Below are 54,773 nucleotides of genomic sequence, written 5' to 3' on the forward strand. Positions count from 1 at the left end.
CTCGACGCCCATCAGGTTGGCAAGGAAGCTGTGTTCGTAATAGGCGCTGTTGTAATGGCCCGGCGTCAGGATCACGCAGGTGGGGCGGTCGTTGCACTTGGCGGGCGCCACCGATTCCAGCGTGCGGCGCAAGAGGTCGGGGTATTGGTCCACCGGCTCGATCCGGTTGGTGCGGAAAAGCTGCGGAAACATGCGCATCATGATTTCCCGGTTTTCCAGCATATAGCTGACCCCGGATGGCGTACGGCAGTTGTCTTCCAAGACGTAGAACTCGTCCTTGGCCGTGCGGACAAGGTCGATGCCGATGATGTGGGAATAGACGCCGCGCGGCGGGACGATCCCCACCACCGATTTCTCATAGGCGTCGTTCTGATAGACGAGGCGGGCGGGAATGCGGCCGGCGCGGACGATCTCGCCCCGGCCATAGACGTCGCGCAGGAAGGCGTTCAGGGCACGGGCGCGCTGCTTGATGCCGCGTTCCAGCTTGCGCCATTCGGCCTGTTCAAAGACGCGGGGCATCATGTCGAAGGGGATCAGGCGGTCGGGATCGCCGCCCTCGCCATAGACGGCGAAGGTGATGCCGATGCGTCGGAACAGCGCCTCGGCCTCGGCCTGCTTCATCTGGCGGAAGTCGTCGGGCATGGTCTCGACCCATTCGCGCAGGCGCGCATAGGGGTCGCGAACCTGATCGCCCTCGAACATTTCGTTGTAATAACTCATGATTCCCCCACTGCCTGACGCGTGTTCCTCTGGGTCGTGTGGGACCATCTGATCCCGAAGCTTCAGGCCAAGTCTATATTCGAACCGCGCCGAATGCCCGTTGGTTCCGCAATGACGGCCTTTCCCCGAGGTGGAAACGGGCAGAGCGACACCGCTCTGCCGCTTTTAAGTGCAGTCTAGACCAGCTCGACGGCGATCGCCGTTCCCTCGCCGCCGCCGATGCAGATGGCGGCCACGCCGCGTTTCAACCCGCGGGCCTGAAGGGCATGGATCAGGGTCACGATGATGCGTGCCCCAGAGGCGCCGATGGGATGCCCAAGCGCGCAGGCCCCGCCGTTCACGTTGACCTTGTCATGGGACAGCCCCATGCGTGCCATGAAGGCCATGGGCACGACGGCAAAGGCCTCGTTCACCTCCCACAGATCGACGTCGTCCTTGGTCCAACCGATCTTCGCCAGCAGCTTTTCGGCGGCGGGGACGGGGGCGGTGGGGAATTGACCCGGCGCATGGGCGTGGCTGGCGTGTCCCAGGATGCGGGCGATCGCGCCATCGGCCCGTGTGCCCAGCACCAGCGCCGCCGCTCCGTCCGAGATCGAGCTGCTGTTGGCGGCCGTCACCGTGCCGTCCTTGCGGAAGGCGGGCTTCAGATGCGGGATCTTGTCGGGGCGCGCGTTTCCGGGCTGTTCGTCGGTATCGACGATGGTGTCGCCGCCGCGTCCGGCAACGGTGACGGGCGCGATCTCGGCCCGGAAAGCGCCGCTGTCGATAGCGGCCGTGGCGCGGGTCAGGCTGGCCAGGGCGAAGTCGTCCTGCGCCTGACGCGTGAAGGCGAATTCGGATGCGCAATCTTCGGCGAAGGTGCCCATCAGGCGGCCCTTGTCATAGGCATCTTCCAGCCCGTCCAGGAACATGTGGTCGATGACCTGCCCGTGGCCAAGCCGTGCGCCGCCGCGCATCCTGGGCAGCAGGTAGGGGGCGTTCGTCATGCTCTCCATCCCGCCGGCCACGACCAGATCGGCGCTGCCGGCGCGGATGGCGTCGCAGGCCATCATCGCCGCCTGCATTCCCGATCCGCACATTTTGTTCAGCGTGGTCGCGGGTACCGATTCGGGCATCCCCGCGGCAAAGCCCGCCTGCCGTGCCGGGGCCTGTCCCAGACCCGCCGGCAGCACGCATCCCATGTAAAGCGCCTGCGGTGCATCCGGTGCGACCCCCGCCCGGCTCAGCGCGGCGGCAATGGCCGTGCCCCCCAGTTGCGGCGCCGTGACGCCCGCGAATGCCCCCTGCAACCCGCCCATCGGCGTGCGCGCGGCCCCCAGCACATAGACCTCTGTGTCGTTCATGATGTCCCTCCCTTGGTCCACGCTTACCGGATCGTAACCTTTTGCGTCTAGTCAGCTTGGGACAACCCAAGGAAGGCCGCCCCATGAAGTTCATCGTCGAAGACGCCGAAACCCATCTGCAGATCAAGGTGACCGAGGCTCGGATCGACGCGGCCATCGCCACGCCCTTCAAGGACAAGCTGCGCGAGATCGTGATGAAGAACCGCAAGCCCGTGCATCTGGACATGACGGCGGTGGATTTCATGGACAGCTCGGGCCTCGGCGCGATGATCGCCGTCCGCAAGAGCCTGCCTGCCAACCTGAAGATGGTGCTTTGCGCCATGACGCCGAATGTCGAACGCGTTTTCCGGCTGACCCGGATGGACAGCGTCTTCGATATCCGCCCCGAGGCCATTCATAAGGAGGCGCGCGAATGACGGCAGGCGAAACACGACAAGCCGTTTCGGTGGGCTTCACCGATGCCTGCAAGCAGCCGATGTTCCACAGGGTGCTGAACGCGCAGCCGCTGACCGTGCGGGACACGCTGACCGACATGCGCCGCCGCTTCGCCGCCGATGTCGGGGAAGACACCCTGGGGCGCCTGGAACTGGTCCTGGCCGAACTGATGAACAATGTCGCCGAACATGCACCCGCCGCAGGCAGGCGGAACGAAGCGCGTGTGCCGGTGATCCATCTGTGCGTGGTGCGCCACAAGTCGGGGCTGGCCTGCGCGCTGACCGACGACGGCGTCTCGCTGCCCGACGATTGCGTCCTGCCGCGCAGCCTGCCGCCCGCCATCCCCGAGGATCTGCCCGAGGGCGGCTTCGGCTGGTTCCTGATCCAGGACCTGACGCAGGCGCTCAGCTATTACCGGCGGGAAAGCCGCAACTACCTGGCCTTCAACATCCCCTTCGAAACCGAAGGCAAGGTCTGAGCGCGCTCAGTTGACGTGGGTCGCCAGCTGATAGCGGCCATCCTCGAATTCGCCGAACATCTCGTCGACCTCGGGGTGGTCCAGGGGTTCGCCCGAGGCGTCGGGTTCCAGGTTCCCCTCGGAGACATAGGCGACGTAATAGGTCGCCTCGGTTTCCGCGAAGAGATGATAGAACGGCTGGTCCTTCTCGGGACGCGCATCCTCGGGGATGGATTCGTACCATTCGTCGGTATTGGCGAATTCCGGATCGACATCGAAGATCACTCCGCGGAAGGGGCGATTGCGATGCTTGACCACCTGGCCCAGGCTGTATTTCGCGCAGCGGCTTGCAACGGGCATCGTCGGGGCATCCATCGTCAGTATCCGATATCCTTGGAAGACAGCGCGCCTTCTAGCTGGCCGCGCCGATTCTGTCCACCAGATGACGGTTGCAAGACATTCCCGCGGTCACGGGGCTTTGTCGCCTTCCATCAGCGGCACCGTCGCCAGCGACATCTTGGCCGAGCCTTCCGACAGTTCGGCGCTGTGCGCCAGATAGATCAGCACCCGGTTTTCCGCATCATAGATCCGGCGCACCCGCAACGATTTGAAGATCAGCGAGCGCCCTTCGCTGAAGACCTTTTCGCCATCATCGCCCGTGTCGATCTGCGACAGGTCGATGGGGCCGGTGCGCGTGCACTGGATGGCACTGTTCGAGGGATCCTCGAACCAGTTCCCCTGGCTGAGGCGGTCAAGAACCGAGCGGCTGAAATAGGCCAGATGGCAGGTCACGCCCGACACCTTGGGATCGTGGATCGCCTCGACGATGACGTCGTTGCCGACCCAATCGACGCCCACGCGGGCGACCTCCTCGGCCATGGCGGCCAGGGGAAGGGCGGCCAGGGCCATCGCGGCTGTCATCTTGCGTATCATCTATTCCACCTGCATGGGCACACGGCCCGTTTCTGTCAGCACATGCACGCCGTCCGCCTCGATCACGACAGCAGTTAGTTCGCGGCCATAGGCGGCACCGCTGTCGATGTTCAGCCGGTTGCGATGCAGCATCGGGCGATCCAGCGCGGTATGGCCGTGAACGACCAGAGGGCCGTGATCCGCCTCGCTTTCAAGGAAACCCTTGCGGATCCAGACCAGATCATGTTCGTCCTGCGCCTGCAGATCGACCCCCGGGCGCACGCCCGCATGGACGACCAGCGCGCGCGGATGAAGATACCACAAGGGCAGCGTTGCCAGAAACCGCGCATGGGTGGCGGGCACGGCGCGGCGGGCGTCACGCAGCAAAGCCTCGCGCGGCTGGTCGGGATCGATGCCATAGGAGGCCAGCGTCGCCGCCGCCCCCAGCCCCGGATGATCGACCCAATGCGCGCCCGTCGACATGCCCTTGTCGGTCCAATCGGGATCGTTCAGGAAATTCGGCAAAAAGCGGTCGTGGTTGCCGCGTGTCACGACCCAAGGCCGACCCGCATTGCGCCCCTGCATCAGGTAGTCCACCACGCCCGCCGAATCCGGGCCACGGTCGATCAGATCGCCGACATGGGCGATGGTGGCATCCGTGCCGCCATCATCGAAGATCCGCTGATGCGCGGCCTTCAGCAGGTCAAGCTGTCCGTGGATATCGCCGATTGCGTAAACTCGCATCCTGTCATCCTTGTCCGTGGCGGGCGGCAAGGCAGGGATGCCGCGCGCCCTTGGGTAAGGGCGCGCGGCGGTCAGGTCAAACCTCGAATTTCAGGCCGCGAGCCTGCAGGAACTTGCCGGTGTTCTGCAACGTGGCCAAGGCCTCGGCGCTGATGGCCTCGTCCAGGTACAGGATCGCGATGGCGTCCTTGTCGTTGGCCGAGCGGCCAAGCGTGAAGTTCGCGATGTTCACGCCCAGATCGCCCAGGGTCATGCCCAGCTGGCCGATGACGCCCGGAACGTCCTTGTTGCGGGTATAGAGCATGTGCTCGCCCACCTCGGCGTCGACATTGATGCCGCGGATCTGGATGAAGCGCGGCTTGCCGTCGCTGAAGACCGTGCCCGCGATGGACCGTTCGCGCGTGTCGGTCACGCAGGTCAGCTTGATATAGCCTTCATAGGCGCCGGCCTTGTCCTGACGCGTGGTCGAGACCTGCACGCCACGATCCTTGGCCATAACGGGGGCCGAGACCATGTTCACATCCGGGTTCGTGGCCTTCATCACGCCCGCGATCACCGCGGCGTTCAGCGCGTTCAGGTTCATGGTCGAGACCGAGCCGTCGTAAAGCACGTTGATCGCCTTGATCGGCTCATCCGTCATCTGGCCGACGAAGGCGCCCAGATGCGAGGCCAGCTTGATCCAGGGACCCATGACCGCGGCTTCCTCGGCCGTGACCGAAGGCATGTTCAGCGCGTTCTCGACGGCACCGGTCAGCAGGTAATCCGACATCTGTTCCGCGACCTGCAGGGCCACGTTTTCCTGTGCTTCGGTCGTTGCGGCACCCAGGTGCGGGGTCACGACGACGTTCGGCAGGTTGAACAGCGGGCTTTCGGTGGCAGGCTCGACCGCGAAGACGTCGAAGGCGGCACCGGCGACGCGGCCTTCCTTCAAGGCCTCGGCCAGCGCCTCTTCATCAACCAGGCCGCCGCGGGCGCAGTTGATGATGCGGACATTCGGCTTCAGCTTGGCGATCGCGTCGCGCGACAGGATGTTGCGGGTCTTGTCGGTCAGCGGCACGTGGAAGGTGATGAAATCGGCGCGGGCCAGCAGCTCGTCCAGATCGACCTTGGTGACGCCCAGCTCCTTGGCGCGCTCCTCGGACAGGAAGGGGTCATAGGCCACGACCTTCATGTGCAGCCCAAGCGCACGGTCGATCACGATCGAGCCGATGTTGCCCGCACCGATCACGCCAAGCGTCTTGTTGAACAGCTCGACACCCATGAAGCGGTTCTTTTCCCACTTGCCGGCATGGGTGCTGACGCTGGCTTCGGGCAGCTGGCGTGCGACGGCGAACATCATGGCGATGGCGTGCTCGGCGGTGGTGACGCTGTTGCCGAAGGGGGTGTTCATGACGATCACGCCTTTCTTGCTGGCGGCGGGGATGTCGACGTTGTCGACCCCGATGCCGGCGCGGCCGATGACCTTCAGATTGGTCGCGGCCTCCAGCAGCTTGTCGGTCACCTTGGTGGCCGAACGGATGGCCAGACCGTCATACTGACCGATCACCTCGGCCAGCTTTTCCTTGTCCTTGCCCAGATCGGGCATGTAGTCGACCTCGACACCGCGATCGCGGAAGATCTGGACGGCGGTTTCGGAAAGCTTGTCGGAAACGAGAACCTTGGGCATGTAAACTATCCTTGTCTGGGGACGTCCGGGCTTGGCCACGCTGACATCCTGCTTCTTGGTTGGAAAAATACCCCGGGGGCCCGGGGGCTGGCCCCCGGACGGTCCGGCTTATTGCGCGGCCAGCTCGGCCCGATAGGCCCATTCGACCCAGGGCATCAGGGCTTCCACGTCGCTGGCTTCCACCGTCGATCCGCACCAGATCCGCAGACCGGCGGGCGCATCGCGATAGGCACCGGCGTCCAGTGCCACGTTTTCCTTGTCCAACCGCTTGGCCACGGCCTTCGCAAAAGCGGCACCGTCCTTGATGGCAGGATCGGTGAACTTCAGGCAGACGCTGGTCGTCGATGCGGTCGCGGGATCGGCGGCAAGATCCGCGATCCAGTCCTTGTCGGCGATGAAGTCGCGAACGGCCTTGGCATTGGCATCGGCGCGGGCGATCAGGCCCGACACGCCGCCAAGCGATTGCGCCCATTTCAGCGCGACCAGGTAATCCTCGACCGCCAGCATCGAGGGCGTGTTGATCGTCTCGCCCTTGAAGATGCCCTCGATCAGCTTGCCGCCCTTGGTCAGGCGGAAGATTTTGGGCAGGGGACGGTCGGGGGTGAAGCTTTCCAGACGCTCGACCGCGCGGGGCGACAGGATCAGCATCCCGTGTGCGCCTTCGCCGCCCAGCACCTTCTGCCAGCTGAAGGTCACGACATCCAGCTTGTCCCAGGGCAGATCCATCGCGAATGCGGCGCTGGTGGCATCGCAGATGGTCAGGCCCTGACGGTCGGCGGGGATCGCATCACCGTTGGGGACGCGCACGCCGCTGGTGGTGCCGTTCCAGGTGAAGACGACGTCGCTGTCGAAATCCACCTCGGCGAAATCGACGATATGGCCATAATCGGCCTTGCGGACGGTGGCGTCCAGCTTCAGCTGTTTCACGGCATCCGTGACCCAGCCTTCGCCGAAGCTTTCCCAGGCCAGCATTTCCACGGGGCGGGCGCCCAGCATGGTCCACATCGCCATCTCGACCGCGCCGGTGTCGGAACCGGGGACGATGCCAATGCGGTAGTCGGCGGGAACGTTCAGGACCTCGCGGGTCAGGTCGATGGCCTCGGCCAGTTTCGACTTGCCGATGGCGGCGCGATGCGAACGGCCCAAGGGCGCGTCGGCAAGCATGTCCAGATTGTATTGGGGGATCTTGGCGCAGGGGCCCGAAGAAAAGCGCGGGTTTGCCGGCCGCGTTGCCGGGGTCTTCAGTTCGGTCATGTGACTAGCCTTCCAGCTAAAAGCCCTTCGTTGGGGAAGGGTGTCCCGCCGTCGGACTTAGTGGGCGTCGCTCTCTGGCGCAAGGAAAATCTTTGATCTACACCCCGGATCAGCCCAACGAAGGAAGCGCCATGTTCACCGTCTCGCTGATTGCCGCCCCTGCCGCCGCCAACCTGGACGGCGATCTGCCGCAGGGAATTTCCGCAAGGTGGAACGGGTCCGAACCGCGCTGGCTGGCCCCGGGCATCGCCGCCGAATTCGACATCCCCGACACGCCCGCCGACATCGATCAGATCTGGTCGGACCTGCAAGCCATCGGCATCGACATGGTCGTCCAGCCCGTCGAGGGCCGCCGCAAGAAGGTTCTGCTGGCGGACATGGATTCGACCATGATCGACCAGGAATGCATCGACGAGCTGGCCGATTTCGCAGGCGTCGGCCCCCGCGTGGCCGAGATCACCGCCCGCGCCATGAACGGCGAGTTGGACTTCCACGAGGCGCTGATCGAGCGCGTCTCGCTGCTGGCGGGGCTGGATGAGGGCGTCATCCAACAGGTGCTGGAAAGCCGCATCACGCTGGCCTCGGGCGGGCGGGAACTTGTCGCCACAATGCGCGCGCATGGGGCGCATGCGGCGCTGGTCTCGGGCGGGTTCACGGCCTTCACCACGGCGGTGGCCGAGCAGCTTGGCTTCGACGAACACCGCGCCAACGTCCTTTTGGCCGATGGCGGTGTGCTGACCGGCCATGTCGCCCTGCCCGTTCTGGGCCGCGAGGCCAAGGTCGAGGCGCTTCAGCGTATAATCGACCGATTCGGCCTGACGGCGCAGGACGTGATGGCGGTGGGCGACGGGGCGAACGATCTGGGCATGATCCAGATGGCCGGATCGGGCGTCGCGCTGCACGCCAAGCCCGCCGTGGCCGCTCAGGCGCAGATCCGGATCAACCACGGCGATCTGACGGCGTTGCTGTATCTGCAGGGCTATGCGCAGGCCGACTTCGTCACCGCCTGAGCCGACCTCGACCGACATTCGACGCGCGCGCCTTGATCGCCCGTCCCGCAAGCGTGGTGCATGATGCTGGACCAAAGCCTTGATCTGCTGATCCTTCTGATCGGCGCGGCCTTCGCGGCCGGTTTCGTCGATGCCATCGCGGGCGGAGGCGGGCTGATCACCGTCCCCGTCCTGATGCTGGCGGGCATCCCGCCCGCGCAGGCGCTGGCCACGAACAAGGTGCAGGGCGTCTTCGGCGCCGCGACCGCCGCCGTCAGCTATGCCGCCAGGGGGCTGGTCGATCTGCGCAGCCAGTGGCGCTCGGCCTTGCTGGCGGGGGTGGCAGGGGCTGCCGGGGCGGGGCTGGTGACTTGGCTGCCGACCGACGGGCTGCGGCTGATCCTGCCGGTGGTGCTGATCGCCATCGCGCTGTTCTTCGCGCTGAAGCCGGGGCTGAACGACCTGGACCGCACCCGCCGCCTGACGCCGCTGGTCTTTGCCGCGACCATCGTGCCGCTGATCGGCTTCTACGACGGGCTGATCGGGCCGGGGGCGGGGGCCTTCTACATGATCGGTTTCGTGACGCTGGCGGGTTACGGCGTCCTGAAGGCCACGGCGCATACCAAGATGCTGAACTTCGCCTCGAACCTGGGCGGGCTGGCGGCATTTTCACTGGTGGGCAATCCACTGTGGGGCTTGGGTATCTGCATGGGTCTGGCGCAGATCGCGGGGGCGGCGCTTGGGGCGCGGCTGGCGACGCGGATCGGATCGCGGCTGATCAAGCCGCTGCTTGTGGCAACCTCGACCATTCTGGCGCTGCGGCTGATCTGGCAGATGCTGTGAAGGGAAACGGCGCCCCCTCTGCCAAGAGGGCGCCGGGGATTGAGCGGGAACAGGCAAGGGGGACTTGCCCCGTCATCAGACCATGTTTCTGCGTCGTTTTCGTGACAGAATCAGTTCGGGAAGGCGGCGGCGGTCCGCATCTCGCCCGTGACGATACCGCGGCAGTTCACGATGGGGCTGTTCAGCAGCTTGCCCGCGACGGGATGTTTCGCATCCAGAACGCCCAGGTGGATCAACAGCGCGGTGATCGCGGCCTCGCTGGCGCGGGTGGCGCCATCGGTGATCTTCAACGCGACGCCCAGGCCCTGTTCGGGCAGGATGGCGACGAAGACGCCCTCGGCGCCGGTCTTGACGGTGACCTTGTTGTCCATCGCCTCCATCAGCAGGGTGCAGGACCGGCCCGCACCGGCGACCATGTCGGGGTGGTGGCGCATCGCATCGGTCAGGCGGCGCATGGCGCGACCGCGGGTGTCGTCGCCGGGATTGGCAAAGCGCGCCATCGCGCGGGCCAGTCCTTCAAGCGAGCAGGCCCAGTTCGGGGCCGAGCATCCGTCGATGCCGTATCCGGGGCTGGTCTCGCCGGTCACATCCTCGAAGGCATCCTTCACGGCCTGCTGGACCGGGTGGTCGGGGTCGACATAGTCCGCGCCGCCGCCAAGATGCCGGTTCAGCGTGAGGAACCCCGCGTGCTTGCCCGAGCAGTTGTTGTGAAACTGGCAGGGGCTTTCGTCCGAACAGGTCAGCCGCCGGTTTTCGTCAGGATCGCGGGGCATATGGGTGCCGCAGCGCAGGTCGCTTTCCGACAGGTCCAGCGCGCGGGTCCAGTCGCGCACGGCATCGACATGCATCGCAGCACCCGAATGGCTTGCGCAGGCCAGGGCCAGCTGGCGGTCGGTCAGCCCCGCCGCATCGGCCGCGCCGCTTTCCACCAGGGGCAGCGCCTGGATCATCTTGCAGGACGATCGCGGAAAGATGGTGCGGGTCGGCTGGCCCCAGGCCTCGACCAGGCCGTGGGTGTCGCAGATGACGGCGTGGCCGCGGTGCAGGCTTTCCCTCAGGCCGCCGCGCCACAGTTCGATCATGTCTGCTGACCGCATTCGCAAATTCTCCCTGACAATTGCGCGATTTGCCTCGTGCACCCTTTCGGGGGCCGCGATTTTCGCTATCCTGACCAGAGACGGTTGAAAAGACCACAGCAATCGGGAACAACGCCGATCGAAGTGGCGAAATGAATGTCAGGAGGCCAGAGCATGATGAAAACTACGCTGCGCGGCATCGGCGCAAGTCTTGTCCTGATCGGCGGACTTGGTTCGGCGATGGCTCAGGAATCGAACAACGTCGTGGCGACCGAGGGTGACTGGACGGTCTTTGCCGCCGACAACCCCCGCGAATGCTGGGCCGTGTCCCCGCCCAAGTCCACGATCAACACCAAGGACGGCCAGCCGACCGAGGTTCAGCGCGGCGACATCCGCCTCTATGTCGCCTATCGCCCCGGCCAGGACGGAGAGCTGTCCTTCACCGGCGGATATCCCTTCGCCCCCGATTCGACGGTCGAGGTCGATGTCGGCGGACGCAAGTTCAACCTGTTCACCGAAGGCGAAAGCGCCTGGACGGGCAGCCCCTCGGACGATCAGGCCGTGATCAGCGCCCTGCGCGCCGGATCCACCGCCGTCGTGACCGGCCGTTCGTCGCGTGGCACGACCACCAAGGACACCTTCAGCCTGTCGGGCATCACCGCCGCGACGAACACCGCCCGCGAGCGCTGCAAGTAATCGACGGCACCGGGGGCCTGCCCCCAAACGCATTTCACGAATGGGCGGGGCTGGTTGATTTCCGGCCCCGTTTGGCATATCTGCGTCGTTTCACCCAAACTCAGGTATCGTCATGTCCGCCCCGATCACGCAGGATGTTCTGACCATCCCCCGCAAGCTGCCCGAATCGGGCCGCACGAACATCGTCGGTCTGACCCGTGACCAGTTGCATGACGCCCTGGTCGCCGCAGGCACGCCGGAACGCCAGGCCAAGATGCGTGTGGGGCAGGTCTGGCAGTGGGTCTATTACTGGGGCGTGCGCGATTTCGCGCAGATGACGAACCTCTCCAAGGACTATCGCCAGCTTCTGGCCGACAAGTTCGAGATCACCCTGCCCGAGATCGTGTCCCGTCAGGTCAGCAACGACGGCACCCGCAAATACCTTGTCCGCATCGCCGGCGGCCATGAGGTCGAGGTGGTCTATATCCCCGAGGAAGGCCGCGGCACGCTCTGTGTCAGCAGCCAGGTCGGCTGCACGCTGACCTGTTCCTTCTGCCACACCGGCACGCAGAAGCTGGTTCGAAACCTGACGCCCGGCGAAATCGTCGGCCAGCTGATGCTGGCTCGCGACGATCTGGGCGAATGGCCGGTGCAAGGCGCCCCCAAGGATGAGACCCGCCTTGTCAGCAACATGGTCCTGATGGGCATGGGCGAGCCGCTTTACAACTTCGAGAATGTCCGCGACGCGATGAAGATCGTCATGGACAACGAGGGCCTGTCCCTGTCGCGCCGCCGCATCACCCTGTCGACCAGCGGCGTCGTGCCGGAAATCGCCCGCACCGCGCGGGAAATCGGCTGCCTGCTGGCCGTCAGCTTCCATGCCACCACCGATGAGGTCCGCGACAAGCTGGTGCCCATCAACAAGCGCTGGAACATCGAGACCCTGCTGAGCGCCCTGCGCGAATACCCGCGCCTGACCAACAGCGAACGCATCACCTTCGAATACGTGATGCTGGCGGGCGTGAACGACAGCGACGAGGATGCGCACCGGCTGGTCAAGCTGATCGAGGGCATTCCGGCCAAGATCAACCTGATCCCGTTCAACGAATGGCCCGGTGCGCCCTACAAGCGGTCCAGCAACAACCGCATCCACGCCTTCGCCGACATCGTCCACAATGCCGGTTATGCCAGCCCGATCCGTACCCCGCGCGGCGAGGACATCATGGCCGCCTGCGGCCAGTTGAAATCCGCGACCGAGCGTGGCCGCAAGACCCGCGCCCAGATCGTAGCCGAGGCTGCAGGCTGATCACAGCACCGCGCGCAGCAGGGCCAGCAGATGGTTCAGCTGCGCGCGGTCGTCCGCGCTCAGCGTCGACAGCAGCCGCGTCTCGTTTTCCGCATGGGGTCCGATGGCGGCGTCGATCAGCTCCAGCCCCGCATCCGTCAGCGCCACCAGCGTGCCACGCCGGTCCTCGGGATTGGGCTGGCGGCTGATCAGCCCCCGCGCCTGCAGCCGGTCCAGCCGCGCCGTCATGCCCCCCGAACTGAGCATCGTCGCCTCGTAAAGCGCCGTGGGCGTCAGGGTATGAGGCGCACCCGCGCGGCGCAGCGTCGCCAGCACGTCGAATTCCCCCGCCTGCAGCCCGAATCGGTCGAAGCCCGGTTGCAGATGGTCGCGCATGATCAGGGCCGAGACCTCGTTCAGGCGGCCGATGATCTCCATCGCCTCGACATCCAGATCGGGACGTTCGCAGCGCCATGATGCCGCGGCCTTGGCAGCGCGATCCTTTTCGGGCATATGTCTTTCCATCAAGATAGTTTCCATCAAGACATTAGTCCCGAAGGACGAGGTAGATCAATGACCGACCTGCAAGCGCGCATCGTGATGCTGGGGTGCCTGGTGACGGCGGGGGCCGCGCTGGCGGTCACCATCCTGATATCGCGGATGGCATCCGATGCCGGTGCGCCGATGATCTGGTTCCTGGGCGCGGTGCTGGCGGGCAGCGGTATGGCGCAGCTGGTGCTGGCGCAGCTGTTGGGGCAGGGACAGGACATGCGGCCGATGCTGGTCTTCGCCCTTGGGGCGGGGGCGCTGCTGGCGGGGCCGACGGCGCTTGGCTATCTGGCGGTGTCGCATGTGGGGGCGGGCTATATCTCGATGACTTTCGCCTTTCCGATCCTGCTGACATGGGCGATGGCCCGGCTGATCGGGCTTGAATCCCGCGACCCCCGCCGTGCGCTGGCCGTTGGGCTTGGGCTGGTGGGCGGCCTGATCATCGCGACGTCCAAGCTGTCGCAGCTGCCTTCGGATGCGACGCTGTGGCTGCTGGCGGCAACGGCGATGCCGGTGGTGATCGCGGGCGGCAATATCTTCCGCAGCCGCTATTGGCCGAAAGGCGCGCGCCCGCTGACGCTGTCTGGGCTGACGTTGCTGATGGGCGGGCTTGCCTGCGTGCCGCTGGCGGCGCTGCTGGATGGATCGCCTGCCGCGCTTTGGAATCAGGGGACGCTGCGCCACCTGCTGGGCGTCGATATCGCGGTCTTCGTCATCCAGTACATCGCCTTCTTCCAGCTTCAGCGCCTTGGCGGGCCGGTGACGCTGTCGCTGCTGGGCCCGGTCGCTGCCCTGACCGGGGCGGCCGGCGCGCTTTGGATCTTTGCCGAACCGCTGCCGCAGGGCTTCCTGCTGGCGGGCCTCTTGGTCGGGACGGGGGTCATGCTGATGCTGATGCGCCGCCGCCCCGTCCCAGAAGCGGCCTAGCCCGCGGGGGCGGACCAGCCGTCGATGATCGCGATCGCCTCCTCGGCGGTCTCGACATAGTGGATCAAGTCCAGGTCGATATCGCTGATGGTGCCGGCGCGGGCCAGGGCCTTCCAGTTGATGATCTCCTCCCAGAAGGACTTGCCGAACAGCAGGACGGGGACGCGGGCCATGCGGCCGGTCTGGATCAGGGTCAGCGTCTCGAACAACTCATCCAGCGTGCCGAAGCCGCCCGGAAAGACGGTGATCGCGCAGGCACGCATCAGGAAATGCATCTTGCGGATCGCGAAATAGTGGAAGTTGAAGCAGAGGTCCGGCGTCACATGGGCGTTCGGGGCCTGCTCGTGCGGCAGCACGATCCCCAGTCCGATCGATTCCCCGCCCGCCTGTTCGGCGCCCAGGTTGCCCGCCTCCATCACGCCGGGGCCGCCGCCGGTGCAGATGACGTATTTCCGCCCGCCGCTGGCCAGGCTGCGTTCGGTCATCTTCTGGCCGAAGACGCGCGCCTGTTCGTAATATTGCGACAGCGCCGCCAGTTCGGGCGTGCGGGCCTGATCGGCGCGGTCGGGGGCGGGGATGCGCGCGCCCCCGAAGATCACCACGGTCGATTCGATGCCATGTTCGTCCATGATCATCTGCGGCTTCAAAAGCTCCAGCTGCAGGCGGACGGGGCGCAATTCGTCGCGCAGCATGAAGTCGGTGTCGGTGAAGGCCAGCCGATAGGACGGCGCGCGGGTCTGGGGCGTGTCGGGCGTGCGCCTTGCCCGCGCCACGTCCTGATCGCTGTGGGGAAGGGCGTGAACGTGGTCGTCTTTGGGCGTGTCGGTCATCCATGGCCTCATCTGCGGGCCACGCGCGGATTGCGCGGGCTTTCCCCGATGCTTATAGCCCGACCAAGACGTTTTCCACCCGCACACCCGATCCAAGAGAGGCCATCATGACCCAAGCCCTGGAAACCGCCATCGAAGCCGCGTGGGAAAACCGCGCCCAGATCAACAGTGGCACCACCGGTTCCGTCCGCGAGGCCGTCGAACAGACCCTGACTCAGTTGGACAGCGGCGAATTGCGCGTGGCCGAAAAGCGCGGCGACGACTGGCATGTGAACCAATGGGCAAAGAAGGCCGTGCTGCTCTCCTTCCGCCTGAACGACATGGAAGAAATGTCGGGCGGCCCGCAGGGCAGCAACTGGTGGGACAAGGTGCCGTCGAAATTCCACGGCTGGGGCGAGGCTCAGTGGCGCGAGGCAGGCTTCCGCGCCGTTCCGGGCGCCATCGTGCGCCGCAGCGCCTTCGTCGGCAAGGGCGCGGTGCTGATGCCCTCTTTCGTGAACCTGGGCGCCCATGTCAGCGAAGGCACGATGGTCGACACCTGGGCCACCGTCGGCAGCTGCGCCCAGATCGGCAAGAACGTCCACCTGTCGGGCGGCGTCGGCATCGGCGGCGTGCTGGAGCCCCTGCAGGCAGGCCCGACCATCATCGAGGACGGCTGCTTTATCGGCGCGCGGTCGGAGGTCGTCGAGGGCTGCATCGTCCGCGAGGGCGCGGTTCTGGGCATGGGCGTCTATATCGGCCAATCGACCAAGATCGTCGACCGCGAGACGGGCGAAGTCATGTATGGCGAAGTCCCCGCAGGGTCGGTCGTCGTGTCGGGCTCGATGCCCTCGAAGAACGGCGTGCATCTTTATTGCGCGGTGATCGTCAAGCGCGTGGACGCCAAGACCCGTGCCAAGACCTCGGTCAACGAACTGCTGCGCGATTGATCGCGAAAGGGGGCGGGGATGACGACGCTTTACATCGACGCCGATGCCTGCCCCGTCAAATCCGAGGCGGAACGCGTGGCCACAAGGCTGCGCGTTCCCATGGTGCTGGTTTGCAACGGTGGGCTGCGCCCGTCGCAGAACCCGCTGGTCACCTTGCAGATCGTCCCCGAGGGTCCGGATGTCGCCGACATCTGGATCGCCGAGAATTGCGGGCCGGGCGATGTCGTCGTGACGGCGGACCTGCCCCTGGCCGACCGCTGCCTGAAGGCGGGGGCGCGCGTGCTGCGCCACGACGGCGATCCGCTGACCATCGCCAATATCGGCGGGCGGCTGGCGACGCGCGACCTGATGGCCGATTTGCGGGCATCGAACCCCTTCATGCAGGGCGGTGGGGCGTCCTTCGGCAAGGCCGACAGGGCGCGCTTCCTGCAGGCTCTGGACCGGGAGCTGACCAAAGCCCTGCGCGGCTGAGGGAAACCCTGCGGCAAGGACCGCGTTGACCGCTGATACGATCCAGAAAGCCCGAGGCGACATGACCGACCACATCAGCATTTCCGATCTGGTCGAAAGGGTCAGTCATGCCTCGAATGAAGAGGAAACCAGCGTCGCGCAGATCGTTCAGGCGCTTGGCCAGACGTCCTTCCTGCCGAACATGATGATTCCGGCGCTGGCAGTGGTCTCGCCCTTGTCGGGGGTGCCGCTGTTTTCTTCGATCTGTGGTCTGACGATTGCCCTTGTGGCGGTGCAGATGCTGATCCAGCGCAATCACATCTGGCTGCCGGATTTCCTGATGCGCAAGCATCTGCGCACGCAGCGGGTGCGCAAGGCGACCGACTGGATGAAGAAACCCGCACGGTTTTTGGACCGCATCACCAAGGAACGCCTGCGCCTGCTGGTTCATCGGCCGTTCCTCTGGGTGACGCAGTTGATCTGCCTGCTTTGCGGGCTGACTATGCCGTTCCTGGAACTGGTGCCCTTCACCTCGTCGCTGATGGGGGTAGTCGTCTGCCTCTTTGCCTTTGGGATGCTGGCACGCGACGGGCTGTTCACGCTGCTGGGGCTGGGGGCATTGGGCGGCGTGGGCTGGGCCGCGACGCGCCTGATCGCCTGACGCAGCGTCGGTGGAGAGCGGAGCGCATGAGCCGGCCATCGAGGCCGGCGCATGCGCCGCCGCGGCGTCGGCCTCGATGGCCGACGACTCGGCGATCCTGCCCTCAGTCGGCGGGCTTGATCTTGGCGGCGGATCCCGTGGCGAAGGCCTCCAGTCGCTCACGCGCGGCGTCCTGGGTGTTCACGACACCGGCCACCACCGATTCGGCATAGGCGGCATCAAGCGCGCTCATGTTCTGCATGTGGCTGATGGCCGAGCAGATGGCGAAGTTCGACAGGGGCGGGTTCTTGGCGGCGGCGCGGGCGATCTCCCATGCCTTCGCCTCGGCGTCGTCGACAAGATATTGGCACAGGCCGACATCGACCGCCTCGGTCCCACGATAAAGCCGCCCCGACAGCATCATGTCGATCATCCGCGCCTTGCCGATCAGGTCGGCCACGCGGATCGTTGCGCCACCGCCGGTGAACAGCCCGCGCTGGCCCTCGGGCAGGCCGAAATAGGTGCCAGGCCCCGCCACCCGGATATGCGCCGCGCTGGCCAGTTCCAGACCGCCACCGACGACCGCGCCCTTCAGCACGGCAATGATCGGCACTCCGCCGTATTCCATCTTGTTGAAGGCCTCGTGCCAGCGCAGGCACAGGTGCATGAAGTCGCTAGCATTGCGGTTTTCGCGGTGATGTTCCACCAGATCCAGGCCAGCGCTGAAATGATCGCCGTTCGACCGCAGGATCGCCGCCCGCACCCCTGCGCGTGGCAGGGTGGTGAAGATGTCGATCAACTCCTCGATCGTGGCGGCATCCAGCGCATTGCGCTTGGCGGGACGGTTCAGCGTGACGGTGGCGATCTGGTCGTCGTCCACCTCCAGCAGGATGTTTTCCAGTTTCAGATCCGCGATGCCGCGCATGTTCGGGTCTCCTCCCTCAAAGTGACATGTCGGGGATAGCCTGCCGCCCCGTCGGGGTCGAGAGGCCCCCTTAGGCCCCGATCAGCGTGATAACCACGGGGATCGTCACGATGCTGAACGCGGTCGAGATCAGGATCGCCGCCGAGACCCGCTGCTGCCCCACCCCGAAATGCTGCGCCAGGATATAGACGTTGCCCGCCACGGGCAGGGCTGCGGCAGCGATCATCACGCCCGCGGCAAAGGGCTCGACCGCCAGAAGCCAAGCGGCGATGCCCACCGCCAGCGGATGCAGGACCAGCTTCGCGACGCTCAGCCACCCCGAGGCCGCCATCCGCCGTAACTGCCGCCCCGCAAGGCTGGCCCCGATGGCGAACAATGCGCCGGGGGTGGCGGCTTGTCCCAAGATGGTCAGGAATTCGTCCAACGGTCCGGGCATCGGCAGATGCAGCAGCGACCAAGACAGCCCCGCCACCATCGACAGGATCATCGGGTTCGCCGCCACTCCGCGCAGCACCGGCAGGATCGCGGCCACCCGCAACCCGCCTTGTCGCGCGCCGTGGATGATCAGCGTGATCAGCGTGGAAAAGACCAGCATGTCGATGGTCAGCACCATCAGCACCGGCCCCACGGCGCGTTCGCCCAGCAGGACGACCAGCATCGGGACGCCCAGGAAACCGGTGTTGCCGGTCATGCAGCATTGGGCCTCCATCGCGGCGTCAGGCAGGGGCAGGCCGCGCGCGCGGGCCACCGCCATGCCGATGCCCCAGACCAGCGTCGATCCCGCCAGATAGGCCAGCACGAAGCGCAGGTCGAACAGCGCGGCCAGATCCAGCCCCGCGGCAAAGCGGAACAGCATGGCCGAGAGCGCGAAGTAGAAGACGAATTTCGTCAGCCAGGCTGCGGCCTCGGACGGGAAGAACCGCGATGCGGCGGCGGCCCAGCCAAGTCCGATCAGCCCGAAAAAGGGCAGCGTCTTCAAGAAAATCTCGGTCAATCCAATGGTCCCCGTTGCCGGGGGGCGTCATCCGGAGCCGATCAGCACCCCCACGGCCAGCACCAGACCACCGCCCACGACCACTTGCAAGGTGGCCCGCCAGAAGGGCGTCTGCATCCAGCGGTTCTGGATCCAGGCGATGGCCCACAGCTCGACGAAGACGACCATGATGGCGATGGTGGTGGCGGTCCAAAAATCGGGGATCAGATAGGGCAGGGCGTGCCCCAGACCGCCCACCGCCGTCATCACCCCCGAGGACAACCCCCGCTTCAAAGGCGATCCGCGACCCGAGATGACGCCGTCATCGGATGCGGCCTCGGTGAAGCCCATGCTGATGCCCGCGCCGATGCTGGCGGCCAGCCCGACCAGGAAGGTCGTCCAGGGGTCCTGCGTGGCGAAGGCCACTGCGAAGATCGGCGCAAGGGTCGAGACGCTGCCGTCCATCAGCCCCGCCAGACCCGGCTGCACCCAGGTCAGCACGAAATCGCGATGCGCGACGGCATCCTCCTCGGCGCGGCTGTCGTCGTCCAGATGGCGGTCGCTCAGCTCGGCGGCACGGTTTTCATGGCCACGTTCGGCGGCGGCCAGATCGCCCAGCAGCTTGCGGGTCCCGGCGTCCAGGCTTTGCTGGGCTGCGCGGGCATAGAAATCGGCGGCGTCGCGTTCCATGCCGGCGGCCTCGGCGCGGATGGTTTCCAGCGACAGGTTCTGCATCATCCAGGCGGGACGGCGGGAGAAATAGCCCGCGACATGTTCGCGCCGGATCACCGGGATCGCATCGCCGAAGCGCCGGGTGAAAGTGTCGATCAGTTGGCGGCGGTGGCCGTCCTCCTCCTCGCTCATGCCGTCGAAGACGGCGGCGGTGGCGGGGTAATCGGCCCGCAGGAAATCGGCCCAGCTGCGATAGATGCGGGCATCATCCTCCTCGGAGGCGATGGCCAGGGCCAGGATCTCGCGCTCGGACAGGTCGGTCAGGCGCTTGCGGGTGGACATGAAGGACAGGTTCATCATTCGCGCTCAAATATCCTGTGGGGAGGAGCTCTCTGCCCCCCGCTGCACCGTGAATTCATGCGCGCCGTCGGGCAGGTCGCGCTGCGCCACCATGACATGACCTGCCTGCCCGCAGAAATGCGGCACATCGACCACCGACATCGGATCCGTGGCGGTCAGGACGACACGGTCCCCCGGTGCCACGTCCATCAGCGCCTTGCGCAGGCGCAGCACCGGCAGGGGGCACAGAAGGTCGCGCGCATCGATCCGTGTCACGACAGGGCCGCCGCCTGCCCAAGGCACCAGTCGGTGACGGCCTCGGGGGGCAGTTCGACCGCCAGATCGCCCGCAAAATCGATGAAGGCGGCACGCTGCTGGCGGGGGACGTAAAGCACCACCGGCTGTCCATCCGCCGCCGCCTGCGCGATCAGGCTGTAGAAGCCGCGGCCCATCGCCTCTTGCCGGCCGAACTTGGGGATGATGACCAGTTCCGCGCCGGGCAGGGTGGGGGCCGTGCGGGCGACGACCTCCTCGAGCGCGCCGGTGTCCAGACGACAGCCCGAAGCCCCCGCCCCAAGCGATTGAGAGATGCGCACCGGGGCCGTCTGATCGCCGATCACCTGCATGTCCATGTCGCAGGCGCAATCGGGGCCCAGGTCGTGGTTGGTCTGCACCGCCCCCGCGATCCGCATGCCGCGGGCCTGCAGGTCGCGGGCCAGATCCGCGATCAGGCGGTCGGCGGCACCGGGGGCCGCGCTTTCATCAAGGCCGAACCATGCCAGCATTGTCGTTTCCCCTGTCTCAGACGCCGCTATCCAGCGCGAATTTCATCAAGCCGTTGATCCCGTCCACGCCCAGCTTCTTCTTCAGAACCGAGGAGGTGTTCGCCGCCGTCTTGTAGCTGACCCCGATGCGATCCGCGATGGCCTGCAGACCCTGACCCTGTCCGATCAGCGCCAGAACCTGCCTTTCACGATCCGACAGCGCGCCAAGCGGATCGTCCGCCGCCCCCGCCCGCAGCGTGGCCAGCGCCATCGCCTGGCGGGCGTCCAGGTAGAACTCGCCCGCCTCCAGCGTGGTGACGGCCTGACGGAAATCGGCGGGGGGCGCGTTTTTGGACAGGAAACCCTGCGCGCCCTCCTGCAACGCCCGCGCCGCAAACCCCGTCTGGTCGTTCATGGAAAAGATCAGGATACGGGCATCGGGGGCCTTGTCACGCAGCGGCGCGATCAGATCCAGCCCGCCCGCATCCGGCAGGCTGATGTCCAGGACGATCAGGTCGGGCAGGGGGGCGTCGATCAGCTGGGACAGGGCATCCTCGCCCGACATCGCCTGACCGACGGGGTCATAGCCAAGGTCGCGGAGCAGCCTGCTGGCACCAAGGTGGGTGATGGGGTGGTCGTCGATTACAAGCGCGCGTTTGGTCACGTCAGGGTCCATTCATGGTGTCGTCGGGCGAGGCAGGCGGGCCATCAGCCGCGTTCCCTCGCCGCCCGATTCGATCCGCAGATCGCCCCCCAGCAGGGTGATTCTTTCGCGCATGCCGGTCAGGCCGGTGCCGTCGCGGTGGTCGGGGGCGAAGCCTGCTCCGTCATCGGTCAGGATCATGCGCCAATGCGCGGGATCGGTCCAGAGCCGGATCCCCACCCCCCGCGCCCCCGCATGGCGCAGCGCGTTCGTCGTGCCTTCCTGAACGATGCGGAAGAGGGTCAGGGCAGTGGCCTCATCGGGTTCGGGCAGGCCTGCGGCGATCTCCAGGTCGAAGCGGATGTCGGGCATGCGGCGGGCCAGGTCGTCGATGTAATCGCGCAGCACGGTCGCCAGCGGCAGCTGCCCCACGGCCATGGGTCGCAGGTCGTTCAGCAGGGTGCGGTTCAGCTGGCCGATCTGCTCGGCGATCGCCGCGATCTGCCGGGCCGAGGCGGCGGTTGCGGCATCTGGGGCGGCGGTGGCCAGGGCATCGGCCTCGACCCGCAGACCGAAGAGGCAGGGGCCCATTTCATCGTGCAGGTCGCGGGCGATGGATTTGCGTTCGGCATCGGCGCGACTGACGATCTGATGCTGCAGGCGCTGGCGGTCCAAACGCGCCTGCGCCAGCGTGTCGGCCAGCTGGTCCACGTGGCGGGCCAAGGGCGCAAGATCCGGCTGCTGCAGGGGGCCTATGCGGCCGTCCAGTTCACCGCGCGTCATCTCCGACAGGCGCGACCCAAGGGCCGATACCGGGCGCAGCGCCTGCCGCACCGCCCACCAGACCAGCGCCCCTTGCAGGGCCACCATGGCCAGCACCAGCACCATCAGGTCGCGCATGTCGCGCCATGCCTGCGCGATCTGGCGCGAGGGATCGCCCGCGATCACGACCATCCCCTGCGGCCGCCCCTCGATCACCACGGGCAGGCGCGATTCGTTCACCTCGGGGGCGACCAGATCGCGGAACCATGCGGGGACGCCCTGGGGTCGGTCGACAAAGCCCGCCGGGCGGCGCGGCGTGCCGGTGCGGGCGTCCAGCACCGCGATGCGGGCGTTTGGCGGTTCGGTCAGGCGTTCTGGCAGCAGCGCCATGATGCGGTCGGGCGGCACCGCGCCCTGCATGGTACCGATGGTGGCCAGCACCAGGTGCCGCGCCGTCTGCGCCCCAAGGCGGTTGCCCGCCGCGATGTCATGGCGCAGCCGGTCCAGACTGCCCACGGCCAAGACCGCGATCAGCAACAGCTGCGTTGTCAGGATCACGATCAGGATGCGGGTCTTCAGCGTCATGGCCGCAGACTGGCGGCAAGCGGGTGCCGGGGCAATGGGCAAGCGGGGCCGATATTCGCGCCGCCTGCAAGGGACGGGCTTTCCAGTGCCATGTCGCTGTCATAGAGATACGCCATGAGCGATTATCAAGACCTTGCCGCCCGCATCCGGGCCCTGACCGAGGGAGAGACCGACGAGGTCGCCCTGATGGCCACCATGGCCTGCGAATTGCACCATTCGGACGACCGCTTCGACTGGACCGGCTTCTATCGGGTCGTGGCGCCCGAACTGCTGAAGATCGGCCCCTATCAGGGCGGTCACGGCTGTCTGGTCATTCCCTTCGCGCGGGGCGTCTGCGGCGCCGCCGCCCGCACGCGCCAGACCCAGATCGTCGCCGATGTCGAGGCTTTCCCGGGCCATATCGCCTGTTCGTCCTCGACCCGGTCGGAAATCGTGCTGCCGGTCATCGGGCGCGACGACCGGTTGATCGGGGTGCTGGACATCGACAGCGACCGTCCGGACGCCTTCGACCAGAGCGACGCCGACGCGCTTTCCTCCATGCTGGCCGAGGTCTTCGGCCGGCTTTGATCCGAAACGTCGCGGGCGCGCCGCCTGCATGGGTGCGAAAGGGCATCAGATGATCTGGGATACCTTGATGAACATTCCCGCGGGCCAGATGATGGCCTTCATCGCGGGCGGGCTGGTTCTGAACTTCGCCCCCGGTCAGGATGTCTTCTTCGCCAGCGCCTGCGGCATTCAGGGCGGCCCCCGCGCTGGTGCCTGGGCGGGCTTCGGCGTGGGTCTGGGCGTGCTGATGCATGTCACGCTGGCCACCATTGGTCTTGGTGCCGTCGTCGCCGCCCACCCCGAGGCGTTGCGCGCCATCAAATACGCAGGCGCCGCCTATCTGCTGTGGCTGGCGTGGAAAAGCTGGCGTGCCGGTGACATCGACCCCACCGCGCGGGGCAGCGTGCGCGTCTGGAACATCATCCGCCGGGGCTTTCTGTCCAACGCGCTGAACCCCAAGCCGGTGCTGTTCATGCTGGCCTTCCTGCCGCAGTTCACCAATGTCGCATGGGGGCCGATCTGGCAGCAGATCCTGGGGCTGGGGCTGATCTTTGCCTTTACCGGCACGCTGGTGACCATCGGCTATGGCGTCGTGGGCGGGGTTGCGGGCCATGTCATCGGCAAGCGCTTGGGGCTGGTCAACAAGATCGCCGCCGTGATGTTCGCGGGCCTTGCGATCCGCCTTGTGGCCAAATGACCGAAGACCGTTTCATCTATCGCCCGCCCCCCGACGATCCCGTCATCCTGCATGCCGACCACGAGATCCTGGTGGTGGACAAGCAGGCGGGCCTTCTGTCGGTGCCGGGGCGGGGCGATGATCGCGCCGACTGCCTGATTTCGCGTCTGCGCCGCGCCTTTCCGACCGTGCTTTTGGTCCACCGGCTGGATCTGGACACATCGGGGGTGATGGTTTTCGGGCTGACGCGCCATGCGCAGCGCAACCTCTCGAAGCAGTTCGAGGAGCGTCAGACCAAGAAATCCTATGTCGCCCGTGTCTGGGGCCGGCTGGAACCCAAGACCGGCCGCGTCGATCTGCCCTTGATGGTCGATTGGCCGAACCGCCCGCGTCAGAAGGTGGACCATGAACAGGGTCGCCCCTCGCAGACCGATTGGCGGGTGATGAAGGTGTTGGCGAATGAGACCCGCGTGCGGCTGATGCCCGTGACGGGGCGCAGCCATCAGCTGCGCGTCCATATGGCCGAAAGCGGCCACCCGATCCTGGGCGATCCGCTTTACGCGACGGGCGCCGCGGCGGATTACCCGCGCCTGATGCTGCATGCGGAAACGCTGCGCATCCGCCACCCCGACGGCGGGGTGCATCACAGCTTCAGCGCGCCCGTGCCATTCTGAGCCGCAGCCATCGCATCGCCCAAGGCAGCACCGCCAGCGCCGCGATCAGCGCCACGACGCGCGGCCCGAAGATGTCCGAGACGCGCTGAACCTCGGCCAGTTCAGTTCCGGCGGCGGTCAGGATGATCTTGTTGGGCAACACGCCCAAGGCCGTGATCCAAGCAAACCTCTGCACCGACATGATGCTGAGGCCGGACATGATATTCACCACGAAGAAGGGCAGGGCAGGTGTCAGACGCAGGCTCAGCAGGGCCAAGGCACCGTCCTGCTCGACCCGGGCGTCCAGTCGCTCGATCCGAGTGCTCAGGCTTTTACGCACCCATCCCGACAGCAGATGCCGCGCGACTAGGAAGGATATGGTCGCGGCCAGAACCGTGCCCAGCAATGACAGGCCAAGCCCCAGCCAAAAGCCGAAAAAGGCGCCGCCCGTCAGGGTCAATGCCACGACGACAGGCAGGGGCAGACTGCCTGCGACCGCGAATCCCCCCAGAAACGACAGGATCGCCAGCGCGGGATTGCGCTGGCGCCACCCTGCGCCATGCTGCAGCAGGTCATGCAAGCGCCCAAGGTCCGACTGCAGGGCGGGCAGCGACGGCCACAGATAGAGCGCAGCCGCCGCCAGCAGGATCACCCACCCCAGCAGGATCACGATGCGCAGACCCGCAGCCGGCATTGCCCGGTACCCTCAGCCTTCGCTGTGATACCAATCGGCGATGACCACCTGGGTCTTTGCATCGCTTTCGCCGACCAGTCGCGCGAATTCCTGCACGTCACTGTCGCGGAAATGATAGGGATAGACCGTCTGCGGCGCGAATTCAGCCACGGCGTCGGCGGCCTGCTCGACCGTCATCGTATAGGGCAGGTTCATCGGCACGAAGGCCACGGCGATGTCCGTCAGGGCACGCAGTTCCGGCGTATCCTCGGTATCGCCCGCGATCAGGAAGCGCTTGCCGCCGATCGCCAGGATGTAGCCGTTGTCGCGGCCCTTGGGGTGATACTGCAGCCGATCCTCGGTGATGTTATAGGCGGGAATGGCCTCGAGGTCGTAATCCAGCGCGGTGCCGGTATCACCGTTGGCCATGGCGGTGGCACGATCTTGCATGGCTTTCGGCAGCATGTCGAAGACCGCCTTGTTGGTGATCAGCGGAACCTCGGCCAGACCGTCCAGCGTCGGCTGGTCGAAATGGTCGCCATGTTCATGGGTGATCAGGATCAGATCGGGCGCGGGCAGATCGGCATAGGCATCAGGGCCGCCGACCGGATCGACATAGATGACCCCCGCAGGCGTTTCCCAGACCATGCTGGCGTGATCGACGGGATGGATGACCACATCGCCGGCATCGGTCGGATGGGTCAGCTTGCTGGGCATGGCTTCGGCATCCTGCGCCATGGCGAATGCGGGAATCAGGGCGCTGCCCAGAAAGGCGGCAGCCAGTTTCAATCCGGTGCGACGGCTTATCAGCATGATCGTTCCTTCGGCGGTTGGAATTGCGGGGACAGCAGATGAAACCCCCGGTGGCTTGCCCGGTTCCCGCAGCTTGCGGGCCTGCGGCATCCTGCCCTAACCTTTGCAATCCGGAATAGAGGCGATGGGATACACGCATATGACACATCTGTGGGTCAGGGCCGAAAGCCGCCCGAACGAGGATCGCACCGGCATCACGCCCGACGGCGTGGCCCGGTTGATCGCCCAGGGCATGCAGGTCACCGTCGAGGAAAGCCCGCGCCGCATCATTCCCACCGCGGATTACGCCCGCGCCGGTGCCTCCATCGCCCCCGAGGGGTCATGGCCCGCCGCCCCCGACGACGCCATCATCTTCGGCCTGAAGGAACTGCCCGCCGACGGCCAACCCCTGCGGCACCGCCACATCATGTTCGGCCATGCCTACAAGGGGCAGCCCTCGGGGCAGGTGCTGCTGCAGCGGTTTCACGCAGGCGGCGGGGCGCTATACGATCTGGAGTATCTAACCGACGACGAGGGGCGTCGGCTGGCGGCCTTCGGGTATTGGGCCGGATACGCAGGCGCGGCGGTGGCGCTGAAATGCTGGGTCGCACAGGCGCGCGACACGATCTGCGGCCCGGTCGCAGCCTATCCCGACCAGGATCATCTGGTGCAGGAACTGCGCGCCCAGATGGACGCCACGGGCCTGCCCAGACCCAATGCCATCGTCATCGGCGCCAAGGGGCGCGTGGGGCGCGGCGCCTGCGATCTGCTGACCGCGATGGGGGTGGCCGTCACCCCCTGGGACATGGCCGAGACCGCCTCGGGCGGTCCCTTTCCGCAGATCCTGATGCACCAGATCTTCATCAACGCCATCCTTGCCGGGCCGGGCGTGCCGGTCTTCGTGCCCGAAAGCGCCAAGGGTCCGGCGCGCGATCTGCGCGTCATCGGCGATGTCGCCTGCGATCCCGACAGCGATTTTTCCCCCATCAAGGTCTATGACCGGACGACCACATGGGACCGTCCGGCCCTGCGCGTGGCCAATGCGCCGCCGCTGGACGTGATGGCCATCGACAATCTTCCCTCGATGCTGCCGCGCGAATCCTCGCAGGATTACGCGGCACAGCTGCTGCCGGTGCTGGAGCAGCTGGATCGGATCGAGGCGGGGCCGTGGGGACGGGCGCGGGCGCTGTTCGACCGACATGTCGTCGCAGGGCAGGAACAGGGCTGATCCAACCCGCGTTGATTTGGCAACCGCCATGACACCTTGGGAGGGACCACCATGAAACGGATCAGCCAGACGACCACCTTGCTTGCCACCCTGCTGGGCGCGGGATGCGCCCTGGCGCAGGGTTTCAACGATGCGCCGCCGAATGGGGCTGCCTATGATCAAGAACCGGCGTTTGCTGGCCAAACCCGCGCGCCCGCGCTGCCCGACGATGTGGCCCTGACGCAGGCCGTGCTGGCCGAGGGACTGGATCACCCTTGGGGATTGGCGGCCTTGCCCGATGGCAGCTGGCTGGTCACGGAACGCCCGGGCCGCATGCGGGTGATCGGGGCGGATGGGGCCATGGGCGATCCCGTGCAGGGCCTGCCGCAGGTCGATGCCCGCGACCAGGGCGGGTTGCACGACGTGGCCGTTGCGGATGACTTCGAGCGGACCCGCCGCGTCTGGTGGACCTATGCCGAGCCACGCGGCGATGGGCAAAACGCCACAGCCGTCGCCACAGGCATCCTGTCGAATGACGGCACGCAGATGCAGGATGTCACCCGCATCTGGCAACAGAATCCGGCCTGGGCGTCGACCAAGCATTTCGGCGCCCGCATCGTCCATGATGGGCAGGGGCATATCCATGTCGGCGTGGGGGAACGTTCCAACCCCGAGCCGCGCCAGCTGGCGCAGGACCCGCAGGCCACATTGGGCAAGACCATCCGCATCGACGCCATTGACGGCAGCCCCGCAGGTGCCGGGATCGAGGGTGCGATGCCCGAGATCTGGACCATGGGCCACCGCAACATTCAAGGCGCGGCGATGGGGCCGGACGGCAGCCTCTGGATGTCCGAACATGGCCCAAAGGGCGGGGATGAGTTGAACCTGATCAAGCCCGGCCGCAACCACGGCTGGCCTCTGGCGACCTATGGCACCGATTACGACGGCAGCCAGATGGGCCAGACGCAGGTCGAGGGCACGGTGCAGCCGGTCTATTACTGGGACCCCTCGCCCGCACTCAGCGGGATGATTTTCTATGACGGGCAGATGTTCCCCGAATGGCAGGGCGACGCGCTGCTGGGCGGGTTGCAGGCCAGCGCCGTCATTCGGCTGGATATCGAGGGCGAAAAGGTCACCGGCGAGGCCCGCCACCTGCAGGGTATCGGCCGCGTCCGCGATATCGAGGTCGCACAGGACGGTGCCTTGGTGCTGATCACGGATGAGGACAACGGCAAGCTGATCCGCGTTACCCGCGGCGATTAATCGCTGCGCCCGAACAAGCGTTCGATGTCGGACAGGCGCAGCTTGACCCATGTCGGACGCCCGTGGTTGCACTGGCCGGAACGCGGCGTCCGCTCCATCTCGCGCAGGAGGGCGTTCATCTCGTCTGCCGACATGCGGCGGCCCGACCGGATGGACCCGTGGCAGGCCATGGACGACAGCACCGCATCCAGCCGCGCGCGCAACCGGTCGGATGTGCCCTGATCGACCAGATCGTCCAGGATGTCGTTGATCAGCGCCTTGGTGTTCAGGCGGGCCAGCATGGCGGGCGTTTCGCGGATGGCGATGGCGCCGGGGCCGAAGGGTTCGATCACCAGCCCCATCTGGGCCAATTCGTCCGTGATGGACAGGATGCGGGTCGCATCCGCTTCGGGCAGCTCGACGATATCGGGAATGAGCATGGCCTGCGCGGGAATGGCACGGGTCGCGGCCTGCGCCTTCAGCCGCTCATAGACCAGACGTTCATGGGCGGCGTGCTGGTCGACGACGATCAGCCCGTCCTCGGTCTGGGCGATGATGTAATTCTCGTGGATCTGCGCCCGCGCCGCCCCCAAGGGGGCATTCGTCGGCGTCTCGTCGGCCACGGGTTCATAGCGGGCCGAGGGTGCCTCGGCGAAGCCGCCGTCCAGAATGGGCGATTGCAGATCCAGCGCCGCGCGGATGCTGGCGCCGGAGGGGGTGTCGGGTCGCCATGATTGCGGGACGGGCTGCGGTGTGGGTTGCGGCGCGGGTTCGGGCCGGAAGGCCTGCAGCGTCGCATCGCCCACGGTGGATGAGGCCCGATGCCCCGCATGGGCCAGCGCATGACGCAGCGCGCTGACGACAAGCCCCCGCGCGGCCTGCGGGTCGCGGAAGCGCACCTCGGCCTTGGCGGGGTGGACGTTCACATCGACCAGCTGCGGATCGCAGGCCAGATAGAGCACCGCCGCCGCATGCCGCCCCGGCGCCAGCACATCCATGTAACCGGCCTTCAGCGCGCCGGTCAGCAGCTTGTCCCGCACCGGCCTGCCGTTGACATAAACATGCTGCGCCACCGCGGCCCCGCGCGAGAAGGTCGGCAGGGCGGCAAAGCCCGTCAGTGTCAGCCCGTCGCGTTCGGCATCGATGGGCAGGGTATTGTCGATGAAATCCACGCCCATCACCCGTGTCAGGCGGGTCTGATAGGCACCGAACAATTCGCCCTGCTCGGCATCGGCGCGAAAGATGTCGCGGCCATCGGCGGTCAGGTGGAAGCCGACGAAAGGCTCGGCCATGGCCAGACGGCGAATGACATCGGCGACCGCCTGCGCCTCGGCCCGGTCGGTGCGCAGGAATTTCAGCCGGGCGGGGGTGGCGAAGAACAGGTCGCGCAGTTCGACCACCGTGCCCTGATTGGCGGCGGCAGGGCGGGGCGGCGTCACCTTGCCGCCCGAGACGGCGATGACCGCGCCATCCGCACCTTCGGCCCGCGAGGTGATGGTCAGCCGCCCCACCGCCCCGAGCGAGGGCAGAGCCTCGCCCCGGAAGCCGAAGCTGCTGATGGCCAGAAGGTCGCTACCGTCGATCTTGCTGGTGGCATGGCGCGACAGCGCCAGCGGCAGATCCTCGGGCGTCATGCCCCAACCGTTGTCGCTGACGCGGATCAGGCGCTTGCCGCCGGCCTCGATGTCGATGGTGATGCGGGTGGCGCCCGCGTCCAGCGCGTTCTCCACCAGTTCCTTGACCGCCGATGCGGGGCGTTCGACGACCTCGCCCGCCGCGATGCGGTTGGCGGTCGCCTCGTCCAGCTGGCGGATCATCGGGCGCATGAGGGGGCTTGGCGTGTTCATCGGCGGGAAACTAGCACCGGGCCGTGAAAGCCGCCAGAGGGTCGCCGCACCCCCGCAGGGGCACGGCGCGCCATCAGTTGGTGGCGTCAAAGCCCTCGGGGCGGCCCACCAGCACGAAACGCAAATTGGCGGGGTCCAGCAGGCGCTTGGCGACGCGGGATACATCCTCGGCGGTGACGGCCTCGACCTTGTCGTTGCGGGTGTTGATATAGTCGATGGGGAAACCGATCAGCTGCATCCCCGCCAGGATCGAGGCGATGCGCCCGTTGCCATCGAAGCGCAGCGGGTATTCACCGGTCAGATAGGTCTTGGCGTCGGTCAGTTCCTTTTCGGTGACGCCATCGGCCATGCCGCCCCATTCCTGGCGGATCAGGTCCACGGCTTCGGCGGTCGTATCATTGCCCCCGGCCATGCCGCCCTGCCACGACTGGCCGAACAGACCCGTCGCCAGCACCGTGCCGACGCCATAGGTCAGCCCGCGCTTTTCACGCACCTCGGTCATCAGACGCGAACTGAAGCCGCCGCCGCCAAGGATGTGGTTGGCCACGAAGGCCGCGAAGTAGTCCGGATCGTCGAGGCCGATCCCCGGACCCGCGAAGGAGACCACCGTCTGCGGGCTGTCCCAATCGATGACGGTCGTGCCGCCGGTCAGCTGCAGTTCGGCCTTGTCCGGCAGGGGCGCGGTCGCCTGTTCGGGCAGACCGCCAAGGATGCGGTCCAGCAGCGGCCCAAGCTCCTCGGCCGAGATGTCGCCCGCGGCACCCACCACCACGCGGTCGCGCGCCAGGATGCGGTTCTTGGCGGCGACCAGATCCTGACGGGTCAGCTGCGCGACGCTTTCCTGCGTTCCGTTCAGCGAGGTCGCATAGGGATGGTCGTCCCAGGCCTGCGCCGCCAACTCCTTGGCGGCGATGCTGTTGGGGTCGGTCGCCTCGGACCGGATGACAGCCTGCACCTGCGCGCGGACACGTTCCACGGCGCTTTCGTCGAAGCGCGGCTGCGTCAGCGCCATCGCCAGCAGATCACCCGCCTGATCGCGATTTTCCGACAGGGCGCGGAAGCTGACGCCGAGCGTGTCGTCATCCACGTCGAAGGACATGCGCGCGCCCAGATCCTCGACTGCCTGCGCGAACTGGGTGCTGTCGCGTTTGCCCGCGCCTTCTTCCAGTAGCGCGGTCATCAGGTTGGTGGCGCCGCGCTTGCCTTCGGCGTCCATGCTGGCGCCGCCCTTGAACTGGATGTCCAACGCGACGAAGGGGATGCTGTCGTCCTGCACCAGCCACGCCTTGATGCCCTTGGGCGAGGTCACGTCCTGGATCTCGATCGCATGGGCGGGCAGGGCCAGCAGCGTCAGGACGGTTGCGATTGCGGCACGAATCATCCTTGCACCTCGGGGGTCTGGGGTTTGGGGGGCGCGGATTTGGCCATGGGTTCTTCGGGCGGTTCGGGCATCAGCCAGCCCGTCACGCCGCCGCCTTCGCCCAGCACCTCTCGGGCGGCAGTCATGACGTCATCGGCGGTCACGGCGGACAGGATGTCGGGCCAGTCGTTCACATCCTCGACCGTCAGGCCGGTGGCCAGTCCCTGCCCATAGTCATAGGCGCGGGCATGGGCGCTGTCCTTGGCATAGACCTGCGCGGCCCGGATGCGCGTCTTGACGCGTTCCAGATCGGCCTCGTCGACGCCGTCCTTCAGGAAGGTGGCAATCGCCTCGTCCAGTGCGGCTTCGGCCTTGGCGGGGTCGCTGCCCTGCGGCGGCACCAGCGACAGGGTGAATTCCGTCGGGTCCAGCGACAGCCCGTCATAGGAGGCGCCGACCCACAGCGCCTTGCCCGTCAGCATCAGCTTGCGTCCCAGAACCGAGGTCTGGGTCGAACCGCCCAGCAGATCGGCCAGAACCGTCAGCGCCGCGGCCTTTTCCTGATCGCCGGCATTGCGTTCGGGGGCCAGCACGCTGCGGATCATGCGGGGCTGGGCCACGCGCGGATCGGTCATGCTGATCCGGCGCTCGGTCTGCTTGGTCGGCTCCTGAGGGCGCATGCGCGGTTCGGCCTCGCCCTTGGCGGGGATCGCGCCATAGTTTTCCTCGGCCAGGCGGCGGGCTTCCTCGGGGGTGACGTCGCCTGCGATGACTAGGATCGCCTCGTTCGGGGAATAATGCGTGTCGTACCAGTCGATCGCATCCTCGCGCGTCAGATCGGCGATCTCATCCTTCCAGCCGATGATGGGGCGGCTGTAAGGGTGGTTGTCGAAGACGATGGCGTTCATCTCCTCGTTGAACAACGCGGCGGGATCGCTGTCGATCCGCTGCGCGCGTTCGGCCAGGACCACCTGCCGTTCCGCCTGCCAGTCGTCGTCCGAGATCTTGAGGTTCGCCATCCGGTCGGCCTCCATCCCCATGACCAGGGGCAGGCGGTCGCTGGCGATGCGCTGGAAATAGGCGGTGTAATCCCAGCTGGTGAAGGCATTGTCGCTGCCGCCATTGGCGGTGACGGTCTTGGACAATTCGCCCGGGGCCAGCTTGTCGGTGCCCTTGAACATTAGGTGTTCCAGGTAGTGGGCGATGCCGGATTTGCCGGGCACCTCGTCGGCGGCGCCGATCTTGTACCAGACCATCTGCACGACGACGGGGGCGCGGTCATCCTCGATGACGACGGCTTCCAACCCGTTGTCCAGGGTGAAATGGGTGACATCCTCGGGCATCTCGGCCAAGGCGGAAAACGCGGATCCAAGCACCAATGCCGAAGACAGCATCAGGGCGGGGCGAATGGTCGGGCGACGCATGGGCTGGGCAACCTCCTCTTGCTGCTTGGAAACTTGGACCGGGGCCGGTCGCAGCACAAGACACCCTCGCGGGATTGTGCGGGGGCGTCAGCCCCCCGATCCCGGCCCCCTTCGATGGGGGGCTGGGATCGTGCGCCCTTATCGGGTCAGGGCCAGGGGCAGCTCAGTCGGCCCATGCGCCTGCAGGCCCGCTTTCCACAGGACAGGCCCGTCCAGCGCCATGTGGGGTGCGCGGTCCAGCAGGGCCCTGAACAGGATCTCCATGTTCAGGCGGGCCAGGTTGTTGCCCAGGCAAACATTCGGCCCCGCGCCAAAGGCCAGATGCACATTCGGACGCCGCGTGATGTCCAGCCGGTCCGGTTCGGCAAAGGCCGCCGGATCGCGGTTCGCACTGGCATAGAGCAGCCCGAACTTCGTCCCCTTGGGCCAATCCTGCCCGCAGATGTGCAGATCCTCGGACGCAAAGCGGTGGAAGAAGGGCAGGGGGGCTGCAAAGCGGAACATCTCCTGCACGGCCAGCGGCATCAGGGCGGGATCTGCCCGCAGCAGCGCCAGCTGGTCGGGATGGGTCAGCAGGGCGTGCAGCCCGCTGCCCATCACGTCGATGGTCGACCCGTGGCCCGCATGCAGGATCTGCATGATCGTGGCGATCACCTCGTCATGGGTCATCAGCCCCGCGGTTTCGGCCTGGATCATCTGCGACATCAGGTCGTCGCGCGGCGTGGCGCTGCGGGCGGCGTGCAGATCCTCCAGCAGTTCCGCGAACAGGCGGGTCGATTCCTCGGCACGCGCCTTTTTCGCGGCCGTCCGGTCGATGTCGAAATAGCTGACGACATCCTCGGACCAGAGGGTCATCTGCGGCGCCAGTTCGGGGTCCGTGCCGATCAGATGCCCAATGACCTGTCCGGGCAGATGGGCCGCCAGATCGGCGATGAAATCGATGCGGCCCCGCGGGATCAGCCGGTCCAGCGCCTGATCGACCCAAGCGGTGACGAAGCCGCGCATGCTCTCCAGCCGGGTCTTGGTGAAGAAGGGAAAGACCGCACGGCGCAGCTTGTCATGGGCCGGGCCGTCGATCTCGAGCATGGAGGTCTGCACGAAGCGTTCGTGGAACGACATGTCGTGGAAGTTCTTGGCGATCTGGATGCGGCGCATCTCATCCGCATCGGCGAATGCAGCGGCGCTTCGCACCATGCGCCGGTCCAGCGCGATGGCGCGGACATCCTCCATCCTGCTGACCAGATGGCCGTCGAAGCTGTCCCAATAGGGCAGCCCCGGCTGATCGCGCAGCGCGGCATAGGCAGGCCAGGGGTTTTCCCCGAAAGCCGACGCCTGCGGGTCGAAAGGGATCGCCAAGGATTACTGTTCCCTGGGTGCCGGAGCCGTCGAGGATATCGCCCCCGCCTTCTGCCAACGCAGCTGTTCTTCGGCACCGTCCAGCGCCATCGGGGCATAGGCGCGTTGATAGACCGAACTGCCGAAGACCCGCTCCAACAGGCGCGGACCGTTCCGGGACCGCCAGCGCGCATCCTCGGTCGCCAGGGTCTGGCGGATGGCGGGATCGGTGCCGGTGAGGGTGGCCTGCGCCACCAGCGCCTGATCCGCCGCCCCGATGCCTTGGTCGCGCAGCCGTTCGGGATTGCCGCCAAGGGCCGCCACCGCGTCGCCCTGCGGATTGGGGTCGGTGATGTTCGACCCGCCCGGCGTCGGCGCGGGCAGCACCGCCAGGTCGGGCGGCATCGACAGCGACCGCGTCGGCAGGATCGAGAATTCGTCCGGCCCCGACCGCCCGGCCTTGAGGTTGTTCAGCTTCGGATCGCTGGAACAGGCCCCAAGGGCCGTCGCAGCCGCCATTCCGATCATCAGCGCGATTGTCCGCATGTCCTGCCCCTTCGTCCTTTGCGCCGTTCTAGCCCGATTTTCCATCGCCGTCACGCCTGCTGTCGCGCGAGGGGCCATGGCTCGCGTCGCGGAACAGATCGCCCTGTTTCTGCATGGCGGGGGCCGGCTTGACGGATTTGGGCGCGGCCTTCGGTTTCGGCGTGGGCCTTGCCGCTTCGTGCTTCTTCTGCGGCATCAGGACCAGCCCGATGGCACCCGCGAAGATGGCGATATCGGCGACGTTGAAGCTGTAGGGGTTCTGCCAGCCCGGCAGCGACATGTTCAGGAAATCGGCCACCGCGCCATAGAGGATGCGGTCGACCACATTCCCCAGGGCCCCCCCGATCAGAAACCCCGCCGAAACCTTGGCGATGCGCCCGAAGTTCCCGCGCCAGACCCAGATCCAGACCCAGAGGCAGATCGCCACCGCGATGCCCACTAGGATCCAGCGCATCAGGAACTGCTCCGAGGACATCAGGCCGAAGTTCACGCCCTGGTTCCACGCCATGCGCAGGTTCAGCCAGGGCGGCAGCACGTCGATCGAGCGCTTGACGTCCAGCTGCATGATATGGACGACCAGATATTTCAGCGCCTGATCCAGCAGGAAGATCGCGCCCGCGACCCAGGCCACCATCCGCATGTCGCTGCGCAGCAGGGGTTTCCCCTTGCCGCGCGTGGCCCCGCCCGTCTTGGAAGGGCCGCCCATCAGTGGCGGAAGTGGCGCTGGCCGGTCAGCACCATGGCCAGACCAAGGCGGTTGGCGGCGGCGATGACCTCGTCGTCGCGCATCGAGCCGCCGGGCTGGATGACGGCGCGTGCACCGGCCTCGGCCAGGGCCTCGATGCCGTCGGCGAAGGGGAAGAAGGCATCCGATGCCACCGCGGACCCGATGGTCAGGGGCTGCGAGAGGCCCATGGCCTGCGCCATGTCCTCGGACTTGCGGCGGCCGATGCGGGTGCTGTCGACGCGGCTCATCTGGCCTGCGCCTATGCCGACGGTGGCCATGTCCTTGGCATAGACGATGGCGTTCGACTTGACGTGCTTGGCGACGTTCCAGGCAAACAGCAGATCGGCCAGTTCATCCTCGGAGGGCTGGCGTTCGCTGACGATCTTCAGATCGTCGCGGGTGATGCGGCCATTGTCGCGGCCCTGCACCAGGAAGCCGCCCGCAACTTGGCGGAAGGTCGTGGCTGCAGCCGTCACATCGGGCAGACCGCCGGTGGTCAGCAGGCGCAGGTTCTTCTTGGCGGCGAAGATGCGCTTGGCATCCTCGTCGGCATCGGGGGCGATGACGACCTCGGTGAAGATCTTGACGATCTCTTCCGCCGTGGCGCCGTCCAGCGGCTGGTTCAGCGCGATGATGCCGCCGAAGGCCGAGGTGCGGTCGCAGTCGAAGGCCCGCTTGTAGGCCTCCAATGCGGTCTCGCCACGCGCCACGCCGCAGGGGTTGGCATGCTTGATGATCGCGCAGGCCGGGCCTTGGGCCGGATCGAATTCGGCGACCAGTTCGAAGGCCGCGTCGGTGTCGTTGATGTTGTTGTAGGACAGTTCCTTGCCCTGATGCTGGGTCGCGGTGGCGACACCGGGGCGGGATTCGTCGTTGCGATAGAAGGCCGCCTGCTGGTGCGGGTTTTCACCGTAACGCAGCCCTTGGGCCAGCGTGCCGGCAAAGGCGCGGCGGCGGGGCTGGTCCACACCGATGGCGCCGGCCATCCAGGTGCTGACGGCCGCGTCATAGGCGGCGGTGCGGGCATAGGCGATCTGGGCCTGACGCTGGCGGAATTCCAGCGTGGTCGCGCCGTCGTTGTCGTTCAGCTCGGCCAGCAGGGCGTCGTAATCCTGCACATCGACGATCACGTTGACGAAGCCGTGGTTCTTGGCGCCCGCGCGGATCATGGCGGGACCGCCGATGTCGATGTTCTCGATGCAGTCGTCGTAATCGCCGCCCTTGGCGACGGTTTCCTCGAACGGATAGAGGTTCACCACCAGCAGGTCGATGGGGCCGATGTTATGGGCCTCCATCGCGGCCAGATGTTCGTCGTTGTCGCGCAGCGCCAGCAGGCCGCCGTGAACGACCGGGTGCAGCGTCTTGACGCGGCCATCCATCATTTCGGGGAAACCTGTGACATCGGCCACGTCGATGACGGTCAGACCCGCCTCGCGCATGGATTTGGCGCTGCCGCCGGTGGACAGGATTTCCACGCCGCGGGCGTCGAGCGCCCGTGCGAATTCGATCAGGCCGGTCTTGTCGGATACCGAGATCAGGGCGCGCTTCAGGGCGACGGGACGGGTCATGGGGGCCTCGTTTATCTGGTCAGGCGTCAGTTACCCCTGCTGGGCTTCAAGGTCCAGCAGGGATCGGGTTCAGGCGGGTTTTCGCAGGCAGGCCATGTAGAAACCGTCCATGCCGCCCAGGTCTGCCCAGTAATCGGGCCGCAGGCGCAATCCGCCCTCGGGGGTGATCCATTCGGCCTCGATGCCCTCCAGCGTCGGATGTTCGACGGTCAGGCCGGGGTGGCGCTGCAGGGCCTCCTCGATCTGGACCTCGCCCTCGTCGGGGATCAGCGAGCAGGTGGCATAGACCAGCCGCCCGCCCGGACGCAGCAGCGACAGCGCGTGATCCAGCATGGCGGTCTGCAGTTCGATCAGCTCGGCCACGCCGTAACCGTCGCGGATGAAGGGCATGTCGGGGTGGCGGCGGATGGTGCCGGTGGCCGAACAGGGCGCATCCAGCAGGATGGCGTCCAGCGGCTGATCGGGTTCCCACTCCAGCGCGTCGGCGGCGATGACGGTGGCGGTCAGACCGCAGCGTGCCAGGTTTTCGGTGACGCGCTTCAGGCGGTATTCGTTGATGTCGATGGCAAAGACATCGGCACCCGTGGCGGCCAGCTGCATCGTCTTGCCACCGGGGGCCGCGCAGAGATCGGCCACCTTCTCGCCAAGCCGCGCGTTCAGCATCCGGGCGGGCAGGGCGGCGGCGGCGTCCTGGACCCACCAGTCGCCCGCATCATAGCCCGGCAGCGCCGAGACCTGAACCGATCCGCGCATCCGCAGCGATCCGGTGGGCAGCAGGTCGCCACCCTCGATCGGCTCGACGCCCGGCTTCAGCGTCAGGTCGATGGGCGCGCCGCGCTGATGGGCGGCCTCCATCGCGATCATCGTCGCCTCGTCATAGGCATCCAGCAGCGGATCGCGCAGCCATTCGGGCAGCTGCTGCGGCGGCAGATCGGCCCAGCCCTCGAAGGCCGAGGCCTTGCGCAGCACCGCGTTGGCCATGCCCGCCGCCGCGCGGCCGCGCTGTCCAAGCGTGCGGGTCAGATCGACCGCGGCACCCACGACGCCATGGGCGGGCGCGCCCAGCTCCAGCATCTCGACCACGGCAAGGCGCAGCACATCGGCCACCTGCGGGGGCGGGGTGCGGTTCACGAGGCCCTCGATCACGCGGTCGGCGCGGCCCTGGTGGCGCAGCGTTTCCGCCGCCAGCCGCGCCGCGCGGGCCTGGTCTGCCACGGGCAGCGCCCGCAGCGCCCCCGACTGGTCGGACAGGGACCGCCCGTCGCGGACGCCCTGGATCAATCGCAATGCGCCCTTTCGCGCCATATCGCCGCCCGGCTTTGCCAAAACGCTTTCCTTCACCTAGATGTTGTTCAAGACTGAACGCGACCCATACGCCCATTCGGGGGATGTTTCCATGAGTGATACGACCAAGACCCATAACGCCGATCTGCCGCCCGCCGCGCAGCGCGCCCTGGCCGAGGCCGAGGCACGCCGCAAGGCCGCCGTCGATCAGCCCCTTCCGGTCGAATACGGCGGTCGCGACGGCCCCGAGGCGGTGCGTTTCGGCGATTATGAAAAGAACGGCATCGCGGTGGATTTCTGAATGGAGTGGCGTTTCCAGTCCGCCACCCAGCAGGGCCGCGCGATTCTTGCGGGCCTTCTCGACCCCATCGACCAGACCGAGGCCTACCTGGCCGCCGCCAAGGACCATCCCGACTGCGCGCGCATCTATGCCCGCCTGACCGCTGCCCGCGCCCGCTCCGAGGCTGTTGCCGCCCATGATCGCGCCAAGCAGGAACGCCGCCATAGCCTGCTGGACGGGGTGGCGATCAGCTGGAAGGACAATATCGACAGCGGCGGCACCGTGACCGAGGCCGGATCCAAGCTGCTGGAGGGCCGCGTTCCCCGCAAGGATGGCAACATCCTGGCCCGCGCGGCGCGTCGCGGGACCGTCTGCCTGGGCAAGACCCATATGACCGAGCTGGCCTTTTCCGGTCTGGGCCTGAACCCCGTCACCGCGACGCCGCCCAATGCGCTGGACCCGGATCTTGCACCGGGCGGGTCGTCCTCGGGGGCTGCCGTATCCGTGGCGCTTGGGCTGGCGGCTGCGGCGATCGGCACCGATACGGGCGGATCGGTCCGCGTGCCTGCCGCGTGGAACGGGCTGGTGGGCTTCAAGCCGACGCATGGCACGCTGCCGGAAAAGGGTGTCGTGCCGCTGGCGCGCAAGTTCGACATTCCCGGCCCCATCGCCCGCACGGTCGAGGACTGCGCCGAGCTGTTCGCCATCATGGCCGATCAGCCCGCACCGGACCTGCGGGACGCCTCGGTCAAGGGGTTGCGACTGATGGTGCTGGAGGGGCTGCCCTTCGACGATGCCGAATCCGGCGTCGTCACCGCCTTTCAGGATGCGGTGGACCGGCTGGGGCAAGCGGGGGCGCAGATCGCCCATGTCTCGACCGATTGGCTGGACAAGGCGATGGCCCTGTCGCCGCAGGTCTTCGCCCCCGAGGCCTATGGCATCTGGCGCGCCCAGATCGAGGATGCGCCCGAACTGATGTGGGCGCCGATCCTGGAACGCTTCCGCGGTGGCGCCGATGTCAGCGGTCCCGATTACGTCGCCGCATGGGAAAGCCTGACCCGCATCCGCCGCAAGTGGATCAAGGAGGTCGTGGGCGGTTACGACGCCGTGCTGGTCCCGACCGTGCCGATCCTGCCCCCCGCCACGCAGAAGCTGATGGAGGATCAGGCCGAATTCGTTCGCGCCAACCTGCTGACGCTGCGCAACACCCGCATCGCGAACCTGCTGGGGCTGCCCTCGGTCACGCTGCCGACGGGGCTGCCCGCCTGCGGGATATCGCTGATGGGGCATGCGGGGCTGGACCGGCACCTGCTGCGCGTGGCGGCGGGGGCCGAAAGGGCGCTGGCCGCCACTTAGGCAGCGGCCCGCATGTCCGGGGTGTTTCACTGGACGCAAGGGCATGTTCACGCTAAAGTTTCTGCCAAGGAACGGGGCGAAGACCCCGAAAGCGAGGCAGAGATGACATTCCCCGAGCGGTTCGCGAACCTGCCGGAATACGCGTTCCCGCGGTTGCGGGCGTTGCTCTCCGACATTCAACCCGGGCTTGCGCCGGGCGAATCCCCCATGGTCCTGACCATCGGCGAACCCCGCCATCCCATGCCCGATTTCGTCGGGCCGGTGATGGCCGACAGCATCGGGCAGTTTGCCAAATACCCCCCGAACGAAGGCGCGCCGGAACTGCTGGACGCCATCGCGGGCTGGTTGCAGCGCCGCCACGGGCTGGATGTCACCCCCGACCGGCTGATGGTGCTGAACGGCACGCGCGAGGGGCTGTTCAACGCGGCCCTTGCGCTGTGTCCGGAAACCAAGAACGGCCAGCGGCCCGCGGTTCTGGTGCCAAATCCCTTCTACCAGGTCTATGCCGTGGCGGCGGCGGCGGTGAATGCCGATGCGGTTTTCCTGCCCGCGACGCCCGAAACCGGCAACCTGCCCGATTATGCAGCCCTTGATCCCGAATTGCTGGACCGCGTGGCCATCGCCTATCTCTGTTCGCCCGCCAACCCGCAGGGCGCCATGGCGGATCGCGCCTATCTGGAACAGCTGGTCGCGCTGGCCGAACGCCATGATTTCCTGATCTTCTCGGACGAGTGCTATTCCGAGATCTATCGCGACACCCCGCCGCCCAGTGCGCTGACGGTCGCCACCGACATGGGTTTGGCCGACCGCGTGGTGATGTTCAACTCGCTCTCCAAGCGGTCGAACCTGCCGGGGCTGCGGTCAGGCTTCGCCGCAGGGGGCAAAGCCCAGATCGCCAAGATGCGCCAGCTGCGCAGCTTCGCGGGCGCGCCGCTGCCGCTGCCGGTGCAGCGCGTGTCGCAGGCGGCTTGGTCGGATGACGCACATGCGGATGCGAACCGGGCGCTTTATCAGGTGAAATACGACATCGCCGACCGGATCTTCGGCAATATCCCGGGATACCAGCCCATCGACGGCGGCTTCTTCCTGTGGCTGCCCGTCGAGGATGGTGAGGCTGCGGCCTGCAGGCTGTGGGAACAGGCGGGCATCCAGGTGCTGCCCGGGGCCTATCTCTCGCGCGAGGTACAGGGCCATAATCCGGGGCGCGGCTTCATCCGCGTGGCGCTGGTCGCCGATGCGGAACAGACGGAAACGGCGCTGACGCGACTGCGCGAAGTGCTTTACGATGACACGACCGACGGGAGGGGATGAGCAGATGGCAAGTTGGCAGGCGAAACACCGCGATCCGCTGTTCGACCAGTCCACGCAGGCGGCCCTGGAACGGCGCGGCAAGGAATTGCTGGGTGCGGGGCTGATCCTGCTGGCGCTGCTGGTCGGCATGATGCTGGGCAGCTGGTCGGCGGACGATCCCAGCTTCCTCTCGGCGACCGATGCGCCCGCGCAGAACATGCTGGGCAGCTTCGGCGCCTATGTCGCGGCCCCCTTGATGATGATCGCGGGCTATGGGTCCTGGATGCTGGTGACTGCCGCCGCCGTCTGGGGTCTGCGCCTGATGCTGCACAAGGGCGAGGAACGCCTGATGCGCGGCATCTTCACCCCCATCGCCGTCGCGCTGGTCTCGATCTATTGTAGCACGCTGACGCCGGGTCCGGAATGGCAGCAGAATTACGGCATGGGCGGCCATTTCGGCGACATGATCATGGGGGCCTTCCTGAACCTGCTGCCGATGAAGGCGCAGCTGGGCATCCGCCTGGCCGCGCTGATCGTGGCGGTGGCGACGGTCAGCGCCGGGGCCTTCGTCCTGGGCTTCAGCAAGGCCGAGCTGATGGCCCTCAGGTCGCGGTTCCTGCGCGGTCTGGCCACGGCGCTGCATCTGTCGCTGCGTGCCATCGACGGCGGTGCCGCGCTGATCCAGCGTCTGCGCCAACCGCGCACGGCCCAGGATCACCCCGGGCGGGTTGAACCCGCCCCGTCGCGGGCCCGCGCCACCCCTCCGGCCTTCCAGCTGGAAGAGGAAATGCCCGAGCCCGAGCTGATCGAGCGGGATTCCGATTACGAAGGCGATGCCCCCACCGACGAAGAGGTTCGTGGCCGCATCAGCGACGCGATCCGCAGTCATGCAACGAAATCCTCGGTCCTGAAGGCGGTGACGTCGAAGCTGGCCCGCGACGGCGTTCCCGCGCAGGAAGATGCCGCACCCATGCCGCTGGACGAACCCGCGCCCCGCGTGGTGCCGAAGGCCGCCCCCAAGGCTGCCGCGACCATGACCGCGCGCGAACTGCCCGCCGAGGACAGCGCCAACGGCTATGAACGCCCGCCGCTGGACCTGCTGTCGATGCCCGATGCCGCTGATCAGGCCCCCATCTCGGAAGAGATGCTGATGGAGAACGCCCGCGCGCTGGAGGCGGTGCTGGACGATTACGGCGTCAAGGGCCAGATCACCGAGGTTCGCCCCGGCCCCGTCGTCACGCTCTACGAGCTGGAACCCGCGCCCGGTCTGAAGGCCAGCCGCGTGATCGGTCTGGCCGATGACATCGCCCGGTCGATGTCGGCCCTGTCGGCGCGTGTCAGCACGGTTCCGGGCCGCAGCGTCATCGGGATCGAACTGCCCAACGCCAAGCGCGAGAAGGTCGCCTTCCGCGAGATCCTGGCCAGCCGCGCCTTCAGCGACGGCAAGCACCCGCTGCCCTTGGCCCTGGGCAAGGATATCGGCGGCGATCCCATCGTGGCGAACCTTGCCAAGATGCCCCACCTGCTGATCGCCGGGACCACGGGTTCGGGCAAGTCGGTGGCCATCAACACGATGATCCTGTCGCTGCTCTACAAGCTGACGCCGGATGAATGCCGGCTGATCATGATCGACCCCAAGATGCTGGAACTCTCCGTCTATGACGGCATCCCGCATCTGCTGTCCCCCGTCGTCACCGACCCCAAGAAGGCGGTCGTTGCCCTGAAGTGGGTCGTGGGCGAGATGGAGGACCGTTACCGCAAGATGTCCAAGATGGGCGTGCGCAACATCGAAGGCTATAACGGTCGCGTGGCAGAGGCCTTGGCCAAGGGCGAGATGTTCAAGCGCACCGTCCAGACCGGCTTCGACGAGGATACCGGCGACGCCATCTGGGAGACCGAGGAATTCCAGCCCGAGGCCTTCCCCTATATCGTCGTCGTCGTGGACGAGATGGCCGACCTGATGATGGTCGCGGGCAAGGAGATCGAGGCCTGCATCCAGCGTCTGGCGCAGATGGCCCGCGCCTCGGGCATCCACCTGATCATGGCAACGCAGCGGCCTTCGGTCGATGTCATCACCGGCACGATCAAGGCGAACTTCCCGACGCGGGTCAGCTTCCAGGTGACCTCGAAGATCGACAGCCGCACTATCCTGGGTGAGCAGGGGGCCGAGCAGCTGCTGGGTCAGGGCGACATGCTGTACATGGGCAATGGCGCGCGCATCACCCGCATCCACGGTCCCTTCGTCAGCGACGAAGAGGTCGAGGAGATCGTGAACCACCTGAAATCCTTCGGTCCGCCCAGCTACAAATCCGGCGTGGTCGAGGGCCCCGAGGATGACAAGGCCGATAATATCGACGCGGTTCTGGGTCTGGGTGGCGGCGACAATGGCGACGATGCGCTTTACGATCAGGCCGTGATGATCGTGGCCAAGGACCGCAAGTGTTCCACCAGCTATATCCAGCGCAAGCTGGCGATCGGCTATAACAAGGCCGCGCGGCTTGTCGAGCAGATGGAGGATCAGGGCGTCGTTTCACCTGCCAACCACGTGGGCAAGCGCGAGGTTCTGGTGCCCGAAGTCTGAGGCACCGTCAGGAACGACATGACACTCTGGAACCTGCATTTCCTGAACGCGCGTCACGCCGTGACGCGCCACATGGCCGAGATCCGTGGGGCTGCCAAGCAGGCGGTCGCGTTGACGGGTCAGCATGCGGATCTGCCGCGGTTCGATCTGGTGATCCGTGCCCTTCCCGGGGGCGGCATTCCCGATTGGGGCGTCGGTGGTCATGCGCCATCGCCGGGCATCATCGAGGTGACGCTGAACCCTGACCGCTTCTCCGAGGAGCATCTGATCCGCACGCTGGTTCACGAGATGCATCACCTGATCCGATGGGACGGGCCGGGCTATGGCAAGTCGCTTGGCGCGGCGCTGGTCAGCGAGGGGCTGGCCGGGCATTTCGTGCTGCAGGTTCTGGGCGGCAGGCCGGACCCGTGGGATGCGGTTCGCCCGGCCTCGGTCGTGGCGCGTCAGGCGATGAATGAATGGGCGCGGTTGGATTACGATCATGCGCGCTGGTTCTTCGGGCGCGGTGATCTGCGCAAATGGACCGGCTATGGTCTGGGGCACAGGCTGATCGCCGAGCATCTTACATCATCCCCCGAGGATGATGCCGCATCACTGGCCTTGGCGCCCGCCGATGCCTTTCGTCCCGCGATGCGGCGCCTGCTGGCGACCGAGGGGGAGGAGGGCGAAACCGGGAATGAGGGCGGCGAAAGCTGATTGCGTCCCGCGCGCGCCGGGGGGCTTTGCGCCCCCCGGACCCCCCGCAGGGTATTTTCGCAACCAGGAAGTCTGCTCAGCCCTTGCGCAGGCCGAGCGCCAGGCCGATCAGCAGCCCTGCAGCAGCGCCGCCCAGATGCGCCTGCCAGGCGATCGAGGGCATCATCACCGTCAGCGCGACGTTCAGCAGCAGGATCAGCCCGACGGATCGGATCAGGGGCGCCAGCGGTTTGTGGCGGCGGGTCAGGTTGACGGTGGCATAGCCGACCAAGGCACCCGCGAGGCCGAAGACCGCGCCCGACGCGCCGATCATCGGGCCGGCCTGCGGTTGCATCAGTGCGAACAACAGCCCCGCCGCGATCTGGCAGGTCAGATAGGTCAGCGCCATCGCCCGTGATCCGATCATCCGGGTCAGCTCTCGCGCGATGGCCACCAGCGAGATCATGTTCATCGCCAGGTGCAGCATGCCGTCGTGCAGCAGCCCGTAGGTCAGGAACATCGTCACGCCCTGGGCGGGATAGAGCCCGACGCCCTGCATCAGCAGCGGCGACCAGAAGGCGCCCAGCATGAAGGCCGCGGGACGCAGCTGGGGATAGCCTGCCAGATCGGCGAGGGTGAGGACCGCCTCGGCCGCGATGCAGAGGACGATCAGCGCCCGCACCCAGAGGGGCAGGCGATGTCCGGTGTCAGTCATCGGCGCGGATCTGGCGGGCCTCGTCGATCAGCATGATCGGGATGCCTGCGCGGATCGGGAAGGCCAGCCCTGCGGCGCTGGAGACCAGTTCCTGCCGTTCGGCGTCGTAGTGCAGGGTCGTATGGGTCACCGGGCAGACCAGCGCCTCGAGCATGTGGCGGTCGTAGTCGGATTGGGTCATTGCAGGCGTTCCTCGGGTTCGTCGCCGCGCAGGGCGAATTCGATCAGGCCGACCAGCAGTTCGCGGCGGTCGACCAGAGTGGGGGATTCGAGCAGCGCCTGCTTGTCGCCATGCGACAGGGGCAGCATCATCGAGAGGGAATTGATCAGCAGTTCATCCTCGGCCTGGGCGGCGGCGTCCCAATCGGTCGAGAGGTCGCGGCTTTCCATGTAGCGGGCCAGCAGGTCGAAGAGCGCCTGCCGGTCCATGCCGGGATCATGTTCGGGCTGGCCGCGGTCGCGCGCGAAGGACGACCAATCCACTTGCGCCTGCAGGTAGGGGGCGAAGCTGTCCTGCACGTCCAGCAGGCGGAACCGCGAGATTGCGCCAAGCGAGATCATCATCCGCCCGTCGTCGTTTTCGTTGAAGGACACGATGCGCCCCGCGCAGCCGATGGCCGAAAGGCCGTCAGCCTCGGGCTGGACCATGCCGATCATGCGGTGGCCGGTCTTCAGCGTATCCTCGATCATCTGCAGATAGCGGGGTTCGAAGATATGCAGCGGCAGGCGCGAACGCGGCATCAGCACTGCCCCCGGCAAGGGGAACAGCGCGATGCGGTCGGGCAGATCGAGGCGCAGCGGCATCGATCAGGCGAAGATCATCGAGGAAAGGCGGCGGCGACCCTTCTGCGCCACAGGGTCCTTGCCCGGCAGACTGTCGAAGATGGTGATCAGCTGGGCCTTGGCGGCACCCTCGTTCCAGTCGCGATCCAGACGGAAGCTTTCCAGCAGGATATCGATGGCCTGTTCGACCTGCCCTGCGGCATGCAGGGCCTGAGCCAGTTCCAACCGGGCCTGCTGATCGGCGGGGTCGGCATCGACGCGCGCCTGCAGGTCGTCCAGCGGGCCTGCGCTTTCGGCCTGCTGGGCCAGTTGCAGCTGGGCGCGGGCGGCCTCGACGGGGTTCGAACCAGCGATGGCGGGGGGGACCTGCGTCAGGGTGGCCGCCGCCGCCGCGTGATCGCCTGCGGCCAAATGGGCGCGGATCAGACCGCCCCATGCCTCGGGGCTGTCGGGCAATTCGCCGATGATGGCGGTGAAGGTCTCGATGGCATCGGGGATTTCATTGTCCAGAACCATCTGTTCGGCTGCGGCGATGGCATCGGCCAGACCGCCATCGTCGCCGCCCATTTCGGCCAGCTTGTCGACGAACTGCTTGATCTGGCTTTGCGGGATGGCACCTTGGAAGGCATCGACCGGCTGGCCCTTGAAGAAGGCATAGACGGTGGGCAGCGATTGCACCTGCAGCTGCCCCAGGATCGCCTGGTTTTCGTCGGCATTGACCTTGGCCATGCGGACGCGGCCCTTGTGGCGGGCGACCTCGGCTTCCAGCATCGGGCCAAGCGTCTTGCAGGGGCCGCACCAGGGCGCCCAGAAGTCGACGATGACCGGCACCTCCATCGAGGCCTCGACGACCTCCTTCATGAAGTCAGCCTGCGACACGTCCTTGATGAAGTCATCGGTCTGGGGTGCGTTGCCGGCACCATCGAAAAGCATTGTCATCTTGTCCCCGGTCATTCGGTTCGCGTGGTTGCGCCTAATATGGGGGGTGAAGGCGTTGAACAAAAGGGCGGATTGCGCGTTACGACCCCGACGCGCCCTCACGGGCATGTGACGAAAACGACCAGGAGAATGGGGAACCGGATGAGCGAAACCACAGAAACCACGCGGGAGCTGCCTCCGCTGCATCTGGCATTGCTGCCGATCGTGCTGACATTGGGGCTGCTGGCGATCCAGCTGTTCTATTACGGCGATTTCACGCCGCATATCCCGCTGGTGCTGGGGCTGGCCATCACCGGTCTGCTGGGTGTCATGCGCGGCCAGAAGTGGATGGACATCCGCGAGGGCGTCTTTCACGTCATTCATGTATCCATGCCATCGCTCTCGGTGCTGATCGTCGTGGGCATGATCATCGGGGTCTGGATCGCATCGGGCACGGTGCCGACGCTGATCTATTACGGGCTGACCCTGTTGAACCCGCAGATATTCCTGGCGGCGGCGATGATCCTCTGTGCGGTGGTTTCGCTGTCCCTGGGGACCAGCTGGGGGACGGTCGGGACCATTGGCGTCGCGCTGATGGGCATCGGCGCGGGCTTCGGCATTCCGCCCTATTGGACGGCAGGGGCCATCGTCTCCGGTGCCTTCTTCGGCGACAAGGTCTCGCCCCTGTCGGATACGACGAACCTGGCCCCGGCGGTCACGGGCGTGAACATCTTCGATCACATCAAGAACATGCTGCCGACGACCGTGCCTGCCATGCTGATCGCCTTGGCCGTCTATCTGGTGGCGGGATATTCGCTGATCACCCCTGCAGCCACCAGCTTCGAGCGGATCGAGGCCATCACCGACACCCTGTCGGCGCAGTTCACACTCGGCATCATCCCGTTGATCCCCGCGCTTGTCGTGGTCGCGCTGGCCATTGCCAAGCGTCCGCCGCTGCCGTCGCTGTTCACCGGCGTGCTGCTGGGCGCCATCGTCGCGATCTTCCTGCAGGGCGCGGGGCTGCATGACGTCTTCAGCTATGCGCAATCGGGCTATTCGATCGAAACCGGCGTCGCCGATATCGACAGCCTGTTGAATGCGGGTGGCATCCAGTCGATGATGTGGACGATCTCGTTGATGCTGATCGCACTAGGTTTCGGTGGCGCGCTGGAACGCACCGGTTGCCTTGAATCGATCATCAACGCCATCATCAGCCGCGTCACCAGCTTTTCCGCCGTGCAAAGCAGCGCCATCGCGACGGCCTTCGCCACCAACGTCGTGGCGGGCGACCCCTATATCTCGATCGCGCTGCCGGGGCGGATGTATGCGCCCCTTTACCGCGGCATGGGCTATTCGACGCTGAACCTGTCCCGCGCGGTCGAAGAGGGCGGCACCCTGATGTCGCCGCTGATCCCGTGGAACGCGGGCGGGGCCTTCGTCATCACGGCACTGTCGCTGAACATCATGGGCGGCGATCTGACCAACCTGTTGTATATCCCGCTGGCCTTCGCCTGCTGGACGGCGCCGGTGATCGGTATCCTTTATGCGCTGACGGGATGGTTCTCGCCCCGCGCCACGGATGAGGAACGTCAGGACTGGGATCGCCAGGACGAAGATGTCCTGGACCTTGAAGGTCACGCCCTGAGCGACGAGACCACGGCCTGACGACCGCGCCGCCCCCGCATCCGGGGGCGGCGTTTTTCACAGATCGAAGCTGGCCAGCACCGGGACGTGGTCGCTTGGCTGTTCCCATCCCCGGACGGGGCGCAGCACGCGGCTGCCATGGGCGGCCTGCGCGATGTCGCGGGTGGCCCAGATGTGGTCCAGGCGCCGCCCCTTGTCGGCCCCGTCCCAATCCTTTGCACGATAGCTCCACCACGAATAGAGCAGCCCCTGCGGGATGTCCTGACGGGTCACATCGACCCAATCGCCAGCCGCCTGCGCGGTCAGCAGATGCTCGACCTCGATGGGGGTGTGGCTGACGACCTTCAACAGCTTCTTGTGCGACCAGACGTCGTCCTCGCGCGGGGCGATGTTGAAATCGCCGACCATGATCGATTTCTCGGGGCGGTCGGCGTGGAAGACGTCGCGCATCTCGGTCAGGAAATCCAGCTTCTGGCCGAACTTCTCGTTCACCTCGCGGTCCGCGACGTCGCCGCCCGCGGGGATGTACATGTTGTGGATGGTGACGCCGTTCTCCATCCGCGCGGCGACATGGCGGGCATGGCCCAGCCCGACGTAATCGCGGTCGCCCGCATCGGTGATCGGCAGGCGCGACAGGATCGCCACGCCGTTGTAGCCCTTCTGCCCGCGCGCGACCATGTAGTTGTATCCAAGCGCGCGGAACTGCTCGACCGGGATCAGTTCGACGGGCGATTTGCATTCCTGCAGGCACAGCACATCGGGGGCTTCCTCGGCCAGGAAGCGGGCGACCAGCCCCTCGCGCAGGCGGACCGAGTTGATGTTCCAGGTGGCGATGGTGAACATTGCGGCGCTCCTTTGCGGTTCGGGCCGGACCCTAGCGGCGGGTCCGCATCCTGTCGAGGTCAAGGCTTGCCATGTGCGCCCCTGCCGCTATGCAAGAACCCACAGAGGGGAAACGGGGGATATCGACATGAAACTGACCATAGACGAGGCCTTGACGCGCGGCGGGACCGGGCTGTTCCAATGGCGGCTGCTGTGCATCTTCGGGCTGGTCTGGGCGGCGGATGCCATGCAGGTCATCGCGGTGGGTTTTGCATGGCCCTCGGTCGCGGCGACCTTCGGGCTGGACCGCGTGACGGCGCTGAACATCGGGACGGTGTTCTTCATGGGCATGTTCGTAGGCGCCTTCGCCTTCGGCAGGCTGGCCGACCGCGTGGGCCGCAAATGGGTGCTGATCGCCACCGTGGCGATGGATGCGGTCTTTGGCCTCGCCTCGGTCATGGCGGGCGACTTCACGGTCCTGCTGATCCTGCGCTTCCTGACGGGCGTGGCGGTGGGCGGCACGCTGCCCGTGGATTACGCCATGATGGCCGAGTTTCTGCCGCCCCGCTCGCGCGGTCGCTGGCTGGTCTGGCTTGAGGGCTTCTGGGCCATCGGCACCATCGTCGTTGCCCTGACCGCATGGGCCGCCGCCAGCATGGGCGCCGAGGCCCCCTGGCGCTGGATCTTCTTCGTGGCCGCCGTCCCGGCGCTGATCGGTTTCGGCCTGCGCTTCTGGATCCCGGAATCGCCGATGTACTTGGTCCGCAAGGGCCGCCAGGCCGAGGCGCGCACCGTCATCAACCGCATCCTGCGCATCAACGGTGCCTCGCCCCTGCCCGATGACGCGCATCTGCAGGCGGCGCAGGTGCCCTCGGGCAGCGCGACCTCGATCCTGTCCGAGCCGCTGCGCCGGTCCACCATCGGCGTGATGGCGGTCTGGTTCCTGGTATCGCTGTCCTATTACGGCGTCTTCATCTGGGTGCCGGGGCAGCTGGCCAGCGAAGGCTTCGGCTTCGTGCGCGGTTACGGCTTCCTGGTCATCCTGGCGCTGGCGCAGATCCCCGGATACGCGCTGGCCGCTTGGGGGGTCGAGGCCGTGGGCCGTCGCCCAACGCTGGCGGGCTTCCTGCTGCTCAGCGCGGCGGGATGCTTCCTGTTCACCATGGCCGGCGGCACGGCGATGGTCGCCGCATCCCTGATTATCATGAGCTTTGCCCTGCTGGGCACCTGGGGCGCGCTTTATGCCTTCACGCCCGAGCTGTACCCAACCCATCTGCGCGGAACCGGCATGGGCACCGCCAGCGCCGTCGCGCGTCTTGGCGGCATTCTGGCACCCAGCCTGCTGGCCTTTGTCTTCACCCGCAGCTTCACGCTGGCCATCGGGCTTTTCGCGCTGCTGCTGGTGCTGGCGGCGGCGGCGCTGCTGCTGATCCGCACCGAGACCCGCGACCGCGCCATCGGCTGAGGGTCGGAACGGAACGATGCGCCATCCGTTGGCGCATCACAGCAGGAAAGGACATGGCATGGGCCAACTGGTGAACGGGGTCTGGAAGGACCAATGGTACGACACCGACAGCAATGGCGGTGAATTCAAGCGCGACGCCGCCAGGTTCCGCGATTGGGTGACGGCGGATGGCAGCGCCGGACCGACCGGAGAGGGCGGGCACAAGGCCGAAAGCGGGCGCTATCACCTCTATGTCAGCCACGCCTGTCCCTGGGCGCATCGCACGATGATCTTCCGCGCGATCAAGGGGCTTCAGGATCACATCGACATCTCGGTCGTCCACCCCGAGATGCTGTCCGAGGGGTGGGAGTTCCGCAAGGATTTCGACGGCGCGACGGGCGACCGCCAGTTCGGGCTGGATTACCTGCGGCAGATTTATCTTAAGGTCCAGCCCGACATGACGGGGCGCGTCACGGTTCCCGTGCTGTGGGACAAGCAGACCGGCAGCATCGTGTCGAACGAAAGCGCCGACATCATCCGCATGTTCAATTCTGCCTTCGACGGCATCACCGGCAATACCGACGATTACCATCCCGCCGATCTGCGCGACCGGATCGACGCGGTGAACGACCGCATCTATGACACGGTCAACAATGGCGTCTACAAGGCGGGCTTCGCGACATCGCAGCAGGCCTATGACAAGGCAGTGGGGCCGCTGTTCGACAGCCTGGACTGGATCGAGGGGCTGCTGGCGGAAAACCGTTACCTGACCGGCGATCGCCTGACCGAGGCCGACTGGCGGCTGCTGACCACCATCTTCCGCTTCGACGGGGTCTATCACACGCACTTCAAGTGCAACCGCCGCCGCGTGATCGATTACCCGAACCTCTGGGCTTGGGCACGCGAGCTGTATCAATGGCCCGGAGTCGCGCAGACCGTGCATCCCGACCATTTCATGCGGCACTATTACTACAGCCACGACATGATCAATCCGCATCGCATTGTGCCTATCGGACCTGATGCCGATTGGAACGAACCCCACGGGCGGGAATGAAAAAAATGCCCGGTGTGAAAACACCGGGCAGTCCAACAGGGAGGGAGGGTGTGGCCGCATCCACCGGCCACTGGGCTTCATGGTTCCAACGTCGAAATCCCGTCCCGGTTCCCGCCCTGATTGCATCGGCGAAAGCCTGCCGATCCGGGGCCGAACCCGCTTCGGAAACGACCGTCAGGCGACCAGACGATAGCCGCCCGATTCCGTCACCAGCAGCCGCGCCGAGGAGGGATCGGGTTCGATCTTCTGGCGCAAACGATAGATGTGGGTTTCCAGCGTGTGCGTGGTGACGCCAGCGTTATAGCCCCAGACCTCGTGCAGCAGCACGTCGCGGGGAACGACACCGTCCTGGGCGCGGTACAGGAATTTCAGGATGTTGGTCTCCTTCTCGGTCAGGCGGATCTTGCGGTCCTTCTGATCGATCAGCATCTTCATCGCGGGCTTGAAGGTATAGGGCCCAAGCTGGAAGATCGCGTCCTCGGATTGTTCATGCGTGCGCAGCTGGGCGCGCAGGCGGGCCAGCAGGACGGGGAACTTGAACGGCTTGGTGACATAGTCGTTTGCACCCGCGTCCAGACCCAGGATCGTATCGGCATCGGTGTCATGGCCGGTCAGCATCACGATGGGGCATTTCACGTTCAGCTTGCGCAGCTTCTTGCACAGCTCTCGCCCGTCAGTGTCGGGCAGGCCCACGTCCAGAACGACCAAGTCGAAGATGGCATTCTTGGTGGCCTCGACGGCCTCGGCGCCGGTTCCGGCCTCGGTCACGTCGAAATCATCGGTGGCCACCAGCTGTTCGGCCAGGGCTTCGCGCAGGTCTTCCTCGTCGTCGACCAGCAGGATTTTTTTAAGTCCGGGCATGTTGCCTCCTATGGCTTGTTGATACTTGAGTGGGGTGCGCGCCCTTCTCCGTCCAGCAACATGTCGGAATTCTCACATGGAGTTGTCGGAAACGGGCGCTATGTTTCAATATGTTTCAAGAATGCGTGGCACGATGAGCCTGATCCCGACCCTTGCCGAAACCATCGCCCGCGCCCGCGCCGACCTGCGGATGGGCCTGCCCATCGTTCTGGGGGACCATATCGCGGCTGCGGTGGAAACCCTGTCGCCTTTGCGGCTCGCCGACCTGCGGGCCTTGGGTCAGCCGGTTCTGGCGCTGACCGACCGGCGGGCGCAGACGCTGAAGGCGCGTGCTTATGATCCGGGCGTCGCGCGGGTGATCGTGCCGGCCCATGGCGATCTGGCCTGGTTGCAGGCGCTGGCGGACCCCTCGGGCGATCTGATGACGCCGATGAAGGGCCCGCTGACCAGCGAGCGTGGCGGCGATGTCACCGCGCATCGCGCGGCCTTGGCACTGGCAAAATCGGCGCAGCTGCTGCCCGCGATGCTGCTGGTCCCCGCCCCCGCGCCCGAGGGGCTGACGCGGTTGAACCCCGGCCCGGTGATCGCGCAGCTTGCGACCGAAGCCGCAATGGCGCCCGTCGCCGCCGCCCGCCTGCCGCTGCAATGGGCCGAACGGTCGCGCCTGCACATCTTTCGCCCCGACGATGGCGGTGCCGAACATTACGCAGTGGAAATTGGCGATCCGCCCCGCGACGCCCCCGTGCTGGCGCGCCTGCATTCGGCCTGCTTCACCGGCGACGTGCTGGGCAGCCTGAAATGCGATTGCGGCCCGCAGTTGCACGCGGCGCTGGATGCCATGGGGCAGGCGGGGGCGGGGGTGCTGCTTTACCTGAACCAGGAAGGGCGTGGCATCGGGCTGGCCAACAAGATGCGCGCCTATGACCTGCAGAACCAGGGCTTCGATACGGTCGAGGCGAACCACCGCCTTGGCTTCGAGGATGACGAGCGGGACTTCCGCATCGGTGCGGCGCTTCTGCGCGGCATGGGGTTCACGGCGACGCGGCTGATGACCAATAATCCGCGCAAGGTGGCGATGATGGAAAGCCACGGCATCGCGGTTCCTGAACGCGTGGCGCTGATCACCCCGCGCAACCGGCACAACACCGATTACCTGGACACCAAGGCCGAAAAATCGGGGCATCTGCTATGAGCGGCGGCGACATGGTCCTGACCCCGATGGGGCTGCGGTTTCATGGGCGCGTCATTCCGTGCGCCATCGGCAAGACCGGCCTGACGCCCGCCAAGCGCGAAGGGGATGGCGCGACGCCTGTGGGCAGGCATCGGATCACGGGTCTGTGGTACCGTCCGGACCGGCTGGCGCGACCGACGCCTTGGGCGAGGCCCATCGGGCCATCCGACCTGTGGTGCGACGCCAGCGGTCATGCGGATTACAACCACCATGTCCGCGGGCCCTTTGCGGCCAGCCACGAACGGATGCGCCGCGCCGATCCGCTTTATGACCTAGTGCTGACGACCGATTGGAACTGGCCGGACGCGCGGGCCGGGGGCGGCTCGGCCATCTTTCTGCACCAGTGGCGCCGCCCGCATTTCGGTACCGAGGGCTGCATCGCCTTCGCCCGCAGCGACCTGCGATGGATCGCGGCCCGTGCGGCCCCCGGCACGCGGCTGATCGTGCCGCCCTTGGCCGGGCTGTCGACCTAACCGTAGTCGCGCGCCCCGAAAATGGCCGAGCCGACGCGGATATGCGTCGCGCCCTCGGCCACGGCGGTCTCGAAATCGCCGCTCATGCCCATGGACAGATGCGGCAGGCCGTTGTCGGCCGCCAGTTTGCGCAGCAGCGCGAAATGCGGCTGCGGGTCCAGTCCCTCGGGCGGGATGCACATCAGGCCGGTGGGGGAGAGGTCCAGCTGGGCGCAGGACGACAGGAAGCCCGGCAGTTCGTCCATCAGGATACCGGCCTTCTGGGGTTCGTCGCCGGTGTTGACCTGAACGAACAGCTGCGGATGGCGGCCCTGTTCCTGGATCTGCGCGGACAGCTTGCGGGCCAAGGTCATGCGGTCCAGGGTGTGGATCGCGTCGA

The 54,773-nt window shown here is 66.5% G+C and carries 59 protein-coding genes (2 of these 59 cut by a window edge); 25 read left to right on the forward strand and 34 right to left on the reverse strand.

Annotated features, from left to right (window positions below):
* Together DDE75_RS15235 and DDE75_RS15240 are read right to left on the reverse strand one after the other, a co-directional pair.
* Window positions 1-720 carry the 5' portion of a circularly permuted type 2 ATP-grasp protein gene (locus DDE75_RS15235; protein ID WP_170310958.1) on the reverse strand. Its footprint begins 690 nt before the window's first position, so the window shows 720 of its 1,410 coding nt (coding positions 1-720); it begins with the start codon at window positions 718-720; its stop codon lies off the left edge, out of view.
* 176 nt (window positions 721-896) lie between these two features.
* Window positions 897-2,063, reverse strand: a complete 1,167-nt coding sequence (locus DDE75_RS15240; protein WP_108503234.1) for an acetyl-CoA C-acyltransferase — start codon at window positions 2,061-2,063, stop codon at window positions 897-899.
* A gap of 83 nt (window positions 2,064-2,146) precedes the next feature.
* Here DDE75_RS15240 and DDE75_RS15245 point away from each other — a divergent pair, with 83 nt between their 5' ends.
* Together DDE75_RS15245 and DDE75_RS15250 are read left to right on the forward strand one after the other, a co-directional pair.
* Window positions 2,147-2,479, forward strand: a complete 333-nt coding sequence (locus DDE75_RS15245) for an STAS domain-containing protein (protein ID WP_108503235.1) — start codon at window positions 2,147-2,149, stop codon at window positions 2,477-2,479.
* Window positions 2,476-2,976 carry an ATP-binding protein gene (locus tag DDE75_RS15250; protein WP_108503236.1) on the forward strand — a complete coding sequence of 167 codons (501 nt, stop codon included), beginning with the start codon at window positions 2,476-2,478 and terminating at the stop codon, window positions 2,974-2,976. The genes DDE75_RS15245 and DDE75_RS15250 overlap by 4 nt, the downstream gene beginning before the upstream one ends.
* Window positions 2,977-2,982: 6 nt before the next feature.
* On the opposite strand, the gene hspQ is transcribed toward DDE75_RS15250, so the two are convergent.
* The 5 genes from hspQ to DDE75_RS15275 all read right to left on the reverse strand — a co-directional run bounded on the left by hspQ (window position 2,983) and on the right by DDE75_RS15275 (window position 7,531).
* A complete protein-coding gene (hspQ, locus tag DDE75_RS15255; RefSeq protein WP_108503306.1) occupies window positions 2,983-3,315 on the reverse strand; it encodes a heat shock protein HspQ in 333 nt (110 codons plus the stop codon).
* Between the two features lie 108 nt (window positions 3,316-3,423).
* Window positions 3,424-3,888, reverse strand: a complete 465-nt coding sequence (locus DDE75_RS15260; protein WP_108503237.1) for a CreA family protein — start codon at window positions 3,886-3,888, stop codon at window positions 3,424-3,426.
* Window positions 3,889-4,611 carry a metallophosphoesterase gene (locus DDE75_RS15265; RefSeq protein WP_108503238.1) on the reverse strand — a complete coding sequence of 241 codons (723 nt, stop codon included), beginning with the start codon at window positions 4,609-4,611 and terminating at the stop codon, window positions 3,889-3,891.
* A 76-nt stretch (window positions 4,612-4,687) separates the two neighbouring features.
* On the reverse strand, window positions 4,688-6,277 hold the full coding sequence (gene serA, locus DDE75_RS15270) for a phosphoglycerate dehydrogenase (protein WP_108503239.1): 1,590 nt from the start codon (window positions 6,275-6,277) through the stop codon (window positions 4,688-4,690).
* Window positions 6,278-6,385: 108 nt separating this feature from the next.
* Window positions 6,386-7,531, reverse strand: a complete 1,146-nt coding sequence (locus DDE75_RS15275) for a phosphoserine transaminase (RefSeq protein WP_108503240.1) — start codon at window positions 7,529-7,531, stop codon at window positions 6,386-6,388.
* Between the two features lie 131 nt (window positions 7,532-7,662).
* Between DDE75_RS15275 and serB the strand changes: the two genes are divergently transcribed.
* Window positions 7,663-8,541 (forward strand): phosphoserine phosphatase SerB, encoded by an 879-nt coding sequence (gene serB / locus DDE75_RS15280; RefSeq protein WP_108503241.1) that lies wholly within the window; start codon window positions 7,663-7,665, stop codon window positions 8,539-8,541.
* 63 nt (window positions 8,542-8,604) lie between these two features.
* The gene (locus tag DDE75_RS15285; RefSeq protein WP_108503307.1) at window positions 8,605-9,363 is read left to right on the forward strand and encodes a TSUP family transporter; all 759 of its coding nucleotides are present in this window, start codon (window positions 8,605-8,607) and stop codon (window positions 9,361-9,363) included.
* Between the two features lie 110 nt (window positions 9,364-9,473).
* Here DDE75_RS15285 and DDE75_RS15290 read toward each other — a convergent pair whose 3' ends face one another.
* Window positions 9,474-10,460, reverse strand: coding sequence for an asparaginase (locus tag DDE75_RS15290; RefSeq protein ID WP_108503242.1), 987 nt, complete (start codon window positions 10,458-10,460; stop codon window positions 9,474-9,476).
* 153 nt (window positions 10,461-10,613) lie between these two features.
* Here DDE75_RS15290 and DDE75_RS15295 point away from each other — a divergent pair, with 153 nt between their 5' ends.
* On the forward strand, window positions 10,614-11,135 hold the full coding sequence (locus DDE75_RS15295; RefSeq protein WP_418304191.1) for an invasion associated locus B family protein: 522 nt from the start codon (window positions 10,614-10,616) through the stop codon (window positions 11,133-11,135).
* A gap of 112 nt (window positions 11,136-11,247) precedes the next feature.
* Entirely contained in the window at window positions 11,248-12,420 is a 1,173-nt protein-coding gene (gene rlmN / locus DDE75_RS15300) for a dual-specificity RNA methyltransferase RlmN (protein ID WP_418304192.1), read from the forward strand.
* Here rlmN and DDE75_RS15305 read toward each other — a convergent pair whose 3' ends face one another.
* Window positions 12,421-12,912: a MarR family winged helix-turn-helix transcriptional regulator gene (locus tag DDE75_RS15305; RefSeq protein WP_108503244.1), complete on the reverse strand. Its 492-nt coding sequence runs from the start codon at window positions 12,910-12,912 to the stop codon at window positions 12,421-12,423.
* 60 nt (window positions 12,913-12,972) lie between these two features.
* On the opposite strand from DDE75_RS15305, the gene DDE75_RS15310 reads away from it, so the two are divergent.
* Window positions 12,973-13,875 (forward strand): DMT family transporter, encoded by a 903-nt coding sequence (locus tag DDE75_RS15310; RefSeq protein ID WP_162799067.1) that lies wholly within the window; start codon window positions 12,973-12,975, stop codon window positions 13,873-13,875.
* Here the strand turns inward: DDE75_RS15310 and DDE75_RS15315 are convergent.
* Entirely contained in the window at window positions 13,872-14,705 is an 834-nt protein-coding gene (locus DDE75_RS15315) for an LOG family protein (RefSeq protein WP_108503246.1), read from the reverse strand. The genes DDE75_RS15310 and DDE75_RS15315 overlap by 4 nt on opposite strands.
* Before the next feature lie 104 nt (window positions 14,706-14,809).
* Between DDE75_RS15315 and dapD the strand changes: the two genes are divergently transcribed.
* The 3 genes from dapD (at window position 14,810) to DDE75_RS15330 (ending at window position 16,745) form a co-directional block, all read left to right on the forward strand.
* Window positions 14,810-15,634, forward strand: a complete 825-nt coding sequence (gene dapD, locus DDE75_RS15320; RefSeq protein WP_108503309.1) for a 2,3,4,5-tetrahydropyridine-2,6-dicarboxylate N-succinyltransferase — start codon at window positions 14,810-14,812, stop codon at window positions 15,632-15,634.
* Between the two features lie 18 nt (window positions 15,635-15,652).
* Entirely contained in the window at window positions 15,653-16,105 is a 453-nt protein-coding gene (locus DDE75_RS15325) for a YaiI/YqxD family protein (RefSeq protein ID WP_108503247.1), read from the forward strand.
* 61 nt (window positions 16,106-16,166) lie between these two features.
* Window positions 16,167-16,745 (forward strand): exopolysaccharide biosynthesis protein, encoded by a 579-nt coding sequence (locus DDE75_RS15330; RefSeq protein ID WP_108503248.1) that lies wholly within the window; start codon window positions 16,167-16,169, stop codon window positions 16,743-16,745.
* 103 nt (window positions 16,746-16,848) lie between these two features.
* Here the strand turns inward: DDE75_RS15330 and DDE75_RS15335 are convergent, their stop codons facing one another.
* The 7 genes from DDE75_RS15335 to DDE75_RS15365 form a co-directional block, all read right to left on the reverse strand.
* The gene (locus tag DDE75_RS15335; RefSeq protein WP_108503249.1) at window positions 16,849-17,649 is read right to left on the reverse strand and encodes a crotonase/enoyl-CoA hydratase family protein; all 801 of its coding nucleotides are present in this window, start codon (window positions 17,647-17,649) and stop codon (window positions 16,849-16,851) included.
* 70 nt (window positions 17,650-17,719) lie between these two features.
* Window positions 17,720-18,643 (reverse strand): AEC family transporter, encoded by a 924-nt coding sequence (locus DDE75_RS15340; RefSeq protein WP_108503250.1) that lies wholly within the window; start codon window positions 18,641-18,643, stop codon window positions 17,720-17,722.
* A 27-nt stretch (window positions 18,644-18,670) separates the two neighbouring features.
* Window positions 18,671-19,651, reverse strand: coding sequence for an iron exporter MbfA (gene mbfA / locus DDE75_RS15345; RefSeq protein WP_108503310.1), 981 nt, complete (start codon window positions 19,649-19,651; stop codon window positions 18,671-18,673).
* A 9-nt stretch (window positions 19,652-19,660) separates the two neighbouring features.
* Window positions 19,661-19,909, reverse strand: coding sequence for a sulfurtransferase TusA family protein (locus DDE75_RS15350; RefSeq protein WP_108503251.1), 249 nt, complete (start codon window positions 19,907-19,909; stop codon window positions 19,661-19,663).
* Window positions 19,906-20,418, reverse strand: a complete 513-nt coding sequence (locus DDE75_RS15355; RefSeq protein ID WP_108503252.1) for a DUF2478 domain-containing protein — start codon at window positions 20,416-20,418, stop codon at window positions 19,906-19,908. Before DDE75_RS15355 ends, DDE75_RS15350 begins: the two co-directional genes overlap by 4 nt.
* A 16-nt stretch (window positions 20,419-20,434) precedes the next feature.
* On the reverse strand, window positions 20,435-21,061 hold the full coding sequence (locus DDE75_RS15360) for a response regulator (protein WP_162799068.1): 627 nt from the start codon (window positions 21,059-21,061) through the stop codon (window positions 20,435-20,437).
* A gap of 12 nt (window positions 21,062-21,073) precedes the next feature.
* Window positions 21,074-22,387, reverse strand: coding sequence for a histidine kinase (locus DDE75_RS15365; RefSeq protein ID WP_108503254.1), 1,314 nt, complete (start codon window positions 22,385-22,387; stop codon window positions 21,074-21,076).
* A gap of 114 nt (window positions 22,388-22,501) precedes the next feature.
* Between DDE75_RS15365 and DDE75_RS15370 the strand changes: the two genes are divergently transcribed.
* From DDE75_RS15370 to DDE75_RS15380, 3 genes are read left to right on the forward strand one after another with little or no spacing between them, the layout of a single operon-like run.
* Complete coding sequence (locus tag DDE75_RS15370) at window positions 22,502-22,954, forward strand: GAF domain-containing protein (protein ID WP_108503255.1); 453 nt, start codon at window positions 22,502-22,504, stop codon at window positions 22,952-22,954.
* 49 nt (window positions 22,955-23,003) lie between these two features.
* Window positions 23,004-23,630, forward strand: a complete 627-nt coding sequence (locus DDE75_RS15375) for a LysE family translocator (protein ID WP_108503311.1) — start codon at window positions 23,004-23,006, stop codon at window positions 23,628-23,630.
* Window positions 23,627-24,283 (forward strand): pseudouridine synthase, encoded by a 657-nt coding sequence (locus tag DDE75_RS15380; RefSeq protein WP_108503256.1) that lies wholly within the window; start codon window positions 23,627-23,629, stop codon window positions 24,281-24,283. The genes DDE75_RS15375 and DDE75_RS15380 overlap by 4 nt, the downstream gene beginning before the upstream one ends.
* Here DDE75_RS15380 and DDE75_RS15385 read toward each other — a convergent pair.
* Entirely contained in the window at window positions 24,261-24,956 is a 696-nt protein-coding gene (locus tag DDE75_RS15385) for a TVP38/TMEM64 family protein (RefSeq protein WP_108503257.1), read from the reverse strand. The two genes, DDE75_RS15380 and DDE75_RS15385, sit on opposite strands and share 23 nt — an antisense overlap.
* 12 nt (window positions 24,957-24,968) lie before the next feature.
* Entirely contained in the window at window positions 24,969-25,748 is a 780-nt protein-coding gene (locus DDE75_RS15390) for an MBL fold metallo-hydrolase (RefSeq protein WP_108503258.1), read from the reverse strand.
* A gap of 139 nt (window positions 25,749-25,887) precedes the next feature.
* Here DDE75_RS15390 and DDE75_RS15395 point away from each other — a divergent pair, with 139 nt between their 5' ends.
* On the forward strand, window positions 25,888-26,955 hold the full coding sequence (locus DDE75_RS15395; protein ID WP_108503312.1) for a saccharopine dehydrogenase: 1,068 nt from the start codon (window positions 25,888-25,890) through the stop codon (window positions 26,953-26,955).
* Window positions 26,956-27,006: 51 nt separating this feature from the next.
* On the forward strand, window positions 27,007-28,197 hold the full coding sequence (locus tag DDE75_RS15400) for a PQQ-dependent sugar dehydrogenase (RefSeq protein WP_108503259.1): 1,191 nt from the start codon (window positions 27,007-27,009) through the stop codon (window positions 28,195-28,197).
* Here DDE75_RS15400 and mutL read toward each other — a convergent pair.
* From mutL to DDE75_RS15440, 8 genes are all read right to left on the reverse strand, one after another.
* Window positions 28,194-30,002, reverse strand: coding sequence for a DNA mismatch repair endonuclease MutL (mutL, locus tag DDE75_RS15405; protein ID WP_245894771.1), 1,809 nt, complete (start codon window positions 30,000-30,002; stop codon window positions 28,194-28,196). The genes DDE75_RS15400 and mutL overlap by 4 nt on opposite strands.
* 94 nt (window positions 30,003-30,096) lie before the next feature.
* Window positions 30,097-31,404 (reverse strand): M16 family metallopeptidase, encoded by a 1,308-nt coding sequence (locus DDE75_RS15410; RefSeq protein WP_170310959.1) that lies wholly within the window; start codon window positions 31,402-31,404, stop codon window positions 30,097-30,099.
* The gene (locus DDE75_RS15415) at window positions 31,401-32,807 is read right to left on the reverse strand and encodes a M16 family metallopeptidase (RefSeq protein ID WP_108503261.1); all 1,407 of its coding nucleotides are present in this window, start codon (window positions 32,805-32,807) and stop codon (window positions 31,401-31,403) included. The genes DDE75_RS15410 and DDE75_RS15415 overlap by 4 nt, the downstream gene beginning before the upstream one ends.
* Window positions 32,808-32,945: 138 nt before the next feature.
* Window positions 32,946-34,163 (reverse strand): cytochrome P450, encoded by a 1,218-nt coding sequence (locus DDE75_RS15420; protein WP_108503262.1) that lies wholly within the window; start codon window positions 34,161-34,163, stop codon window positions 32,946-32,948.
* A 3-nt stretch (window positions 34,164-34,166) separates the two neighbouring features.
* On the reverse strand, window positions 34,167-34,688 hold the full coding sequence (locus DDE75_RS15425) for a DUF3035 domain-containing protein (protein ID WP_108503263.1): 522 nt from the start codon (window positions 34,686-34,688) through the stop codon (window positions 34,167-34,169).
* Window positions 34,689-34,716: 28 nt separating this feature from the next.
* A complete protein-coding gene (gene lspA, locus DDE75_RS15430) occupies window positions 34,717-35,394 on the reverse strand; it encodes a signal peptidase II (protein WP_335672052.1) in 678 nt (225 codons plus the stop codon).
* A complete protein-coding gene (gene purH, locus DDE75_RS15435) occupies window positions 35,394-36,983 on the reverse strand; it encodes a bifunctional phosphoribosylaminoimidazolecarboxamide formyltransferase/IMP cyclohydrolase (RefSeq protein ID WP_108503264.1) in 1,590 nt (529 codons plus the stop codon). The genes lspA and purH overlap by 1 nt, the downstream gene beginning before the upstream one ends.
* Before the next feature lie 69 nt (window positions 36,984-37,052).
* Window positions 37,053-38,324, reverse strand: a complete 1,272-nt coding sequence (locus DDE75_RS15440; RefSeq protein WP_245894772.1) for an RsmB/NOP family class I SAM-dependent RNA methyltransferase — start codon at window positions 38,322-38,324, stop codon at window positions 37,053-37,055.
* 55 nt (window positions 38,325-38,379) lie between these two features.
* On the opposite strand from DDE75_RS15440, the gene DDE75_RS15445 reads away from it, so the two are divergent.
* The 5 genes from DDE75_RS15445 to DDE75_RS15465 all read left to right on the forward strand — a co-directional run bounded on the left by DDE75_RS15445 (window position 38,380) and on the right by DDE75_RS15465 (window position 44,470).
* A complete protein-coding gene (locus DDE75_RS15445; protein ID WP_108503265.1) occupies window positions 38,380-38,568 on the forward strand; it encodes a DUF1674 domain-containing protein in 189 nt (62 codons plus the stop codon).
* On the forward strand, window positions 38,569-39,903 hold the full coding sequence (locus DDE75_RS15450) for an amidase (protein WP_108503266.1): 1,335 nt from the start codon (window positions 38,569-38,571) through the stop codon (window positions 39,901-39,903).
* Window positions 39,904-40,005: 102 nt separating this feature from the next.
* Window positions 40,006-41,214 (forward strand): aminotransferase class I/II-fold pyridoxal phosphate-dependent enzyme, encoded by a 1,209-nt coding sequence (locus DDE75_RS15455; protein ID WP_108503267.1) that lies wholly within the window; start codon window positions 40,006-40,008, stop codon window positions 41,212-41,214.
* Between the two features lie 4 nt (window positions 41,215-41,218).
* Window positions 41,219-43,774: a DNA translocase FtsK gene (locus DDE75_RS15460; protein WP_108503268.1), complete on the forward strand. Its 2,556-nt coding sequence runs from the start codon at window positions 41,219-41,221 to the stop codon at window positions 43,772-43,774.
* 18 nt (window positions 43,775-43,792) lie between these two features.
* Window positions 43,793-44,470, forward strand: coding sequence for a DUF2268 domain-containing putative Zn-dependent protease (locus DDE75_RS15465; RefSeq protein WP_108503269.1), 678 nt, complete (start codon window positions 43,793-43,795; stop codon window positions 44,468-44,470).
* Window positions 44,471-44,546: 76 nt separating this feature from the next.
* Here DDE75_RS15465 and DDE75_RS15470 read toward each other — a convergent pair whose 3' ends face one another.
* From DDE75_RS15470 to DDE75_RS15485, 4 genes are read right to left on the reverse strand one after another with little or no spacing between them, the layout of a single operon-like run.
* Complete coding sequence (locus DDE75_RS15470) at window positions 44,547-45,164, reverse strand: rhomboid family intramembrane serine protease (RefSeq protein WP_108503270.1); 618 nt, start codon at window positions 45,162-45,164, stop codon at window positions 44,547-44,549.
* Window positions 45,157-45,345, reverse strand: a complete 189-nt coding sequence (locus DDE75_RS15475) for a Trm112 family protein (RefSeq protein ID WP_108503271.1) — start codon at window positions 45,343-45,345, stop codon at window positions 45,157-45,159. Before DDE75_RS15475 ends, DDE75_RS15470 begins: the two co-directional genes overlap by 8 nt.
* Window positions 45,342-45,968, reverse strand: coding sequence for an LON peptidase substrate-binding domain-containing protein (locus tag DDE75_RS15480; protein ID WP_108503272.1), 627 nt, complete (start codon window positions 45,966-45,968; stop codon window positions 45,342-45,344). Before DDE75_RS15480 ends, DDE75_RS15475 begins: the two co-directional genes overlap by 4 nt.
* Window positions 45,969-45,971: 3 nt before the next feature.
* The gene (locus DDE75_RS15485; RefSeq protein ID WP_170310960.1) at window positions 45,972-46,886 is read right to left on the reverse strand and encodes a tetratricopeptide repeat protein; all 915 of its coding nucleotides are present in this window, start codon (window positions 46,884-46,886) and stop codon (window positions 45,972-45,974) included.
* A 141-nt stretch (window positions 46,887-47,027) separates the two neighbouring features.
* Here DDE75_RS15485 and nhaC point away from each other — a divergent pair, with 141 nt between their 5' ends.
* Entirely contained in the window at window positions 47,028-48,530 is a 1,503-nt protein-coding gene (gene nhaC, locus DDE75_RS15490; RefSeq protein ID WP_108503273.1) for a Na+/H+ antiporter NhaC, read from the forward strand.
* A gap of 36 nt (window positions 48,531-48,566) precedes the next feature.
* Here nhaC and DDE75_RS15495 read toward each other — a convergent pair whose 3' ends face one another.
* Window positions 48,567-49,352: an exodeoxyribonuclease III gene (locus DDE75_RS15495; protein WP_108503274.1), complete on the reverse strand. Its 786-nt coding sequence runs from the start codon at window positions 49,350-49,352 to the stop codon at window positions 48,567-48,569.
* A 127-nt stretch (window positions 49,353-49,479) separates the two neighbouring features.
* Between DDE75_RS15495 and DDE75_RS15500 the strand changes: the two genes are divergently transcribed.
* Together DDE75_RS15500 and DDE75_RS15505 are read left to right on the forward strand one after the other, a co-directional pair.
* Window positions 49,480-50,796 (forward strand): MFS transporter, encoded by a 1,317-nt coding sequence (locus DDE75_RS15500; RefSeq protein ID WP_108503275.1) that lies wholly within the window; start codon window positions 49,480-49,482, stop codon window positions 50,794-50,796.
* A 58-nt stretch (window positions 50,797-50,854) separates the two neighbouring features.
* Complete coding sequence (locus DDE75_RS15505) at window positions 50,855-51,829, forward strand: glutathione S-transferase family protein (protein ID WP_108503276.1); 975 nt, start codon at window positions 50,855-50,857, stop codon at window positions 51,827-51,829.
* A 174-nt stretch (window positions 51,830-52,003) separates the two neighbouring features.
* Here the strand turns inward: DDE75_RS15505 and DDE75_RS15510 are convergent, their stop codons facing one another.
* Complete coding sequence (locus tag DDE75_RS15510) at window positions 52,004-52,690, reverse strand: response regulator transcription factor (protein WP_108503277.1); 687 nt, start codon at window positions 52,688-52,690, stop codon at window positions 52,004-52,006.
* A 133-nt stretch (window positions 52,691-52,823) separates the two neighbouring features.
* Here DDE75_RS15510 and ribA point away from each other — a divergent pair, with 133 nt between their 5' ends.
* Window positions 52,824-53,882: a GTP cyclohydrolase II gene (gene ribA, locus DDE75_RS15515; protein WP_108503278.1), complete on the forward strand. Its 1,059-nt coding sequence runs from the start codon at window positions 52,824-52,826 to the stop codon at window positions 53,880-53,882.
* Entirely contained in the window at window positions 53,879-54,394 is a 516-nt protein-coding gene (locus DDE75_RS15520) for a L,D-transpeptidase family protein (protein ID WP_170310961.1), read from the forward strand. Before ribA ends, DDE75_RS15520 begins: the two co-directional genes overlap by 4 nt.
* Here the strand turns inward: DDE75_RS15520 and DDE75_RS15525 are convergent.
* Window positions 54,391-54,773, reverse strand: partial view of a YggS family pyridoxal phosphate-dependent enzyme gene (locus DDE75_RS15525; protein ID WP_272482573.1) — the 3' portion only. Its footprint extends 286 nt past the window's final position; only the last 383 of its 669 coding nucleotides appear in the window; its start codon lies beyond the right edge, outside the window; the stop codon is at window positions 54,391-54,393. The genes DDE75_RS15520 and DDE75_RS15525 overlap by 4 nt on opposite strands.

This window comes from Paracoccus indicus, assembly GCF_003056335.1.
Lineage (GTDB): Bacteria > Pseudomonadota > Alphaproteobacteria > Rhodobacterales > Rhodobacteraceae > Paracoccus > Paracoccus indicus.

Excerpts from the sequence above, each read along its gene's own strand:
- DDE75_RS15240 (WP_108503234.1), bottom strand. The coding sequence starts at position 2,063 with ATGAACGACACAGAGGTCTATGTGCTGGGGGCCGCGCGCACGCCGATG.
- DDE75_RS15245 (WP_108503235.1), top strand. The coding sequence starts at position 2,147 with ATGAAGTTCATCGTCGAAGACGCCGAAACCCATCTGCAGATCAAGGTG.
- DDE75_RS15250 (WP_108503236.1), top strand. The coding sequence starts at position 2,476 with ATGACGGCAGGCGAAACACGACAAGCCGTTTCGGTGGGCTTCACCGAT.
- hspQ (WP_108503306.1), bottom strand. The coding sequence starts at position 3,315 with ATGCCCGTTGCAAGCCGCTGCGCGAAATACAGCCTGGGCCAGGTGGTC.
- DDE75_RS15260 (WP_108503237.1), bottom strand. The coding sequence starts at position 3,888 with ATGATACGCAAGATGACAGCCGCGATGGCCCTGGCCGCCCTTCCCCTG.
- DDE75_RS15265 (WP_108503238.1), bottom strand. The coding sequence starts at position 4,611 with ATGCGAGTTTACGCAATCGGCGATATCCACGGACAGCTTGACCTGCTG.
- serA (WP_108503239.1), bottom strand. The coding sequence starts at position 6,277 with ATGCCCAAGGTTCTCGTTTCCGACAAGCTTTCCGAAACCGCCGTCCAG.
- DDE75_RS15275 (WP_108503240.1), bottom strand. The coding sequence starts at position 7,531 with ATGACCGAACTGAAGACCCCGGCAACGCGGCCGGCAAACCCGCGCTTT.
- serB (WP_108503241.1), top strand. The coding sequence starts at position 7,663 with ATGTTCACCGTCTCGCTGATTGCCGCCCCTGCCGCCGCCAACCTGGAC.
- DDE75_RS15285 (WP_108503307.1), top strand. The coding sequence starts at position 8,605 with ATGCTGGACCAAAGCCTTGATCTGCTGATCCTTCTGATCGGCGCGGCC.
- DDE75_RS15290 (WP_108503242.1), bottom strand. The coding sequence starts at position 10,460 with ATGCGGTCAGCAGACATGATCGAACTGTGGCGCGGCGGCCTGAGGGAA.
- DDE75_RS15295 (WP_418304191.1), top strand. The coding sequence starts at position 10,614 with ATGATGAAAACTACGCTGCGCGGCATCGGCGCAAGTCTTGTCCTGATC.
- rlmN (WP_418304192.1), top strand. The coding sequence starts at position 11,248 with ATGTCCGCCCCGATCACGCAGGATGTTCTGACCATCCCCCGCAAGCTG.
- DDE75_RS15305 (WP_108503244.1), bottom strand. The coding sequence starts at position 12,912 with ATGCCCGAAAAGGATCGCGCTGCCAAGGCCGCGGCATCATGGCGCTGC.
- DDE75_RS15310 (WP_162799067.1), top strand. The coding sequence starts at position 12,973 with ATGACCGACCTGCAAGCGCGCATCGTGATGCTGGGGTGCCTGGTGACG.
- DDE75_RS15315 (WP_108503246.1), bottom strand. The coding sequence starts at position 14,705 with ATGACCGACACGCCCAAAGACGACCACGTTCACGCCCTTCCCCACAGC.
- DDE75_RS15325 (WP_108503247.1), top strand. The coding sequence starts at position 15,653 with ATGACGACGCTTTACATCGACGCCGATGCCTGCCCCGTCAAATCCGAG.
- DDE75_RS15330 (WP_108503248.1), top strand. The coding sequence starts at position 16,167 with ATGACCGACCACATCAGCATTTCCGATCTGGTCGAAAGGGTCAGTCAT.
- DDE75_RS15335 (WP_108503249.1), bottom strand. The coding sequence starts at position 17,649 with ATGCGCGGCATCGCGGATCTGAAACTGGAAAACATCCTGCTGGAGGTG.
- mbfA (WP_108503310.1), bottom strand. The coding sequence starts at position 19,651 with ATGAACCTGTCCTTCATGTCCACCCGCAAGCGCCTGACCGACCTGTCC.
- DDE75_RS15355 (WP_108503252.1), bottom strand. The coding sequence starts at position 20,418 with ATGCTGGCATGGTTCGGCCTTGATGAAAGCGCGGCCCCCGGTGCCGCC.
- DDE75_RS15365 (WP_108503254.1), bottom strand. The coding sequence starts at position 22,387 with ATGACGCTGAAGACCCGCATCCTGATCGTGATCCTGACAACGCAGCTG.
- DDE75_RS15370 (WP_108503255.1), top strand. The coding sequence starts at position 22,502 with ATGAGCGATTATCAAGACCTTGCCGCCCGCATCCGGGCCCTGACCGAG.
- DDE75_RS15375 (WP_108503311.1), top strand. The coding sequence starts at position 23,004 with ATGATCTGGGATACCTTGATGAACATTCCCGCGGGCCAGATGATGGCC.
- DDE75_RS15380 (WP_108503256.1), top strand. The coding sequence starts at position 23,627 with ATGACCGAAGACCGTTTCATCTATCGCCCGCCCCCCGACGATCCCGTC.
- DDE75_RS15385 (WP_108503257.1), bottom strand. The coding sequence starts at position 24,956 with ATGCCGGCTGCGGGTCTGCGCATCGTGATCCTGCTGGGGTGGGTGATC.
- DDE75_RS15390 (WP_108503258.1), bottom strand. The coding sequence starts at position 25,748 with ATGCTGATAAGCCGTCGCACCGGATTGAAACTGGCTGCCGCCTTTCTG.
- DDE75_RS15395 (WP_108503312.1), top strand. The coding sequence starts at position 25,888 with ATGACACATCTGTGGGTCAGGGCCGAAAGCCGCCCGAACGAGGATCGC.
- DDE75_RS15400 (WP_108503259.1), top strand. The coding sequence starts at position 27,007 with ATGAAACGGATCAGCCAGACGACCACCTTGCTTGCCACCCTGCTGGGC.
- mutL (WP_245894771.1), bottom strand. The coding sequence starts at position 30,002 with ATGCGCCCGATGATCCGCCAGCTGGACGAGGCGACCGCCAACCGCATC.
- DDE75_RS15410 (WP_170310959.1), bottom strand. The coding sequence starts at position 31,404 with ATGATTCGTGCCGCAATCGCAACCGTCCTGACGCTGCTGGCCCTGCCC.
- DDE75_RS15415 (WP_108503261.1), bottom strand. The coding sequence starts at position 32,807 with ATGCGTCGCCCGACCATTCGCCCCGCCCTGATGCTGTCTTCGGCATTG.
- DDE75_RS15425 (WP_108503263.1), bottom strand. The coding sequence starts at position 34,688 with ATGCGGACAATCGCGCTGATGATCGGAATGGCGGCTGCGACGGCCCTT.
- lspA (WP_335672052.1), bottom strand. The coding sequence starts at position 35,394 with ATGGGCGGCCCTTCCAAGACGGGCGGGGCCACGCGCGGCAAGGGGAAA.
- purH (WP_108503264.1), bottom strand. The coding sequence starts at position 36,983 with ATGACCCGTCCCGTCGCCCTGAAGCGCGCCCTGATCTCGGTATCCGAC.
- DDE75_RS15445 (WP_108503265.1), top strand. The coding sequence starts at position 38,380 with ATGAGTGATACGACCAAGACCCATAACGCCGATCTGCCGCCCGCCGCG.
- DDE75_RS15450 (WP_108503266.1), top strand. The coding sequence starts at position 38,569 with ATGGAGTGGCGTTTCCAGTCCGCCACCCAGCAGGGCCGCGCGATTCTT.
- DDE75_RS15455 (WP_108503267.1), top strand. The coding sequence starts at position 40,006 with ATGACATTCCCCGAGCGGTTCGCGAACCTGCCGGAATACGCGTTCCCG.
- DDE75_RS15460 (WP_108503268.1), top strand. The coding sequence starts at position 41,219 with ATGGCAAGTTGGCAGGCGAAACACCGCGATCCGCTGTTCGACCAGTCC.
- DDE75_RS15465 (WP_108503269.1), top strand. The coding sequence starts at position 43,793 with ATGACACTCTGGAACCTGCATTTCCTGAACGCGCGTCACGCCGTGACG.
- DDE75_RS15470 (WP_108503270.1), bottom strand. The coding sequence starts at position 45,164 with ATGACTGACACCGGACATCGCCTGCCCCTCTGGGTGCGGGCGCTGATC.
- DDE75_RS15475 (WP_108503271.1), bottom strand. The coding sequence starts at position 45,345 with ATGACCCAATCCGACTACGACCGCCACATGCTCGAGGCGCTGGTCTGC.
- DDE75_RS15480 (WP_108503272.1), bottom strand. The coding sequence starts at position 45,968 with ATGCCGCTGCGCCTCGATCTGCCCGACCGCATCGCGCTGTTCCCCTTG.
- DDE75_RS15485 (WP_170310960.1), bottom strand. The coding sequence starts at position 46,886 with ATGACAATGCTTTTCGATGGTGCCGGCAACGCACCCCAGACCGATGAC.
- nhaC (WP_108503273.1), top strand. The coding sequence starts at position 47,028 with ATGAGCGAAACCACAGAAACCACGCGGGAGCTGCCTCCGCTGCATCTG.
- DDE75_RS15495 (WP_108503274.1), bottom strand. The coding sequence starts at position 49,352 with ATGTTCACCATCGCCACCTGGAACATCAACTCGGTCCGCCTGCGCGAG.
- DDE75_RS15500 (WP_108503275.1), top strand. The coding sequence starts at position 49,480 with ATGAAACTGACCATAGACGAGGCCTTGACGCGCGGCGGGACCGGGCTG.
- DDE75_RS15505 (WP_108503276.1), top strand. The coding sequence starts at position 50,855 with ATGGGCCAACTGGTGAACGGGGTCTGGAAGGACCAATGGTACGACACC.
- DDE75_RS15510 (WP_108503277.1), bottom strand. The coding sequence starts at position 52,690 with ATGCCCGGACTTAAAAAAATCCTGCTGGTCGACGACGAGGAAGACCTG.
- ribA (WP_108503278.1), top strand. The coding sequence starts at position 52,824 with ATGAGCCTGATCCCGACCCTTGCCGAAACCATCGCCCGCGCCCGCGCC.
- DDE75_RS15520 (WP_170310961.1), top strand. The coding sequence starts at position 53,879 with ATGAGCGGCGGCGACATGGTCCTGACCCCGATGGGGCTGCGGTTTCAT.